Here is a 57,671-nt window from a genome sequence, read left to right on the forward strand (position 1 = left end):
TGCCGTAAGCAGTCCCTGCAGCATTAGTTGCATAAGCTCTGACATAATATTTTTTGGTAGCATCGAGTCCTGCCAATATGCTGCTAAATATGCCAGTACCAGCACCATCAGCGGTTTTCCCATCAGCCAGAGTCGGCGTTGCATTTGTCAGGCTCCAGCATACTCCACGAGAGATAATAGGGGCTCCTCCATCATCGGTAATATTTCCTCCGCTTTTCACAATACCTGGTTCATCTGTAGAAATCGTTGGGGTTACGGTGGACACAGTAGGAACTGTTTTGGTGTCAAGGATTGTATAGCTACCGTATGTAGTACCGATAGCATTAGTAGCATAAGCTCTTACATAATATCTTGTGCCGTTTGTCAGACCCGATATAATACTACTGAATAATCCGGATCCGGTTCCGTCAACAGTTTTTGAATTTGATATAGTAGGGGATGATGTTGAATTACTCCAGCATACTCCACGAGCGGTTACAGGAGCTCCTCCATCACTGGTGACAGTTCCGCCTCCTAAAGCCTTGCTGTTGTCGGTGGTAGAAGATACCGGCTGAGTGGTTATAACAACAGGTGCTGTAGGTGCTGTAATGGTTACGGATGATCCGAATCCGGTTCCGATTATATTTGTAGCATAGGCTCTGACGTAATAAGTTGTTCCGCTAACTAATCCGGTAATGGAACTCGAGAATGTCCCCATTCCGTTACCGTCGGAACTATGTGGTGCACTGAGTGCAGGAATGGCACTGGAGGTACTCCAATATACACCTCTTGCAGTTACAGGAACTCCTCCTGTTGCAGTAACCTCACCCCCACCAGTGGCCATACTGGGATCTAAATAGGAGATGCTTGCCGGATAGGTTGATACCGAAGGGACAGTGGGAGTACTGACAGTAACTTCATTGCCATATGCTGTTCCCACATTGTTTGTAGCATAGGCTCTTACAAAGTAGGTAGTACCCGATGTCAATCCGTTTATTACACTTGTAAAATCGCCAGTTCCGGTTCCATTGGAGGTATGCAACCCCGTGGCGACCGGACTTGAAGTGGTACTCCAGCACACTCCGCGGGCAGTAACGGAAGATCCTCCGTCGTTTGTAACCGTACCACCACCCGAGGCTTGCCCTGCCACATCTATTGAACTAATCATCGGGGAGGTTGTAAGCGTTGGTAATGAAGGTGTGTTGAAGGTAACTTCATTACCATACACAGTTCCTATTGCGTTGGTAGCATAGGCCCTCACATAATATGTGGAACTGGAGGCCAATCCTATTAAATTACTCGTAAAAGTGCCTATTCCGCTACCATCCGTAGAGTGTAATCCGGAAATAGAAGCTGTGCCCGATGCTGTACTCCAGCACACTCCGCGAGCAAGAACCGTGGTTCCCCCGTCACTAACTACTTCTCCGCCACCGGTTGCACTGCTTGCACTTGTTGAAGATATTGAAACCGCACTTGTTGTTACCACGGGAAGTTTGGGCGGAGTGTATACAATTTCATTTCCATATCCGGTTCCGGCACTGTTTGTCGCGTAGGCACGAATGTAATAAGTGGTTTCCATCGATAATCCATTCACGGCACTTGCAAAAGATCCTATACCGGAACCATTTGTTGTTTTGGTGGTGGTAAGTTCGGTTGGATGTGGTGACGTACTCCAGCACACACCTCTTGTGAGGACAGCAGCTCCTCCGTCACTGGTAATATTGCCTCCACTGGCGATATTCACGAAAATTGCACTTTCGGTACGTGTGACATTTAATCCCGAGATATCGAGCGTTGTCAACGTAGGGATTGTCAGCGTCGTGAAAATATATACAGGTCCGTAAGAGATTCCCGCATTATTTATTGCAAAAGCTCTTATGCGATAGGATGTTCCCTGAACGAGATTCTTTATGGTTGAAGCAAAACTACCAGTGCCGGTTCCTACATGAACCGTATCGTTTGCAATCGTTGGATTGCCGTCGGTACTCCAACAAAATCCGCGAACGGTAACCATTGCTCCACCATCGGTAATAACGGAAGCTGTGGCTACAGCGGTTGTCTTTGTCAAACCGGATACTACTACATTGCTTACTGTGGGTTTAATAGCCTGGGTTATCAGACTATCCTGGTTTCCATAACCGATCCCTTTGCTGTTTATTGCATATGCTCTTACATAGTATTTTGTACCGGGGATTAAGCCTGTAAATGAATCGGAAAAAGTTCCGGATCCTCCGTTAGCGTCACGAACCTTCGTTGAAAGCGTAGTAGTTGGGTTGGGGTATGTACTCCAGCAAATACCTCTTTCGGTTATGGGCATGCCGCCATCATTGCTTATATTACCGCCACTGGTTGCCTTCACACTATCTATGTTAAACGGATGTATGGTAGTCAGGACAGGAAGCAGGACTGCGCGTGTTCTGAATGAAATCTGTGTACCGTAACTGGTTCCCATCGCATTGGTTGCGTAGGCCCTTACGTAATAAGTCGTTTCCGGAGTCAATCCGCTCATGTTGGCAGTAAATACCCCTAATCCGGGAGTATTATCGACCGTTTTCGTGGCCAGAGCAATGGTCGGGTTCATACGAATATCCCAACAGATACCTCTGGCAATAATCGGAGTCCTTCCATCGTCTGTTATTTCTCCTCCGCTGGTAGCCGTTGTTGCAATGATATTTGTTGCCGGCGTAGTTGCAAGTAGAGTAGGCAAGGCATTTGTCAGGATTGTTTTTTCAACGCCATAAGCAACTCCGATTTTATTAATGGCATATGCTCTCACATAGTACAATGTGTTCGGTTGTAACCCTGTGAGCGAAGCGCTGAAATTGTCTGTCCCGGATCCGTTTGTGGTATATGTATCATCAATGGTTGGATTAGTGTGTGTGGCCCAGCAAATACCTTTCTGAGTAATTTCTGCACCTCCGTCACTGGTAATGATAGCCCCGCTGGTAGCTGCGCCTCCACCTACCTGAAGGACTTCAGTAGTGTTAAGTTGCGGTGCCGTAGGGAAGAGTGTGAATGTAACCTGATTACCATAGGAGGTTCCTGCAGAATTGGTTGCAAAAGCCCGGATATAGTAGGCTGTGCTGATTTTTAGTCCGATGACGGTACAGATAAAATTGCTACTGCTGCTACCGGCTATCACTTTGTTGACAGTTACGGTGTCTGGATTAAAATTCGGATTTTCACTCCAAATCACACCCCGGCTTGAAATGGCAGCTCCTCCGTCGGTAATAATTTTACCCCCGCTCATGATCGACGATTTGGATATCGGAGATACAATATTAGTTGTTAAGGTTGGGATGGCAGCTGGTGTTACAAATGATACTTCATTTCCATAGGCCACACCCTGATTATTAATGGCATAAGCTCTTGCGTAATATGTGGTAACAGGAGATAACCCGGACATATTACTGTAGAAATTAACGCCATCGCCTTTATCTCCCGAAGTTTTTGTAGATAACCCGGTAGTGGCTCCGGGTGAAGTGCTCCAGCAAATACCTTGATCGAGAATGGGAGTACCTCCATTATCTAAGATCGTACCCCCGCTACTGGCCGATTTGGCATCCGTAGATGGAGTTACATTCATTGTCTTGACCGTTGGTAATTGAAATGTAGTGAAGCTAACTTCTTTTCCATAGGCCACACCAACACTATTGATGGCATAAGCCCTCACGTAATATGTTGTCCCCTGCAAAAGACGGTTGATGGTAGAGTAGAAGGCTCCGATACCGTTTCCAACGATGGCGGTTTTGTTAACAACAACCGTATCGGGACGGAACCCTGAGACGGTAGACCAAAGAAGGCCTCTGGTTGTGACGGTTTCTCCTCCGTCTTCAGAAATAACGCCTCCCGCCGTAGCGCGTGTTCCATCAACGTCGGTTGCCTCCGTTGTTGCAACTGTTGGCAGTGTGGGTGGATCGGTAATAAAACTGACCAGATTACCATAACTTGTGCCTGCAATATTGGTGGCAAAAGATATTATATAGTAGGTGGTGTTCCCCTTTAATTGTTGTAGTTTCGTAATAAAACTTCCTCCGGCAGCACCGTCATGTGTCCTGTTTACGAGTACTGTGTCTGGTTTGAACGTTGCAACAGTGCTGTATACAACACCTCTATCAGATATATCGGTGTTCCCGGTATCGGTAATATCTCCTCCGGTCGTGGCTTTTGTTGGTCCGTTAGAGATTCCGGCCTTGGTAAATACTGTAGGAAGATTGGGGGTGATGAAACTCATCTCCTGTCCAAATGCGATGCCCGTGCTATTTATAGCATATGCTTTTACATAATAAACTGTGTTGGGGCGTAATCCGGTCATTTTTGCCGTAAAACTACCTTTGAAATATCCGGTGGTTGCAGTCTTATTGACGGTAATTGTGTCGGTATTGAAATTGGGTTGAGTACACCAGAAAATACCACGGGTCGTAACCAGAGCTCCTCCGTTATTGGTAATATTTCCTCCGGATGTCGCAGCGTTGGCAGATGTAAGAGACGGAGTTGTCGTTTCTACTGTTGGAAGAGTCGGTGGCTTGGTGACAAAATTCTCAATGGTTCCATAGGTAGTACCAACACTGTTTGTAGCATAGGCTCTTATGTAGTAAGAGGTACTGCCCAACAAATCGGTGACGGTGGACCGGAAAGAACCGTAACCAGTACTGTTTTCACTCTTGTTATCGGATAAAGATGGAGTATTACCGGTACTCCAGCAGAACCCGCTGACCGATACATCGGCACCCCCATTGTCTGTTATATTTCCTTCTGCATCAACCGTAGTCGTGGTGATGTTGGATACGGAGGTCGTAACCACTGTTGGGAAGTTATAGGTAGTGAAATTGACCTCATTCGACGCATAACCCGTTCCTGCACTATTCGATGCGAATGCTTTTGCATAGTAAGTTGTTCCGGGAACAAGATTGGGTATTGTAGCGGTGAAATTATCTGTGCCAGTGCGTGTAACTCTTTGAACTACCACCGTATCAGGTCTGAAGTCAGGAACATTGCACCATACAAGTCCGATAGTAATAATGTCGGCACCTCCATTGTTGGTTATGGTACCACCACATATTGCAGATTTCCCGTTTGCATTATTTGTAGCTGGAATGGTTGTCAGTTCGGGAGGTGTAGCTACCGAAGTGGTAAAAGATTGAATGTCACCGTAAGCAGTTCCTGCATTGTTGGTGGCATAGGCTCTGACATAATAGGCTGTACTGGCTTTCAGCTTATCGATGGTATGAATAAAATTACCGATTCCGATTCCGCAGGTGGTGTGCTGATCATTTATCGTTGGTGTTCCGGTCGTATTCCAGCAAATTCCACTTGAAGTGACTGACGTTCCTCCATCGCTGGTAATGGTTCCTCCTCCCACAGCCGAAACGTTAGTGACCGAACTAATGGACGATGTAACAATGGTGGCAACGGTGAAGGTTGAGAAAGAGACTTCATTCCCGTACGCAATGCCAATACTATTAACTGCATAGGCTCTGACATAATATTGGGTCATGGGAGTTAATCCGGTGATGCTGCCCGAGAAGGCTCCGTTACCACTCCCTGCTACCACATAATTATCAGAAATGGAGGGGTTTCCTGTTGTATTCCAACAGAATCCTCTTTCAGTCACAGGTGAACCTCCATCATTGGCAATGTTGGCTTTACCCAAAGCCGATGTTCCTCCGATGGTACCGGGTGTCAGAGTAGAAACGGATGCAATTGCCGGAGGCCCGGTTACTAAACTATCGAGATTTCCATAGACAGTTCCTACATCATTCGTTGCAAAAGCACGCACGTAATATTTTGTAGAAGCGGACAAACCAGTTAGATCACACACAAAGGTTCCGGTTCCGGATCCTCCTAAAGCAGTATTTGCATAAATGGTGGGATTGGGAGTAGTTGCCCAACAAACTCCACGAGCCACGATATTGCTTCGTCCGTCATTGCCAACAGAGCCGCCGCTCGTAGCCGAAGAACGTGTAATGCCCGACGGAGAGGTAGTTTTGATTTCAGACGGTAAAGTCGCAGTTATCAAACTGTCAAGATTCCCGTAAGATATTCCGAATTTATTTCGTGCGTATGCTTTGACGTAATATTTTGTGTTGGGTTGTAGCGAAGTAAGAACACTGGTGAAGGAACCGACTCCATCTCCTGATATAGTTTCCGACGTTGTGGTTGGCAGGCTGAGCGTAGGATTTGGCGAGGTGCTCCAGCAAATGCCATACGCACTTACGGATGATTCTCCGGCATAGGATACATTGCCGCCACTGTTGGCTGAACTTCCGGTGATGACCGATGGTTTGATTGTGGTCAAGAGAGGAGCCGCATGTGCTATTGTTACTAAACTATCGAGATTGCCGTATCCAACGCCAAAACTATTTACAGCATAGGCTCTTATGTAATATTTCTTTCCGGGTGTTAGTCCTGAAATGTTGCTACTGAAAGAACCCAGATCACTTCCGCTAAGTTGTTCTACTGTCTTGGTAGATAGGTTGTACGTAGGGTTTGGTTGGTCGCTCCAGCAAACTCCTTTTGCTTGTATGTTATCATTCCCGTTGAATGTAATATTACCACCTGAAACGGCAGATGTGATGGTAACGTTTTGTACCATAGCTGTCGTCAATTCAGGGATGGAATTGGTGCGGAACGAAACCACATCGCTGAAAGCAGTACCAACGCTATTGATTGCAAATGCTTTTGCATAGTAAACAGTTGCTTTGGTAAGTCCCGTTAACGTTGTAAGGAAATTTCCTATATCCGTCAGATTATCGTTTTTGGCATTGACATAGGTGTAGTTGGTATTATCGATGCTGTATGCAATTCCTCTTGCAGTGACAGGTGCTCCTCCATTATCCGTTATGTTGAATGAACCGATGGCGGTGTTGTTGGTGATACTCCCGGTATTAAAAACAGGATTCGAAATCTTCGCCAGAACGGGAATGGAAGTCGTAAACTGTTCTATATCACCGTACGATGTTCCCACGCTGTTTGTTGCATAGGCGCGGACATAATATGTTTTATGTCCGAGTAACGATTTAAGTGCAGATGAAAATATTCCGTTTCCGTTTCCGTCATCGGTGCTGCCGGCACTGTGATCGTCTTGAGGATCTCCAATGGCACTCCATATAATACCCCGTTTTGTGATTCCCATGCCACCATCGTCGGTAATGTTACCTCCGCCTTTTGCCGAATTGTATGTGATATCGGTGATGGCAGAAGTCATTACCTGAGGCATTCCGGGGATGATAATGCATGTTTTCTCTTCTCCGTAGGCAGTTCCTGTTTTGTTGATGGCGTACGCCCTTACATAATAAGTCGTATTAGCCGTCAAACCGGTTAAGGTAGCGCTAAAAAGGCCTAACCCGCCACCTCCGCCATCATGGGGAGAAGATGTTGTCGGCCCTGATGTTTGACTCCAGCAAATACCTCTGGAAGTGACGGTAGATCCTCCATCATCCGTTACATTACCGCCGCCTTGTGCTGTGTTGTTAACAATTGATGAAACATTGATCGTACTGACAGTAGGGATATTGAGTGTGACCAGACTATCAAGATTTCCGTATGAGATCCCCTTGGTATTTACCGCGTAAGCTCTTACATAGTATTTTTTTCCTAAGGTAAGTCCTGTAATATTACTGGAAAAATTATCAGTACCATCATTAACAATTGGTACCGAGGTCTTTGTCGGAAGATCGGCAGTCGGATTGGGAGAAGAGCTCCAGCAAACACCTTTTTCGGTTATGTTTGTACCTCCGGCGTCGATAATCACACCTCCACTCACGGCGCTACTTTCGGTAATATCGGAAGGTGGCACGGTGGTCAAATTTACATTCGAAGGGGTGGAAAAGCTGGTTTCGCTACTGTACCCAAACCCAATGGCATTTTTGGCATATGCCTTAGCGTAATAGACGGTTCCGGATAACAGGCCAGATAGATAATTGGTAAAATTCCCTATATCTGTGGGCGTAACCGTTGACGATGGAATGAATTGATAATTGATTCTGTCGGTACTAATGCATACTCCTCGTTCCAGAATGGGAGAACCCCCGTTTTCGATTATCATGGAAGCGGAAGAAGCACTGCTGCCTGTAATATTCGTAATTGAAATTACTGAACTCATCATCGGTACCACTGGAGGTTTTGTGGTGAACACAACTAAATTTCCATAGACTTTGCCGGCACTATTAACAGCATAAGCTCTGATATAATAAGTGGTGTTGCCCAATAAATTCATTAAGGTGCTCGGAAATTTACCCACACCCGATCCGTCGTCGGTAATATTATGGGACGGATCATCCAGCGGATCCCCCAGCTGGCTCCATATTGTTCCTCTGTGAGTTACAGGTGCACCTCCATCTGCAGAGATATCTCCTCCGCTTATGATGCGGGTGCTGCTTATACTATCGGCCGGAAGCGTAATTATTGACGGCAGTGCAATGGGTGTTGTGAAGTCAATACTTTGTCCGTAAACGATACCTTCGGCATTGACAGCATAGGCTCTGAGATAATACTTGGTTTTAGGTAGCAGATCGGTCATTGTGCTCACAAAAGTGCCTATGCCGTTTCCGGTAGGAATTTGTCTTGTTTTGGTTACAAGCAAGGTGTCCGGATCGGGGAATGGACTCCAACATATACCGGTGAGTGTCACATCGGATGCTCCGTTTGTTAAAACCTCGCCTCCGCTGGTGGCCTTATAGCCTGTTTGATTTGTCACTGGAGCTGTTGTAACAATAGCCTGGCAACTGATGTCTTTCCATTGGGAGCCATCAAAATACTTGATAGACCGGCTTAATGCATTGACATAGAAAGCCCCTTTTGATATTGAGAGAATATTGGGAGGCGCATTTGTTATGGGAAGCTTGTATGTGCGAATGTTTGCTCCCGAAGCAAATCCGTCATTAGAAGTAAAAACGCCGGATTTCATTTGAGGCATTTTAAACCACGCCGATCCATTGTAAATCATCATTGCTTTGTTTGCAACAGAATAGTAGATAGACCCGGGTTGGGGCTGCGAAGGTGCTGCTGTCAAAGAGGGGAGAAAGGGAATGCCGTTTTTGACGGCAAAGAATTCGTCGGGAGAGGCACTTGACAAATTTAAAGTGCATAAAGTCTCCCACCCATTTTCAGTATAAATCAGAGGTTTGTGTTCTGTGTCACTGAAAATTATCATCCCATGCTCAGGATTAGTAATAGAGCTTGGTTCAGTAACGGGAAAATGGGGAATTCCGTTTATGATTTTAAAATGATTTTGTCCATTTACCGAACAGATAAATAGAGCAAATAAAAGAGTAACAAATATCCGTTTCAATTGCACTGATTGTTTATTTGTCTAATTTCTTCAGAATAGTATTGATCTGTTCTTGTTGTCTGTCCAATCTATTCTTTAATGCCTCAATCTGGGTTTGTTGTTCTTTTACGGCTTGGATCAACACAGCCGTCAACTGCGTATAATCTACCTTGAGGTATCCATCGGTTCCTTTTGTTACCATTTCCGGGAATACCTTTTGTAGTTCTTGCGCAATGACCCCTATTTTGGCTCCCTTGGCATATTTTGTCTGATCTTTATATTCGAATCGAACGCCCCGCATCCGGTCAATAGATTGAAGAGCTTTCGTCAGCGTCTCGATTTTTGTTTTCAAACGCTCGTCAGAAGGTGTGTAGAAGTTTCCTTTTACGGTCACATCCTGTCCAAAAGTCGCATTACCACTTGTGTCGAAGCTCAGACCTTTATTGTTTTGGCCGTCGTTGCTGATGGCATAAGCGCCCAGTTGTATGTTTTGAGTAGCAGTATGGTTTCCAAGGTTATCGCCTGCCGGCACCCAATGTGATCCGTCATAGACGTACAGCGTTTTATCTATTGTATTGTAATAAGTGGCACCTGGAGTTGTTGTCGACGGAGGTGTGGTTCCAGTGGTGGTATTACCGGCCTTGTCGTCTACATATTTTTTATTGGCAGCCTCCAGATCTCCCGTCGGTGCTGCCAGATTGATAATTTTGTAGTTGTTTGAACCATCTCCCATTGATACATTGGCTTTTGCATCACCAAAACCGCTGAGGGTGATAGCGCTTTTAGGTGTGGGAACTGCCTTTCCATTCGCATCACCCACATAAAATTCATCCTGAGGCAGTGCATTGTCCACCGGCACCCATTTTGTTCCATCGTACACATAGAAGGTTTTCGCGGTGGTGTCGTAATAAGTATTTCCGGCTTGCGGCGTCGTCGGCTGGGTTGTTGTAATGGTACCGGCTTTATCGTCTACATATTTTTTGGTAGCAGCATCCTGAGCCGCTGCAGGCGTAGCCACGTTAGTCAGCTTTTGACTTCCCAGATCCACATCGGCAGTAGCAGGAGCAAATCCGCTTACCGGTATAGTGTTTTTGGCGGTAGCCACAGCCTTTCCGGAAGCATCTCCGACATACAACTGGCCTGTAGGTAACAGGTTATTTACCGGAATCCATTTGGTGCCGTCATAGACGTATAGTGTTTTGTCGGTTGTGTTGTAATAAGTAGCTCCGATAGTGGTAGTCGACGGTGGTGTTGTTCCTGTGGTAGTTGTCCCGGCTTTGTCGTCTACGTATTTTTTATTGGCGGCTTCCAGATCTCCGGTCGGCGCTGCTAAATTGATAATTTTGTAGTTATTTGAACCATCTCCCATTGACACATTGGCTTTTGCATCACCAAAACCGCTGAGGGTGATAGCGCTTTTAGGTGTGGGAACTGCCTTTCCATTTGCATCTCCCACATAGAGTTGATCCTGAGGCAGCGAATTATCTACCGGCACCCACTTTGTTCCATCGTACACATAGAAAGTTTTCGCGGTGGTGTCGTAATAAGTATTTCCGGCTTGAGGGGTAGTCGGCTGGGTTGTTGTAATGGTCCCGGCTTTGTCATCAACATATTTTTTGGTAGCAGCATCCTGAGCCGCCGCAGGAGCAGCCACGTTAGTAAGCTTTTGGCTTCCCAGATCCACATCGGCAGTAGCGGGAGCAAAACCGCTTACCGGAATTGTATTTTTGGCCGTAGCCACAGCCTTTCCGGAAGCATCTCCGACATACAACTGGCCTGTAGGTAACAGGTTATTTACCGGAATCCATTTGGTGCCGTCATAGACGTATAGTGTTTTGTCGGTTGTGTTGTAATAAGTAGCTCCGATAGTGGTAGTCGACGGTGGTGTGGTTCCTGTGGTTGTTGTACCCGCTTTGTCATCCACATATTTTTTTGTGGCAGCATCCTGATCGGCGGCAGGTGTTGCTACATTGATCAGCTTTTGACTTCCCATATCCACATTGGCAGTAGCGGGAGCAAACCCGCTTACCGGGATTGTGTTTTTAGCTGTAGCGACAGCCTTTCCTGAAGCATCCCCGACATACAATTGGCCTGTAGGTAACAGGTTATTTACCGGTACCCAAGTGGTTCCATCATAAACATAGAATGTTTTATCTGTTGTGTTATAGTATGTTGCTCCGGGTGTTGTTGTAGAAGGAGGTGTAGTTCCTGTGGTAGTACCGTTAGCTTTATCGTCTACATATTTTTTTGTAGCGGCATCGCGATCGCCGGTTGGCGTTGCCAGGTTGATTATTTTATAGTTGTTGGAGCCGTCACCCATCGATACATTGGCTTTTGCATCGCCAAACCCACTGATGGTGATTGTACTTTTGGGTGTAGCCACAGCTTTGTTTGATGCATCTCCAACATAAAACTGACCATTGGGCAGTATGTTATTTACAGGCACCCAACTGGTTCCGTCGTACACATAGAATGTTTTGTCTGTTGTGTTGTAGTAGGTAGTTCCGGGGGTAGGAGATGTTGGAGGCGTAGTCCCCGTAGTGATACTACCGGTTTTATCGTCTACGTATTTCTTGGTAGCGGCATCCTGATTGTTAACGGGCTGAGCCAGATTGGTCAGATTGGTTCCTCCCATCGAGATACTTGTCGTGGCTGCTCCCCAATCGCTTAAAGGAACAGCCGATTTTGGGGTACCAACGGGAACATTGGTAGCGTCTCCTACAAAGATGTAATTATTGGTTAGTGAAAGGCTCTTGGAATCCACATAATTTTTGGTCGCAGCATCTTGCGCATTTGTCGGGTCAAGCATGTTTTTAATGCTCTTGCCTCCCATTAGGATATCGGTGGTGGGAGCCCCCCAATCGCTAAGAGGGACGGCTGATTTAAGGACGGGAGAAGCGACTCCTACAGCTGTGCCTACTAATATTTGATTTGTGGCTAACGAAATATTAGCCGGGCTAAACATTTTAGTATCTACATAATTCTTGGTGGCGGCGTCTTGTGCTGCGGTCGGATTTGCCAAATTTGAAATGTTGTAATACGGACCTCCTGATGTACCCATGTTGAGAGCTGCCGTTGCCTTGCCGAAATCACTTATAGGGATAGCATTTTTTAACACCATGATCGCCCGGTTGGAAGAGTTTCCTACAAACATATTGTTGTTATTCAGTCCGAGGGTAGAAGGGGTCGTAAAAAGCATATCTACCCAACCTTTGGTCGCAGCATCATCTATAAGGGTAGGAATTGCAAGGTGTTTGATCTGGTAGTTGTTGGTTCCGTCTCCCATTTCAATATAGTTCTGAGCACGGCCAAAACCACTCAATGGAATATTTGCTTTGTCCAGTTTTGCATTTGAGATGGCTCCATTAGCCACCGTTAGTTGACCCAGGTCATTGATAGTGGCATCTCCCGACATGGAAACTGCAGCAGGGACATTGGATGCATTACCCACAAATATTTTCCCGTCGGGCAACGTGTTGGTAAGGCTCACCCAGACAGTTCCATTGTAATAATAAAATTTTTTGTCAGTAGTATTATAGAATACTTCTCCTTCCTTCACGGTTGTCGTCGATGGACTTGGATTTATTGTCCCGGTGGGAGTCGACCCGTTGATTGATACCATAACCCACCGGCTCAGAGCATCATAGACATAGAGAATATTGTTAACATTATCGAAAAAGAAATCACCGGGTTTGGGAGATGTTGGACGATCGGTAATTGATCCAGCAGGGATGGATGTACTACTGATGGACATCCAGGTTCCTGCCTGTCCCATCATATAAAGCTTATTATCACTTGTTGTATAATAAACATCTCCGTATTTGTACGTCGTTGGGAGAGATGTGATGCTTGGTACAAGATTCCAGGTGGTTCCGTCGCAGACATAATATTGATTATCGTTAAAATTCTGGACAACAGCTCCTTTTGTTGTAACAGGTTCATCAGTAGCCGGCCAGGCAAAAGACGGTTGAATTCCGGTTACTGTGATCCATCCGGAGCTTGAGAGTTTATATAGTGCAGCCGATGTTGAATTGTAGACAACGTCGTCTATTTTATAGGTAGAGGAAGCTGGTAATACTGCTCCTGAATAGTAGTTTGTTGTATTTGCATCAATGGTGAGTAAGGCCGCATTTATCGCAGTAGACAGAACGTTTGACGGAATTTCAGCTCCGGAAAGGTATAAACCTTTAGTAGTTGGGCGAAACAATACTCCAGTTCCCATACTGGCATCAATGCCATCAGTACATTTCACAGTACAGTAAATAGTTGAAGTTGGATTCGGGCTAATATAATCTATCTCATAAGAATGACCTGTAGCATCTATAACAATATCACCAACTAACACTCCTGATCCTTGGAAAAATTCATTTTCAACAGGGCAATATAATGTTAATGCATTTTCAACATTTGGATTTACTGGTGTAGCCTCCATAATTTGCACAGCCCCACTAAACTGTCTTTTGGTTTGAGCACAGAGATGAAGTGCAAAAAAAGAAACGACAATTAAAGAGATGATATTTTTGCTCAATATTGTTTTCATATTACTTTACTTGTGCTGGAAAAATGTCGTTAATGCAGTTATCATTTTGTAAATTCTATTCCTGCTAAAAATGGAGAATTAAACAGAAGCCATCTCCGGACGTGTTGGTGTGATTCCCCATACTTGTTGTGTGAAATGTTATCGAGCCATTTTGAGCTGCGGTTAGTAGCCAGATGCAGTTTGTGGTGTAAGGGCTGGATATGTTGTAATTGTGATTGGTCGTAAATGGGATGTCAAACAGGAAAATACTTGGCATCATAAGGTCAGACATATCAGCATTATTATTATATTCTTTCCCAATATAATTTATAACGATATCAAGATTGACCTGACTTCCAATATCGGTATAAGAAGATTTAATTTTAAGATAATCAAGCCAAACTCCAGCCGGAACGTTCACCGTATAGGTGTAGCCGGATAAAGTCACAGTAACCCCGGTTCCCGAGGCTCGACAATAAAATTTAGTATTCCCGGATGGGTTGTATGCTACCATTGATCCTCCTCCTGATGCCGGAGCTTTCCATGTAGGAGAGCCGGTTGTTGCATCTACAGTTAGCACTTTATTAGCATCGTCCGGAATAGTTGCTGTAGGAAGAGTTGAACCACTGCCTCCTGAAGGAGTTGCCCATACGCCGTCACCTCGTAAGAAGGTGGTTGAGCTTGCTGTCCCTGAAGTGGTGTTGATGGCGGCAACGGGTACTGTACTGTTCCCAAATCGTGCAGTAGGAATAGATCCTGTGGTCAGTTGCGTTGCATCCAAATTAGTGATGCTGCCTGACGCATCTCTTTTGACAAGCGCATTGGGCGTTGACAAAGTAGTTGCTCCATTTGCCAAATCAACTCCGGTGCGTACTGCGGCTGCCGTGGCTCCTCCCACATAGGCAACTGTTGGAGCCGATGCTGTTCCGCTCAAATCGTTTGCAAGCATTAAAACTCCCTTGGTCGTGTTTGTTGCATCGGCAGCAGTTGGTATTGCCCATGTTCCGTCTCCGCGTAGGAACGTGGTTCCATCAGCAGTTCCACTACCCAGTCGGGCTGTAGCAACAGTACCTGATACAAGGTTCGATGCGTTAAGATTTACGATATTACCCGTGGCATCTCTTTTGACAAGGGTATTTGCATTCGACGAAGTGGTTGCGTTATTTACCGCAATGGTTGCTGTATTAATAGCCGAAGCTGTAGAACCACCAACGCTGACTACAGACGGAGAAGCCGCAGTTCCTCCCAAGTCGCCGGCCAGCATCAGAATCCCTTTGGTACTGGTCGTTGCATCAGTACCACTGCCTGCGGATGCCCATGTTCCGTCTCCTCTTAAATAAGTGGAAGAGTTGGCTGTTCCAGTTCCCAAACGAGCTGTAGCTACGACACCTGAAGTGATATTGCTCGCATCGATATTACCACTAAAAGAGGATGCCGTTAATTGTCCGGTGGAAGGCACGAACTTTAGACGTGATGAGGTTACTTTTTGAGCTAAATTACCTGTATTGGATGTTACCCATACCGGATATACCGAGGTTGCTGTTGTTCCATCATCCGTAATAGCTGTTGTTGAGGCCGATCCTGCCGAACCTGTCACGCTGCCGTTTATTGGGGCAGTTACTGTCAGTCCGGTTAATGTGCCTACCGATGTAATCGCAGGTTGAGCACTCCCTGTCACAGTTACAGCTGTGGTAGCTGTTGCTGCATTTCCTGTTGTGTTTTGATTTAACGTAGGAACGTCGGAAGCTGCGATAGAACGGAATGTCGGGACTCCACTACTTCCTGTAGGTGCAGCAAGGAATGTTCCGGCAGACTGGCTGCTAAGTGTGCCTGTGAGGGTGCCGGAATTTGTAACCGGAGAATTTGTAACCGTAAATATGGACGGCAGGGATAATCCTACCGAAGTTACGGTTCCCGATCCTCCACTGGGAGTTACCCATGCAGGGTTCCCGGAAACAATGGTTAATACCTGTCCGTTCCCTCCCGAAGAAGGCACTTTTCCATCCACATACGTTTTTACTGCCTTCGCCGATGGATATTGCGTATCGGTAACCGAAGCAAGTGTTCCGTCTGTAGTTTTGTTCGATTTATCTTCTTTGCCTACAACGGTGGCATTGGCAGAAACCAAAGCATCGGAGTAGTATTTTTTTGTTCCTTCGGTTACCTGGTCGGTGGTATAGTCGCCGGTTGTTGCAACAACTGCGCCCGTTCGTCCGAATACGGAACTCACGGCTCCTCCGTTTGCAACCTTGTCCCACGAGGTACCGTTTGAAATCACCCAATCGCCCACATTTAATGCCATCGGAATAGATCCGGCTGTATTGACCACAAAATAATAGCCCTGACTGGCGCTGGCAAGGGGAAGGGACGGCGATCCTGACGAAGCATCGTAAGTCCCCTTGTATGTAACTGCACCTGTCACTGAATTCGGGAGGTAAGCCGGATCAATTTTTACGGATGCATTTAAAGGAACAACGCCATTAGCTTGTCCTTTGGTGCTTACGTCGATTTTTGATGCAAAATCGGAAATATCGGCTCCTGAAAGGGTGCGGAAAGTAGGTGCTCCATCACTACCGCTGGGAGCTGCTAAAACTGTATTGGCAGTTTGATTGTTCAGAGTTACGGTCAAATTACCCGAAGAGGTAACCGGAGAATTGGCAACGGCAAAGATGGAGGGCATGGCTAATCCTACGGAGGTTACAGTTCCCGGGTTGGTTGACGGGATAGCCCATGTTCCATCACCTCTCAGAAACCCTGAAGAATTTATTGTTCCGGCATTAAGCGCAGTCAACGGAATAGTATTTGTTCCGTAGTTAGCCGCCGGAATGGTACCGCTTAGGTTCGTAGCAGCTAATGAACCGCTGAAAGTTGTGGCTGTAAGCGTACCTGTAGAAGGAGCATACTTGAGTTTAGAGGTGCTGATGTTCAGTGGCACATTTCCAGCTCCTGTAACCCAGGTTGGATATACGGTGGCTCCTGCCGAAACATCTGTTACTGTTACTTTGGTGGATGTGGTCGCTGTAGTGGCTGTTGTTGCTGTGGCCGCATTTCCGGTGATGTCTCCCTGAATCGGATTTACTACCGAGAGACTTGTTAATGTTCCAACAGAGGTAATGTTGGGTTGCGAAGCTCCTGTGACTGTGACTGCGGTGGTGGCCGATGTTGCTGTGGCTGCGTTGCCGGTGATGTCGCCGGGGATTTTTCCGGAACTGTCTCTGATTACAAGTGTATTAGGGTCTGTTGATGTGCTGGGTAAGATACCTCCTATACTGGCGACGGATGGAGCATCGGCTGTTCCCGCTAAATCTCCGGCCAGTTTAATAATACCTTTACTGCTGGTGGTTGCGTCAGGGATGGTGGTCGTTCCCGGGGCTTGCCAGGTTGCAGCATTACCCAGTGAATTTATTGTTAGCACTTTGTTTGCATCACTTGCACTATAAGAAGGTAGACTGCTTGATCCTCCCGATGGCACAGACCAGTTGCCGGATCCGTCAAGATATGTGCCTGCGGCTCTTCCCGATGCCTGAATTGCCGAGACAGGAATGGTGCTGGCACCATAACGTGCTGTTGCAATTGTTCCCGTCAGGTTGGAGGCGTTCAGGCTCCCCGAAAGGGTTGACCCGGTAATGGCTCCCGTTGCTGTAACCGACGTCGGAGTGATGGCTCCAAGCGATAGAGAAATAGCCGGCGTACTTGTCGGGTTGGTTATCGAACTGATAATTCCGTTGCTGGAGCTGACAGAGACACTGGTTACTCCTGGAGCCGACCATGCGGGAGATCCGCTGACCATTGTAAGAACCTGTCCTGCTGTTCCTCCGGATGGCACTTTCCCATCAACATAATTCTTTACCGCATCAACGGTAGGATATTTTGTGTAGGTAGCGTCAGATATAATCGAATTTACTTTGTTAGCAACGTCTTCTTTTCCTATTAAAGTGGGATTGGCATTTGCTAAAGCATTCGTGTAATATTTATTGGTCGAACCTTCTGGGACCAGATCTGTATTGTAATCTCCTGCATTGGCGGTGATTGTTCCTGTTCTTCCGAATACGCTGGAGACAGCAGCACTATTATTCACTCTTTCCCAGCTGCTCCCATTGGAAATTATCCAGTCTCCTACATTCAGATTAATAGGGTTTGATCCTGCTGATGTTACAACATAATAGTATCCTTTATTGGTTGCAGATGCTGTGGCAAGAGATGGAGTTCCGGAGCTTGCATCGTATGTTCCTTTGTAGGTTACTGATCCAAGAATAGCGTCGGGCAGGTATGTCGACGGAATTTTCAGACTGGCATCCAAAGGTGCGACTCCCGATGCTGCTCCAATGGCACTCACGTTGACTTTGTTGGCAAGACCGGGAATATCAGAGTCCTGCAAGGAACGGAACGTGGGTGTGCCGGCAGCTCCGGAAGGTGCGGCAAAGACAGTTCCTGCCGGTTGACTGGCTAATCCGCCGGTCAGCGTGCCTGTGGTGGTGACGGGAGAGTTGGTTACCGTCATGAAGGATGGTAAAGTCAATCCTACCGACGTAACGGTACCTGTCTGTACCCAGTTTGTACCATCCGATACCCAGTAAGTATGTGTTTGTGAATTGTAAAAGGTAGTTCCGGCTGGTCCTACAGCGGGTAATACCGTGCCGCTTGGAGTTGATCCTGCCTCTGCCCATTTGAATTGATTATTACCGGCCGATACCAATACCTGACCTGCGGTTCCTGCTGTTAATGCACTGCCTGCGGTTCCCTGAAGTTTAACATCAGTGATACTTCCATTTAATACTCCTCCTACTGTAATCCAGTTTGTTCCATCGAATATTTTCAATACATTTTGTGCCGGATCTGCATTTGTGAGATAAAACACATCACCGGTTTTTGCACTTGAAGTAGCCGGGAGTATTGTCCCATTGGGTGTTGAGGATACGGGAACCCACTCTGTGTCCTTGTAATAATAAAAATTCTTGGTCGTTGTGTTATAAAAAACATCTCCGGGCGATGCTGTTGACGGGAAAGCGCTTCCGCTTGGAGTTGTTTTCATGTCATTCTGGTCTGCAATGCGTATCCATTGACCATTTGCAATGTCAGAGGTGGAAGATGTATTTGCCGCAGCATTAGGATTACTGAAATAATAATAGCCGGGAGTAACGCTTGTCGACTTAAGTCCCTGCCCCGAAGGAGTAGTCCCTGTGGCAACATTATAAACGATCATGCCATCATAGGCGGATGGAAATGTTGCACCATCAAGTATCCCTGTATTAAAATTAAAGGTAGTAAGATTTGTACGGGGAAATAATAATCCTTTCCCGGCATTGCTGGGATCTATGCTTAAATCGAAATTACTAGAAGCGTCGAAGAATGGATTCTCAGCAGTAATATTTGCAGTAACTGTCCCATTTGAGAATACCTGTGCATAGGTATGGCTGCAAAATGAGATTGTTATTAGAAGTGACAATCCTATTTTTGAAATATGTGATAACTTTATCATATTCTTCCTTTATATTATTGTTAAAAACCAGCGACTACATACCAGTTTGTGCCGTCAGATATCATCGTCTCTCCTCTGGATGCTGTTAGAGAGGTGTTATTGACCGGTACGTACGTAATGTATGTGTAAGTACCCGAAGTTCCTGCTTGTACACTATTGTTTCTTATCATTAAAACGCGACCGGGGCAGGTAGTAGGATTTGGCAATGTAATGTTTCCGGCTCCTGCAATCTGAATGTTAATTATGTAATCATCATCATTCACTGTAAAGCCGGCAAAGGTGCCTGTGTAGGTTCTTATCTTTGCATATACCGCACCATTCATTTGAACCGTTCCGTTAAAGATTGTCCTTCCGGCCGATCCTGTAAGTCCTGTATTAGAAAATGTCAGAGTGTTCGCTCCCTGATCTACAGTGGTGTTTTTTGTTAAAGTACCGCCTAACGCAACATCGCTACTGGTTACAGTCAAACCATTGCTGGCTGTCGATATACCTGAACCTCCTCCGCTTGGAGTTTGCCATGTGGCCGATCCCGATGCGTTTGCAGTAAGCACTTTACCTGCGTCTGCGGCGGCAGGAGTTGGCGCTACTGTATTCAGTGTCGATCCTGAATAACTTAACCCACTGCCGAGTGTGATTTCAGAAACTGCCGTTCCTGACTGTCCCGATCCTAAGAGTTTGTTTGCCGTCATGGTTTGCATCTTGGCGTAAGTAACTGCATTTGATGCTATTTTGGCAGTCGTAACAGCATTGTTGGAGATAGTACCTGCAGCAGTCACATTCGTGCTGCCATCAAAAGCCGGAGATGTGTATGTAAGGTCTCCGGAAATGGAGATTGTTTTTCCCGTTTGCAGTTTGGTTGCCGAAGCTGCATTATCAGTAGGTGTTAAATAATCGGTACCTGCAGTTGCTGCTGTAATGGCTCCTGACGTTGCATCACCTTTTAACAGGCCTGTAACTGTGGTTCCAAGAGAAATATCTGGTACAGCACCTGCTGTGGCAGTACCTTTAAATCCGTTTGTGGTCGCAACAGTCACTCCTGTTACGGTTCCACTACTTCCTCCGCTTGGAGCCAACCAAACCGGAGCACCGGAAGCATTTACGGTGAGCACTTTGTTGGCATCTGTTGTAGTTGAAGTCGGAATGCTTGTATTTAATGTGTTTCCTGTAAAACTCAATCCATTGCCTAAGCTGATTTCAGTAGCTGAGGTTCCGCTAAGACCTGATCCCAATAAGCGGTTAGCAGTCATGGTAGGAAGCAGATAATCGGTTCCGGGAACTGCCGCTGCGAGACCGGTCCCATCTCCTTTTACCAAACCTGTGACGGTTGTTCCTAATGTTATGGCAGGAACGGCTCCTGTGGTAGCTGAGCCTTTGAATCCATTTGCAGTATTTACAGAAACTCCTGTTACAGTTCCACTACCACCAGAAGACACTATAGTGGATATTTCTCCCTGTAAATTTTCTAATGCCGTTTGAACTGTGGTTGCCGTCGATGGTAATCCGTTTTGTACTACAACAGGCACGGTTGCCGCTGTGGCCGAAGTGGTTGGCGTAGCCCATGTTACTGCGGTTCCGGCTGCGTTAACAGAGAGCACCTTGTTTGCGTCAGTGGTTGCATAAGCCGGAACTTTGGCGTCCACATATGTTTTTACTGCTTTTTCAGAAGGATATTTTGTGTCCGAATTTGAAGACAGCGTTCCATCCGTGCTTTTGTTGGCTTTATCTTCCTTAAGGCTCAATGCAGTTTGTGTCGCAGTACTGATAGGCTTATTAGCATCACTTGTATTGTTAACGTTACCTAGTCCTAAATCGGTTGGAGTGATTGCAAGCATTGTCTTTAGCGAGGTGGCGGACAGTGCAGTTGGAGCAGAAGCGGAGCCTGAGTTATTTCCAAGAACAGTATTGTTTGCAATGCTGTTCAATCCAAGAGTTACAGATCCGGAAGTGCCTCCTCCGACTAACCCTGTTCCGGCTGTTACGCCAGTGATGCTACCAGTTCCGGATCCGGATCCACTTCCGGTAGCCGATAGAACACCTGCGACTAATGAAAGCCCTGATCCAATTGAGATAGATTCTGGGCTTCCGTTTCCGGTACTTGTGCGCCCAATAAGTGAACCCGATGCAATATCGGCCATTTTGGAATACGTAATGGCTTTATCAGCTACCGACAAAAGCGAACTGGAAGTTCCGCTTCCGGTTAAGGTTGCATCGTGCGATACTGTTGAAGAACCTCCTCCGCCTGCAGACACTTGTGCATCCACATAGGTCTTCACTGCTTTTTCCGATGGATATTTAGTATCTGAGTTTGAAGAGAGCGTTCCGTCCGTACTTTTATTTGCTTTGTCTTCTTTCAGGTCTAATGCGGTTTGAGTTGCCGTGCTGATCGGTTTGTTCAAATCGGATGTGTTATCAACATTGTTAAGTCCAACATCAGACTTTGAAAGCGAAAGCATTGTTTTTACCTGCGAGGCGGATAAAGCTGTAGGTGTTGATGAGGATGAAAAAGCATTTCCCAATATTGAGGTTCCTGCAATACTTCCTAAGCCGAGTGTTACGCTTCCTGATGTTCCCCCTCCGGTCAAGCCGTTTCCTGCATTGACCGCGGTAATAGTTCCCGATCCGCTTCCTCCTCCTGATGAGCCTGTTGCAGAGAGGACACCTCCGGCAAGCGACAAACCCGATCCTATTGTAATTGCTTCAGCAGCTCCTGTTCCGCTACTTGAGCGTCCAATTAAAGTATTGGAGGAAATATCGGCCAGTTTTGGTAGTGTTACCGCTTTATCAATCAATTTGGAAGAGGACACACTGTAATCAGCAAGGCTTAAAGGAGATGACGAAATTCCATTCCCGCTTAAACTCGAGTCATGATACACCGAAGTGAGTCCTCCTCCGGCTGCTGTTGATATTTGTTGATGAAGAATATTCAAGGCATCCTGAACATTAACGGCATAAAGACCCGGAATTTGAGGCGATATCTGAATATTTTCCGCATATGGAAATTCAGGAATCCATGCAACTCCGTTGAAACGTAACGATTGTCCGCTGGCAGGAGCTGTTGGCGCTATCGGAATGTTTTGAATTTGTGTTACTTTCGTTGATGTATATGCTCCATTCACATCTCCGGATAACGTTAAAGTTCTTGGAGCCCAGAAGATGCCATCATATAGTAAAGTTTGACCTACTAATGGAATATTTGCTACTACTGGATATCCCTGTAATTTTTCAATTTTTGTAACAGAGCCGGTAGAAGTTACGTCACCTGTAAGGTTTGTGGTGCCGGTGGTTGTCCCACCGGTAGTTCCGCCTGTGGTGCCACCTGTCGAAGTGTTGATGCCATCAATCATATCTTTCAGTAACTTACCCTGATATGCAGATAAGGCAGATGTGGACGAAGTCGAAGTAAGGTTGTCGATCACAGGAGTTGGTGAAGTAGAACTGCTGCTGCCTCCGCTACTACTGCTGCTGCCACTGTTTAATGCGTAAAGCGCATAAGGTACACTTAACAACTGGCTTACACCTGAAATTGTATAGTTGGTACCTCCGGTTGGATCGGTTTCGGTCTTAATATAATAAGGACCTTTAGACCAATCAATTGAATTGAAGAAGGATACCTGGGCAATCCCGCCTCCCACTTCAAGAGAAACCAACCCGTTGGCATTGGTCGGGACTATATGATTTTCAACATATACCGCAGGACCGGTTGACGTGCCCTGTAAAATACTGATTCGTATACCAACAGTTTTGTTTTGAATGAGATTCGAATTGGCATCTCGGATAATGGCCTGATAAGTCATCCTTTGTGGTGCCTGAGCATACAAAATTGTTGTAATGAACAGTGCAGTTAGTAAATGTAGCAGATGTTTCATTGTTGAATATAATCCTTTATAATTTTGAAAATTCGCAGAATATTTTTCTTAGGATTCATGACGGTCAGCAGGTAAGTTCCTGTTGGTAAGTCTACCATTGAAACAACAGTGCTGGCGGTTTGTATATCTTCTTGTTTGATTAAATTTTTGCCGGTGTCATACAACAGATACTTCAGATCTTTGAAATTGGCATTTTTGACGGTAAGCGTTACATAGTTCGTCGTAGGATTTGGAAACACAATGCAATCGATGGTTAAATCGCTTGACGGTGCGTCGCTTGGAATGATGCCGGATATTTTATCAAAAGCTTGTTGTACTCCCTCTCCAAATGTTATATTAGATACAGAAATACTTGTATATGATACCTGTCCTAATGTATAGCTTACAGATCCCCCTTTGCCTGAAATGTTTCCACCGGCGCTTGATGTTGCCTCCTGAGCACAGAGCACAAGAGGGAACAATAGAGAAAGAAATATAAATACAAAAAATCTCATATATAAGCAAATAAAAATTAAAATATGATTTTTAAGATAACATTCAGTTTGGGTCTTGCGTTTATTGAATAATCAGCGTTTTACTAATCTTTGCTTTTGTTTGTTTTCTCGAAATAAAAGCCAATACTGGATAGTTAGTTCATAATATATTGTATTACAATATGAAATGACCAACATAAACCTCTCTGCACACTGTAACATATCGGCTGCCGATTTATTATCAGTAGAGGTTGTTTTTGACATGAAAACAAAAATTGTGTATGCTCCGAAATGGACATACCATGTCAAATGAATTAATAAAATAATGGATTTTTCTCTTTTAATTATTTAATAAAACTGCTTCGGACGCGCTTAGCGATGAAGCAAGATCGGAAATGAAAGGATTGTTTCATTTCCTTGGATGATTTTGTCAACCAAAAATTGTCAGAATGATTAAATAGACTTGTTGTAAAATTACAGCCATTCAACTCAAGCGGTATCTCTCTCTTCGATTATAAATGCCTGATTACGATTTGTATTCGGCATAAAATAAGGCTGGTTCTCTTTAGATAGGACAAATATATTTGTGGTTTTTTGAATGTTGCGTTTAACAATTGCATATAAAGCAACACTTCAATTCAAAAATAATTAAATTTGATGAATATCCCAACGGTATCGCATATTTTTTGCGTTAAAATACATTTTTGTTTCAGATTGTTTTTAGGTTAACCTATCAAGGTGCGTTATCTCGGAGTTTTGTTCGTTAAATTTTTGGTTTCTGACATGTAATTTTTTGTTTTTATTTTCATAAAGCAAAGATTAATAATGTGATGATGATTAAAGCAGGTGTTATTTTTTTGGATGAAAAATTGGAAGGAGAATTCGATTTGTAGTCAATCTACGACTAATAAATACGTTACAAGCAAACCAATAAAGTAGCCGGCGTATTCATTTTTGTCTTTGTTTAAGCGTAATATACCGAAGAATAAAAAAGATATAAATTATAAAAAATTAAAAAATAACAAATGCCTTGTAGAGCTGAATATTCCATTGAAGGATGGAATGAAAATCTACTGTCATTATAGTATGCGAAAGCATATTTTGAAGAAGGGCTGGTTTTGTGGATACCTTCTCAAAGGGTTCTTATGGTGATTATTGATAGGGGTGTTGTAAAAATAGAAGATAATTCTTTTTATTTATTGCCGATAATTATGTATTTTTGCGCACCAAATAGAATTTTCATCTTATAAACATTCCATTTTTATGGCAACAAAAAAAGAAGCGCAAGAACCTGATAATCTGAAAACCGTTGAAAACGTGTTAAGTAAGTCAGAAGCTTTCATTGAAAAATACCAAAAACAAATTTTATACGGTGTCGGCGTAGTAGTGCTGGTTGTACTGGCCATCCTTGCTTTCCGAAACTGGTATCTTGTTCCAAGAGAAAATAATGCCGAAACCAAATTGGCGGCATGTCAAAATTATTTTGCTGTTGATTCGTTTAGAGTTGCTCTTAATGGCGATGGTACAGAAAACTGTATTGGTTTCAAAGGTGTGATTGACGAATATGGCATGACAAAATCGGCCAATCTTGCAAATGCATACGCTGGCGTTTGTAGCTATAAGCTGAAAGATTACAATAACGCTATCAAATATCTGGAAAAGTTCAGCGGGAAAGATGTTAATATTGCTCCTTCTATTACAGGTCTTATTGGTGACTGTTATGTTGAATTGGGTAAAGTTGATGACGGTATTAAGTACTTCATGAAGGCTGCCGATTCAGAAAATGAAATGATCAGTCCTATTTATCTTAAAAAAGCAGCCATTGCATATGAAAGCAAAGGCGATTATAAAAAAGCGATTGAGATTTACACAAAGATTAAAGATGAATATATAAGAAGTCAGGAAGCTTCGGATATCGATCGTTATATCGCCCGTGCTCAAACTTTTGTGAAATAAAACATTCTCTCGTTAATTTACGGGGAATAAAATATAACTGCTTCAAAATAGTTGGAGCAGTTTTTTTATAACAATTTCAAAACAATCTTATGTCAACTGCAAATCATAATCTGTCTGACTACGAAAGTGATAAACTCCCATCAGCCAGCGATATGCGTTTTGGTGTTGTAGTGTCGGAGTGGAATCCGAATGTTACGGAGAGTTTATTGGAAGGTGTGCTGCAAACATTGCAGAACCAGGGTGCTGCACCTGATCAAATTGTTGTTCAGTATGTGCCCGGAAGTTTTGAACTGGTTTACGGAGCTAAATTTTTAGCCGAAAATGCAAAAGTGGATGCTGTAATTGCTCTTGGGTCTGTGGTTCGCGGTGATACTCCTCACTTCGACTACGTTTGTCAGGGCGTAACACACGGCATTTCTTATCTTAACGCGACGCAAACAGTGCCCATTATCTTTGGTGTTCTTACCACAGATAATATGGAGCAGGCAACCGATCGTGCAGGTGGCAGATATGGAAACAAAGGCGATGAAGCTGCTGTTACTGCCATTAAAATGGTTGCTTTGAAGCGTGGTTTATAAACAGACATTTGGAGAGGAGCCTGCGCAGACGTGTGCCGGTTTCTCTTTTTTTTGTGGCTCACAGCGTAAAAAGCAATCCCAAAATAGCTCCGTAGATCGTTGAGATGTATTTGTTTGACGTGATGGGGCAGCTTCCTGAGGCGCATCCGATAAAGCGGTAGTATAAATATCCGATAACAGCTCCGGATATCGTTCCCAAAATGACTTTGAGAAAATGATGGGAAAGAATATTTTCCATGTTTTAATGTATTGTTTTTGCCGTTTTTCCTTGTTTCAGACAACAAAAATAGCCAAGAAAGATGAATTATAATAATATCACCCGATAAATTATAATCATATCACTTTTTTATTGCTATTTTTGCATACTGAATAAGAATCATTTTTTATGTTGTTCAAAAAATCAATAACCCCGGAACTGGCTCAGGAATTGTTTGATGATAGCGAAAAGACACTGCGTTTTATCGCTGATATTAAATGGGAAGAGGGATTCGTGTGCCGTAAATGCGGAAACACCAACTATTGCGATGGTAAGTCTCCATCATCGCGTCGTTGCACAAGGTGTAAAACAGAAGAATCTGCCACTGCGCATACTCTTTTTCATAATTGTAAATTTCCAATTAACAAGGCGTTCTATATCGCATATACGGTGTGTGTCGAAGGCAAGCCGCTTTCTTCCTACTGTTATGCCGATCAGCTGAGTTTGAATCAAATGACGTGCTGGAAGTTTCGTAAGCGGATTGAGAACTGCCTCAGCAAGCACAAAGAGAAGGCAGAAGAATCATCGCTGCAATCAATTTTAATGACGCAAGATTAGAACAGCCTTTGTTTTATTGCAAATTATTCTTATCTTTGCACCCGCTTTAAGGAAGGGCAGTTACCAGAGTGGCCAAATGGGGCAGACTGTAAATCTGCTAGCTTACGCTTACGGTGGTTCGAATCCATCACTGCCCACCTTCTTTTACTTAATGTTGCTCAATACAATTACGGGCACGTGTTCTTGGTAACCACGTAAAAAACAAGATTATGAAACAGAATATTTCTCCCCTTTACCTCCTTTTGACGGTGGTTTTCACCACCTGTTTGTTGATTTCCAATTTAGTTGCATCAAAAATTGTGGTTATTGCATCTGTTGCACTACCTGTCGGTATTTTTTTATTCCCGATAACGTATATTATCAATGATGTCATTGCCGAAGTTTGGGGGTTTCGTAAAGCCAGACTGATGATTTGGCTGGCGTTTGCAATGAACTTCTTTGCGGTGCTGTTTTATCAGTTTGCCGTAGCATTGCCACCGGCTCCTTTCTGGTCCGGGCAGGATGCATTCAGTACCATATTGTCTCAAACTCCACGTATTGCTGTTGCAAGCCTGTTGGCCTTCTTAGCCGGATCGTTTCTGAATGCTTACGTGATGAGCAAGATGAAAGTGGCTATGAATGGGAATAAATTTTCCGTACGTGCAATCGCGTCTACGATGGTTGGCGAATCTGCCGACTCTGCCATTTTCATTTTCATTGCTTTTTGTGGCATTCTTACAACCTACCAGCTGGTGATGATGATGATTACTCAGGCGTTACTCAAGACGTTGTATGAAATTATTATATTGCCAATAACACAGCGGGTGGTGGTGTATATAAAGAAAAAAGAACAAACGGATGTTTTCGATACTGACGTCTCGTACAGTATCTGGAAAGTCAAAGAAGTTTAGATTTATGTCATTGCATCATTTAGGAAATAAAACCAATTATCCAACCGACTACGCTCCCGAACTGTTGGAAACATTTGATAATAAACACCCCGGAAATGATTACTGGGTGCGTTTCAACTGTCCGGAGTTCACTTCATTGTGCCCGATAACAGGGCAACCGGATTTCGCTACGATAGTTATCGATTATATTCCGGCTCAAAAAATGGTGGAGAGTAAAAGTCTGAAACTTTATTTGTTCAGCTTCCGCAATCGTGGTGATTTTCATGAAGATTGCGTGAATATTATTATGAAGGATCTGATTCGGTTAATGCAACCGAAATATATTGAAGTGACCGGTCTGTTTACTCCGCGTGGAGGCATAAGCATTTATCCTTATGCTAACTACGGAATACCGGGGACTGAGTTCGAAGAGATGGCAAAATACAGGTTGAAAAACAAAAACCTGTAAGGGCTTCCATCACTAACCAAAATCTAAAGGTATCCGGGTGTTTGAGAAAAATATTCGGATACAAATTGGTTTATCCAACGGTATAGTTCGTCCATTTCCTGATAGTTTATTCCACGGCTTCTCCAGCCATTCAGGTTTGTCTCCGACCGAGAAATGATTTCTTTTTCCACTGCAGCATTCTTTTGCAGTATCCCCTTATTTTCTTTGTTGATTAAAGCTGAAAGGTTCAGGTAATCATTGCCTTCCCCTTTTGCAATAGGGAAGAGTTGCGTTTTGAGCTGTAATGACCATTCGCAAAGCGGGGCATTCCCGGTTTCGTTCTGGAGTAGTATTGGAGGGAAATAGCCTTTCGGATTCATCCATACGGGTATTGCAACCGAAGTAAGAGGCGAGCCCAGGATCGTCCACATGGTTGTAAGGGAAGAGGATTCCTGTTCTTTCGTTCCCTGAATAAGCACAGTTGCAGATGTTATATAGCGGGGAATAAAGTCTCTGAAGGGGACAAAAACAGGAGTTTCTCCATTTGATGGAATTGCATCGTACAGGTTGGTTTTCGTGAGGCCGTGCGTGAGGCAGCGGGCAACCGTGTGCAGAAAAAAGTCGCACGAAAGCGACTGTGTTGCTGAAGCCTTGGTGAAAAGTTGTTCAGCTTCCAAATAGCGACTGACTCCTTTATCCTGACTGCGGTCGCCGGAAAAAGAAAAATTAGTGCGGATAATATATCCTTTGGGCGCAATTGCCGGATCGTTCACATCATACTTTACATAACGGGAATTCCCGGTTTCAAAATAGGCGCCACCGCCTTTGGCGTCGATTACACCAAAGTTAGCTTCAACGCCCAACGGCTTGGGCAATGAGTCGAGCAAATGCTCAAAATCACTGACTGTAGCGCATCGTTGCAGCGCCATTCTCATGATGTTGCCTTCGCTGTCTTTTACAGATGCGGGATCTTTGCCGTTAAGATTGTAGGATGCAGAGTTAATTATGGCAAATCCGGCACTGTTATATCCTCCCCAAACGGCTTGTGACGGATCGTTGCTGTTGACCAGCCCTACATAGTCGAATTTTCCGTCTTTGAAGAATTCAATTTTGTTGTGCAGTTCATCAGTGTCGCGTTGTTTGAATAGCAGCGGACGACCATCGGGAGTGGCTTTCCCTGATACAATTGCGGTGGTGCAGGCTATACCTTCGGTTACCCCGACTACAAAAAGGAGAGCTATAAGAGATATGATGATTTTGTTCATTGTTCTATAATTCAGTTGATGACTCGTTTAGCAAGGCTAAAACCTTATTTTTGATTGCCTGTTGTTCCGGGTCAAAGGTTTTGGTTTTGTGTTCCCACATATTCCATACAAATATCGCTTTTTTTAGCGATAAGCGATCCATGTCGGATAACGGGGCTTCGGGCAATGTAGATGCGTAAAGCAGGTTGCCGAGATATTCGAGCAAAGAGGTGTTTTTCCCCTGGATAAAGCACTCGAAATCGTTTTCAGACATTTGTTGCAGTTGGGGCAGGGTAATGTTAAAATAGTGCAATAGCTCGGTTGAAATGATTTCCCGGACTTCCTCTTCTTTGTCAACGCGCAGCCGCAGAATCTTCTGGAGCACGGCACGCATTTTCTCAATTTCCTTCTCCAAGTAATCGCGACGCTCCATGGCAGGTTTCTTTAATTTTTTTGTATGAGGCAACAAAGTTATCTCCTTTGTTCAGATTCTCAATAATTTGCTTTATTCCTTCGATGCCGCAAGAGTTTAGGAATTGCTTAATCTCAATCCGAGCAATGATATAGTTTTTCTTCATCAGCGGCCAGCCACCTTTGTAGAACTGTTCCGGAGTTTCAATGTTTCGAAGAATATCGTAGTTTGTTACATAGTTTCTTTCAAACACCGAATCGTTGAGAAATGAGCGATAATCGAGCTGGGAGGCAAGCCCTTCGTCAAACCATGTCGGGATTTTCCGTTTGTCGAAATAGCTTAATTGCGACCAAAAATAAGAATGACAGAGTTCGTGGCTGATAACATCGACGTTGAACCCTTCTCTCCCTATTACAGTGAATGTTCCCAGTAACAACGTACGGCGGCTCACCGTGTGAAACTGGTCATTTCCCGAATACTTGCCGACTTCATTGTTGTTGGCGCAAAAGATTATTTTGTATTTGTGGTCATTAATTCCCCAGAATGCAATATTCCGCTGCTCGGCTTTTTGCACGAGGCTGTTTAAGCTATCTTGTAATGATGGTGACAATAAAGGACTGAAATATGCTTTATTGTCTTTTGAAACGAAACCTGATTGATTGATAAAAACGTTGCGCAAGACAAACGAGAATTGCCAGGTCACAATGACTATAATCAAAATGCAAAACGTGGCAACAAACAACATAAGTTTCTTTCGACTCATAATTATCTGTTTTTATAGGTTTTTCGTCTAATAAGTAACGTAAAGATAATTACCTGACGGGTAGATGTGGTATTGCTTCAGCTTTTCTTTTGAAGGTCCCGAAATGACCCATCCCGAACCGTCGGTTATGCGGTATCTCGATCCACATTCCGGACACTTTGCCGACAAATCCGGCTGAACTTCCACACGTACGGTATTTTTCACCTCATATGGGCATGCAAGATCAAATGCGCAGTAGCTGTCATCAAAAGTATGCACCAACAGAATGCCGCCGAACCCCAATGATTCGAGTCCCGTGGATACTTTCGTGTATGATTTTGTGGCTCCCAATGAAAGGAGTGTCGGTTCCTGTAACAGGTTAATCTGCATGCTCACCGGCATGGGGGGGATGGAAGTCTTGTTATCGCCGCAAGAGGCCAATATAAGGGCAAAAACGATAACGCTAGCCCTGAGAATTGATATAGAAAGTTTGAAGCGCATACGAAATAGGTTGAACCGTCAGGTAGATAACGTTGCGAAGGTAAAGATTATTTTCTCTTTTCCGATAGATAGACGTACTAAAATGCGACGTAGAATAGCACCCGCATTCCCCAGTTGTTTGCGTTCGGGTCGTTTCTGTGTGTTAATCTCCAGACCGATTGGATTCCAAGGCAGCTCAATATGTTATAGACACCGGCAGCGGCTTCTACATAAGGAGTGTTGAGCGTTTGGGAGCCGGAAGGAAGAGCCATTACCTCAAGGTGTTTTTTGCTAAGTCCGTTTTCTGCCACTCTGAGCGAAAACATTTCTTTGAAGTTCAGTGACCGTATCAGCGGAATCTTTTTCAGCAGCAAGCCGCAAGAGTAGTAGTCCACATACAGGTTGGCATATTTATCTCCAACATATTCCAGATTGTTCATCAGGTTGAAATTACAATCGGAAAAGAACAATGTTTCGTTTCCACGAGAAAAAGAGAGCAACGGAAACGGGACTTTGCCCAGTATGCAACCGGTCTCTCCGGTATAGTAAATCATTCCTCCGATAAAATCTACCGATTGCTTCACCGTCGCCTGAATTTTACCATAGTTTCGGGCTACCTTATTCATAGAGTATTTGCCTCCTTCAACCTGAAAATGAAAAACCGGAAAGTGGTTTGAAAGAAACCGTCTTCCGAAAAATTCGTCCCAGATCAATTGGTCGTTGGAAAGCCTGAAATCAAGTTTGCCCCCGTAATGCAAAATCCTGTAGACGGGCTCCCCCTGACTTACAAAGCTGACATACGGGTTTGAAAAATAACGGTTGTCGAAGAGTGTAAGTGTCGTTTTAAATTCTCGTCTCCATTCTTTTTCGTATTGAAATTTCCATGTACTTACTTCGTTTACTGCATAGTTGGGTTTGATCCGCAAAAGGGTAGAGAAGAGGTTGTCGTCACTCAGGAACACTTTGTTTTCGTTCACCAGCATGATGTCTTCGCTAAAGCCTGTCCTGTAGGCATTTTTGCTATACGAAAACTGCATTTGCTGGAAATTTTTCGAGGGAAATCTGTATAAAACCTGTCCTCCGAGTTTCCACGTGTGATTATCGAATGCGTAACCAAGAGTAGCTCCCACACTGAAATTTTTCCACAAGCTCTCTCCTGTTCTGAAACTGAAAGCTCCGGTAGAGCCGTCCAGTACATTTTTATGATACAGCGAGTTAATCGGTCCAACGTCAATCTTACCGACATGAGCATACTGATACATCAAAAGATCCGTTACCCATTTCACTTCATGCATAAATCGTGTTTTGTTGAGTTGTATCACCCCCGAGTAGATAGAATCACTGGCAGGTTTACTCTCTTTCTGGCGCATAAGTGCAATTTGTTGCAAATCCCCGTCGTTGTGTTTGGGCGGAGAAAACAGCAACTCTTTATCAATAACCCCAAGTACAGGTTTCTGATGGGGACCGACGGGTAGTGGCAGGTTCAACACCAAAAGGGTATTTATGCTGCTGTAATCCCATTTATCTTTATTTAGTGCGAACTGTTGTTTGATGTTGAAGGAGTGCGCAAAATTGATGGGAAGCGTTTTGGGAATGCTTGCATCGATATTGATTAACCCGTATGTCAATGAATCTATTGTCATACTACCGGTCAGAAGCAGCGCATCTCGTTGTTTCGGGCGGAAACCTATTGAGTAACATTTGCGTTTGTTGACAATGCTGCTGTCTTGCAGGAAAAATGCGTAATGCTTGAAAGCCTTCTTTGCAAGAGGACTCAAGAAATATTTGCCCAGTATCTCAACATGCTCTTTGTAGAAATTTTGTTGTAAGGTTAACAACAAAAGCATTTTTTCCACATATTCTTTATCAAGCGGCAAAATAGTGATCTGGTTGTTCCTGATGATGTCTTTGTCGAGCCTTACCGAAGGAAAGTTGGGTTGGCGGTAAATCTTGTCAGAGATGAATAGCGGAACGGTAAACAGGGAATCGGGAGACCACACGGAGGCTTTTCGTGCATTGATGTCATTCATCCAGTTTGGAGGCACATTATACGCGTAGGCTTTCAATCTGTCGGATACGGTAGATGGGTTACGTCCTGAAGGTGGACTGTTGAATGTGCGTCGCAGGATTGAATTTTGAACAATTCTGCGGGAAACAGAATCTTCATTTACTTTTTCTAAAGGGATTGCGGCAGGGCCTATCGGTGATAGCCAGACTTCGATGCCGAGAGTGGAGTTCCGCTTTATGCGAATTTGGAAAGGTTTGTATCCGTTTGCAAACACCATTATTTTTGCAGCGGGACTGTTGGTTTTAATTAAAAAATACCCCTCATTTCCGGTAATGGTGGAAATGGAGGTATTTTTAAATTGTACGGTAGCACCGGCAACCGGTTTTTGTGAGAATCGGTCAAATACCTGCCCAATCACCAGTGTCTCCTTTTGCGCGGAAACCACAAACGACAACATAGTCAGTAGTGAAGAAAGAATGAGTCGTCTTGCAAAAGAGGTTTCCATTTTTATGATACAATTCTATTGGGTAGAGTTGTTATCCTATCAGCGCCTGATATTTTTCTGCTGTCAGCAATTGAGCAGTTTGTGACGGATCTGTTACGGTAACTTTAATAATCCAGCCTTGTCCGTACGGATCATCATTTACCCATTCCGGATGGTCGTTCAATTCTTCGTTGAAAGCTTCTATTTTGGCATCAACGGGCAAAAAGAGGTCGGAAACCGTTTTTACGGCTTCGATAGATCCGAATGTTTCACCTGCGTTGAGAGTTTCACCTGCTGTTGCTACATCTACAAAAACGATTTCTCCCAGTTCACTTTGTGCATAGTCGGTAATTCCTACGTACGCAGTTTCACCTTCGAGGCGAATCCATTCGTGTTCAGCGGTGTAAAAAAGATTTTCAGGAACGTTCATAATAATTTGTGATTAAGAGTGATAAGTGTTTGTTGGAATTTGAATTATTTTCAAATTGTATAATTTTATACATTTCTCAGAACGAACCACAAAAGTAATATAAAAAACGTGTATCGTATATATATTCTAAACACGAATCAGGATATTTCGACTGCATATAATAATTTTTTCTGATTATATCAATGGATTTTCTTAGGGTGTAACGATCATCTTGTATACATTTGATTTGATAGATTGACGAATATTTTTTATGTTTTCGTTCTTATTTCGAAATATTTCTATGAGCTTTCGATACGCTTCGTTTTTACAATTATGGGCTATTTATTTGAAATAAAACAATTGTTCGTAACAACAACCTAAAGATTTAACATTAAGTAAATATCAGAAACACAGATATATAAAAAATATTTCCTGATTTTAGCGAGCAAAATGCCAAAAACATGCTGTAAAACATGTTTTTTTAAGATAGAAAGCAAATAAAAGCCTCTATTTTTGTCAGCACAGTACAGTACAGCACAACATTTTTTAATGTGCTGTAAATTAGATATGTAATATAACGCGTCCTAATTTTATTCGAATGTTTGAAATAGAATTCTCACAACAGACTACTAAGGTAAAGCAGTTGGCGAATGCAATTCAGGATGCAATTACAATCGGCGAATACCCCGAAGGCAGCTCACTACCTTCGATAAACGACCTCAGCAAGAAATGCCGGGTGGCGCGTGATACTGTTTTCAAGGCATTTCAGATGTTAAAAGAATCCGGGGTTATTGAATCGACTCCTACCAAAGGATACTATGTTGCAACAGCGACTACCCAGATATTAGTTATGCTTGATATTTTCAGTCCTTATAAAAATGACATGTATCATGCGTTGACTAATAATTTGCCGGCCAACTACAAAGTGGATCTTTACTTTCACCACTATAATAAAAAGTTTTTTGAATCCATCATAAAGGAAAGTGTTGGTAAATACAACTTATACGTTATCATGAATATTTCAAACGATGTTTATTCGGAAGTATTGGATGAGTTGGATAGTAACCGTGTTTTATTACTGGACTTCGGCAAGTTTCAAAAAGATAAGTACGCTTATGTTTGTCAGGGCTTTGATAAAACATTGTATGATTGCCTGATGTCAGGAGCCGATTTGTTCAGGAAATATAAGAAGGTCACGATGGTTTTTCCTGAGAATTCCGAACACCCCAGAAGTTGCATCCCATATTTTGAAAAATTCTGTGATGACAACGGTTTGGAACACGCTTTGATAACGCGCGAAAATATTTTGGAATCGGACGTGAACGTACACGAAGCTTATCTTATTGTCAAACATTCTGATTTGATTGAGTTCACAAAGATTTGCCGGAGCAAAGGAATGAGGATGGGGACGGATATTGGCGTGGTAACCTTTAATGATGCTCCAATGCTGGAGGTTATTGAGGATGGAATTACTTCTATATCAGCAGATTTTAAGAAAATGGGGAGCCTTGCTTCAGAATTTATTCAGACCAAACAAAAAATACAAACATATATTCCAACAAAGTTGATCGTTAGAGGATCCCTCTAATTTTTTTTGCAAAGCAGGTGTTTACGTACACGGTAAAAAAGATTGTAGTAGTTTTTAGAAATTAATAAAATAGAAATGGAGTCACAAACAAAGACTTATAGCAAGTTGAACGGAATAATCCCCCCGATGATTACGCCGTTGCTAGGATCGGACAAACTGGATACAGTTGGAGTCCGGAATCTTGTGGAACACCTTATAAAAGGAGGTGTGAGCGGCATATTCATTCTGGGAACCACCGGTGAAACGCAACACCTGAGTATTAAACTGAGAGAAGAGCTTATCAGAGAAACATGTCAGGCTGTGGATGGTCGTTTACCGGTATTGGTAGGTATCACAGACACTTCGATGAGCGAAAGCCTTTATTTGGCAAATGTTGCGGCAGAATGCAAGGCCAATGCCCTGGTTGCAGCTCCTCCTTACTATTTTGCTTTGGGGCAACCCGAATTGTATGAATACTATCAGGCATTGAGCGAAAAGTGTCCGTTGCCATTGTATTTGTATAACATGCCATCTCATACAAAAGTGATGATTGAGCCGGACACTGTGAAGCGTCTTTCGGAACTTCCTAATATTGTCGGACTGAAAGACAGTTCTGCAAACGGGGTTTACTTTCATAAATTATTGCATATTATGAAAGATGATCCTGATTTTGCTTTGTTTGTAGGACCGGAAGAAATGATGGCGTCTGTAGTATTGATGGGAGCTGATGGCGGTGTAACCGGAGGCGCAAATCTTTATCCCGAATTGTTTGTTGACTTGTACAAAGCTGCGGCAGCAAAAGACCTGAGCAAAGTTGCCGAACTGCAGGAAAAAGTAATGTTGGTAGGTGAGGCTCTTTATGGCATAGGCCGTTTCGGCTCAAGCTATATTAAAGGACTCAAGACAGCCCTCGCACTGAAAGGTATCTGTTGCGACAGCCTTGCACAACCTTTCAATACATTCCAGATGCCTGAAAAACAAAAAGTTCAGGTGGCTTTAATGCAACTGGAGGCCTTGTTAAAGAATAAGAATCAGTGATAACAATAAAGTAAGTTTTAATTTTAATTTCTATTCCCTATGGAAAAGCTTCACAAAATGTTTTTTGGGCATAAGGTTTTGCAAAGCAGCCTTATGTCGTGTGCCAAATGGGTATGTTGCTTTCTGTTGGTTTTCGGAGGATCTATTCAGGTTCTTTCTGCCGCAACATCAACGGAGGCATCTGTCCAGCAACAAAATAAAAAAGTAATAGGTACTGTTACCGATGAAAATGGAGAACCCTTAATTGGTGTTACCATTACCCTAAAAGGGCAAGCTAAGGGTACAGTGACCGATGTAAATGGAAAATATAGCTTGGAGGTTCCCAATTCAGCGGTCTTAGTTGTTTCTTACGTTGGATACAAGAGACAGTTCGTTGAGTATAAAGGTCAGTCAGTTCTGTCAATCAAAATGGAAGCTGATGTATCAAAACTTGACGAGGTAGTTGTAATTGGTTACGGTAGTCAAAAGGTTAAAAATGTGACCGGATCATTATCTTCAGTTGATACAAAGCAGCTGGAAAATATTCCTACAACGAATATTGCTGATGCTCTTGCAGGTCAGGTTGCCGGTTTGTCCATTACATCGGCCAATAGCCGTCCGGGATCTAATGACGCTAAATTACAGGTTCGTCAGGTATTTGATTTCAATGGAGGACAAACCAATCCGATTATTATTATTGATGACGTTATGCAGTTGGATCCTAAAGATGGTACTCCTTCTATGGATAGATTCAACCGCTTGGATCCTTCGGAAATCGAATCAATGACTGTCCTTCGTGATGCAAGTGCAGCTATCTACGGGTCTAGAGCTTCTCAGGGAGCTATTGTGATTAAAACGAAGAGAGGTAAAGAAGGGCCGATCAAAGTGGGTTATTCCGGTAAATTTGAATGGAATGACGCCGTAAGTCATGAAAAAGTAACGAATGCTTACGAGACTGCTCAAATAGCAAACAGCTATTTAAGATTGAATAATGCGACGGCAGATCAGATGTATTCTGATACCGAACTGGAACAGATGAAATCATTGAACTATAACTGGTTGGATAAAGCCTGGTCGGGTGCCGGCGCTATGCAGCATTCTGTAAATGTAACTGGAGGAACCAACAAAGCAACATTCTTTGCGACCGGATCTTATTTCACACAAGGTGCGAACATTGGATTCAATAACTACAAACGATATAATTTCAGAGCTGGGAGCGACATTAATTTGACGAAGAATTTGAAAATTAATGCTTCTCTTAACGTGAATAACACCAAACAAGAAAAATCATACAACAAAGTAGCCAGCATTAGCGATAGCAGCTATGGTTCGGCATTGGCTTCGGGTAATTCGAATGCTGATTATGGATTATTGTTACACATGCCTCAAAATGTTCCATGGAGTTGGAATGTGAACGGGAACGATTACTGGGTATCTCCTGCTTTAGGTCCTCATGCAGTTACCAGTTCATTAAGCAATGTGAATATTATCGGAACCTGGAACTATTTTGCTTTGCAACAAAACGGTTCACAAGCTTCAAATGATAATTTCGACTATACAGCTAATTTCGGATTCCAATATGATGTACCTTTTGTGCAAGGGCTGTCATTCAAAGGAACTTATTCATTAAGCCGTAACTCTGCCAATGCAGAACAGGTTTCTCTGCCTTTTCAGTTAGTTTTGGCAACTAATACGGCTACTGCCGGAAATCACTTATATGGAGATGCGACGACCTGGAGTGGTCCACTCACTGTTACTAAAGGTCAGGTGTTGTACGACAAGACTGTAGGACGTTCGGAACAGATGAACTTCTATATAAACTATGATCGCAAATTTGGACAGCATACAGTATCGGCAATGGCTTCTGTAGAACGTGCCGAAGGGTTTTATACATTTGAAAGAGAGGCTTTTGATAATCCTGTTTATGGAGTATATAACGGGTCGAGTGCAACAGCTGGAACATGGAATACAAGTAATTCGATTTATAACAAATCGGAACATGGGAAAATGTCGTATCTTGGACGTGTAAGCTATGACTATGCAGGTAAATATTTGGCACAGTTGATTCTTCGTTCCGATGCTTCTACCAACTTTGCTCCGGAAAACTATTGGGGATTCTTCCCTTCTATTTCTCTTGGTTGGGTAATGTCTGAAGAACCTTGGTTCAAAAAACATGTAAAATGGGTAGATTACCTGAAAGTTCGTGGTTCGGTTGGTCAAACCGGGCGCGATAATATCCCGGCATTCAACTGGATTCAAAAGTACTATTATGCTTCCGACAAAGGTTTAGGGTTCGGTTCGAACGGAGGAATGTATGTAGCTGGTATTGTTCCAAATGCAAGTCCCAACAGAGATGCTACATGGGACAAAGCTACAAAATATAATCTTGGAGTTGATGTTAATGTATTAAATAACAGATTGTCAACGAATCTGGATGGATACTATGATAAGAGCACTGACATTTTTACAGCAATGGCAGGAGCCGCGAATGTTCCTATCTCTGTAGGTGGCGCTTTTGCAGCTCAAAATTATTCGGCAGTTGATGCCTGGGGTTTTGACCTGTCAATCAACTGGAGAGACAAAATCGATCAGGTAAAATACTCTATCGGAGTAACAACCGGGTTGTCATGGAATAAGATCAAAAAATACCCGACTCTGGCAGTTGATTTCCCATCTTCAAACAAGTACTATGTAGGTAATTCGACCATCATGCCAGCATGGGGATTCAAAACATGGAAAGGAAATGCAGGCGGAGACGGAGTATTGCGTACTCAATCGGATATAGATGCTTACTGGCAATATTTGACAAACTTAGCTACTGCTGCAGGAACTACACCAAGCTACTTGAACATTACAGATAAAACTAAAATTTATCCGGGTATGTTGGCATATCAAGATTTGGGAGGTAGCCTGAATGCCGATGGTACAGTGTCTGGCCCCGACGGACAGGTGAAAAGCGATGGTTCCGATTATGCAAAACTGGTTAAAAGAAATACAAACTATGGATTTTCAACCAATCTTGGTTTGTCGTGGAAAGATTTTAGCTGGAACGCGATGATTTCTACTTCTTGGGGATCTTATGCTGCAATCGATTATATTGGACAGTCAACCGGATCCAACCGTATGTTCTGGGCTCGTGAATCTTTCTGGAAAGATATGTTTGACCCCACTACAAACGTAAATGGCAAATATCCTAACATATACTATTCTTCACAGAACAATTATGCTTCGGATTTCTGGCAGGTTTCTTCTTTCAGATGTTATGTTCGTAGTATGAATGTGGCCTATACAGTGCCACGTAAATTGATTGCCAAATTAGGTATTGAAAGTGCCAAAGTGAGCCTGAGCGGAAACAACCTGTGGGACTTCTTCAACCCATATCCCAACCATTACAGGAATATGTATGATAATGCAAAAACAAGCTATCCTACTTTGAGAACATGGGCGTTGGGTGTTAATCTAACCTTCTGATGAAGGGTCGTTTAGAAACTAATAAAAATGAAAATTATGAACAAAAAAATATTTTTAGGGATACTTTCATTTGCGACCTTATTGTTGGTTGGTTGCAGTGATAAGTTTTTGGAAGAGAAAAAGAACTACGATCTCTTCGATGAAAGCATTTTTGAAAATCAATTACAGGCAGGTTGGTTTGTCGATAGAATGTATTACGATGCTTATTCCGGATTTAAGAGCCCAGGATTGACAGTTTTCGGACTATATACTGAAGATCGTTCCCGTTTGACCGAAGAATTTGGAGGGTATCCTGCATCTGCAAATTTGATAAACTCTACACTGACTTACATTAATGCATCCGATTGTCCAACTTATTTCGGTTCAACACTTGGATCATCGGCTAAGAATGAGCCTTATACCCGTATTCGTTATTACAATCTGTATATTCAGAAAATTGACGAAAAGGGCAAGAATCTTTCGGAAGACTTTAAGAATAAGACTAAAGGCCAGATGTATTTCTTGCGTGCCTTGCAATATTATGATCTGTTGAGAGTATATGGTGGCGTTCCTATTGTTACGTCTGTTCAGGATGCATCGTCTACGAATCCAGCCACACAACTACCACGCGCAACCACCTCAGAAGTTGTCACACAAATTCTGAGCGATTTAGACAAGGCTGCCTCTATGTTGCCTGCGACAGCAGATCCAACTAGTAAATCATCAACATCTTGGGGTGTTTCTGATTATGGGCGTTTGACAGGTGATGCTGCTATTGCAATGAAAAGCCGCGTATTGTTGACTTATGCAAGTCCTCTTTATAATAAAGACTGGGATAACTCGGGCAACCAACGTTGGAAAGATGCTTTGGCCGCAGGTTTGGCCGCAGAAACAAAATTGTCTGCTGATGGCTATGGCCTTTATAACCCAAATCCCAATACAGGATCTACTACCAATTTTGCGACGGCAAAAGACTGGGCAAACATGTTTGTAGGATTTGATAACACCTTCTGTAAAGAGGCAATCATGGTACAGCTGCTGTCTAATACAACCAGTCCCAGTGCAGGATTCAACAACGGTTGGGAAAACTCTATCCGTTTGAAAAGCCAGGGTGGTACAGGTGGCGTAGCAGCTCCTAAAGAAATGCTCGACTTGTTCCCAATGGCTGACGGTTCGCGTCCGACAGTTGCGAATGGCTATGATGATACAAAGTTCTTTATGAACCGGGATCCTCGTTTCTACAGAACGTTTGCGTTCTCAGGGTGTAAATGGGGTTATAAAGCAAATACCAGCGCTTCAGTTTGGTTGTATCGTTATCTGAAAGCTGATGGCAAAACGAAAGTATACGCCAATTCACTTGATAATACAATCCAGAGTCCTGCATATGTATCTAAAATGACAAATCAGAGTGCAGATAATACAGGGTTTACATATTCAGGAACAGATATATATGAATATCGCTATGCAGAGTTGCTGCTAAATATTGCAGAGTGTTATGCTGCTACCGGAGATTTGACTAATTGCCGTACCTATCTTGGTAAAATTCGTGCCCGTGTTGGTATTCCTCAGGGAACTAACTACTGGGGCTTGGGTACTTTTGCCAATAAGTATCAGGCAATCGAAGCTTGTTTGTACGAACGTCGTATAGAGTTGGCTTACGAAGGAAAACGTTTCTGGGATGCTCAACGCTGGATGCTGTATGCCGGATCGAGCGCTGTATCTTCAAGCGAAAATACATGTGCAAAATTAGGCATCACTCCTATCAATGGCACTTGTCGTACTGGTAACCTGTGGCAGGCAAAAACCAATACTGATACAGATCCGGTACCAGCTGCAACCAAGACATCTCTTGTCATCGATCCGGATGCTGCAAACTTCCAGACACAGTTGTCGACTTTGTCAACCGTATTCGATACATACTTCAAAAGAGTTGCTACTGATACACCGATGGATACCTACAATGGATCGGCTATGAATATCTTGTTCAAACCGAACTACTATGTATTTGGATTGCCCAATGCAGTTTTAACTAATAATGGTTGGCTGTTGCAAACCAAAGGCTGGAAAGATGCATACGGTGCTGACGGTACTTATGACTATCAGCCCTGATAAGAGCAAATATGAATTTTTACAATCGGGTAGAGTGATCTATCCGATTGTATAAGTATAATATCGGTTATCCAAGGCAGAAGGTTGCCGGTATTAGGTATTAGATTTAACAAAGCAAAGAAGATTTCTATCATCGTGGATTATTACCAGCTTGCGTGAGGCTCTGAGATAACAAGCGCAAGATGTAATACTAACTAAAAATTTATTCGTGTGAAAAAGTTTGTTTTAACTGCGTCTGTCCTGCTTACTGTGGGAATGATGCAAACCGTAAAGGCACAATATCCAAAAGTGTCTGACGTAGACAAAGCAAAATCGGAGGCTTTGCTTAAGGCAGCAGAGCATCGTTCGGACAGCATCTGGAAACTGGTGTTGCCTATTGTTCAGGATCAGGCAAAACATGGCAGACCTTACATTCCATGGGCAGCCCGTCCTACCGACCTGCCTCAGGCCGAAATTCCTGCTTTCCCGGGTGCAATGGGTGGTGGTGAATATGCTATCGGCGGACGTGGTGGTAAAGTGATTACCGTTACTAATCTGAATGATGACGGTCCCGGTAGCTTCCGTGCAGCATGTGAAGCTGGTGGTGCTCGTATCGTCGTATTCAACGTAGCCGGGATTATTCACCTGAAATCACCGGTAATCATCCGTGCTCCTTACATCACTATTGCAGGTCAAACAGCTCCCGGCGACGGGGTTTGTATTGCAGGCGAATCGGTTTGGGCCAACACACACGATGTGGTTGTTCGTTTCATGCGTTTCCGCAGAGGAGAAACCTGGGTAGGTCGTCGCGACGACAGCTTCGGTGGTAACCCCGTTGGTAACATTATGATCGACCACTGCTCTTGTTCATGGGGTTTGGACGAAAACATTTCGTTCTACCGTCACATGTTTGATCCGGGTGCAGGTATCAAAGAAGAAAAACTTCCTACCGTAAACGTAACTATCCAGAACACTATTTCAGCTCAATCGCTGGATACTTACAACCATGCTTTCGGTAGTACACTGGGTGGCGAAAACTGCTCATTTGTACGCAACCTTTGGGCCGACAATGCAGGTCGTAACCCGTCAATCGGATGGAACGGCGTGTTCAACTTCGTGAATAACGTTATCTACAACTGGAATCACCGCTCGGTAGACGGCGGCGATTATACTGCGTTGTACAACATTATCAACAACTACTACAAACCAGGTCCTGTTACCTCGAAAGGAAATGTGGGGCACCGTATTCTGAAACCGGAATCGGGTCGTGCAAAACTGGGTTATCTGGTATTCGGTCGTGTATATGCTAACGGCAATATCATGGAAGGTTATCCTGAAATTACAAAGGATAACTGGGCCGGTGGTATTCAGGTGGAAGAACAGCCTGACACAAAAGGTTATACCGAAACCATGAAATGGGACAAACCTTTCCCTATGCCTCAGTTCCCTATTATGTCGGCACAGGAAGCCTACGACTTTGTTTTGGAAAATGTGGGAGCTTACCTGCCTAAACGTGACATCGTTGACCAACGTGTGTTGAAACAGGTAAAAACCGGCGAGGTTTACTACGACAAAGAGGCTGATAAACGTGATTACTATCAGTTTGAACACCGCAAATTGCCGAAAGATTCCTACAAAATGGGTATCATTACCGACATCAGTCAGGTGGGCGGTTATCCTGAATACAAAGGTGAATCCTACAAGGACACAGACGGCGACGGAATGCCCGATGCATGGGAAATCAAATATGGTTTGAATCCTAATGATCCTTCTGATGCTAACGGCGACATCAACGGTGACGGCTATACCAACATCGAAAAATACATCAACGGAATAAATCCGAAGAAAAAGGTGGATTGGAAAAATCCGAAGAATAACAAAGATACACTGAAAGGTAAAACAAGCCTGATGTAAGTACAATTAGTCGGTAGCCGGTGGTCACAATGTCATCAACTTATGCCCACCGGCTGCTAAACGACTATCATATTATTGTTTATTGTGGTTTATTTGTTGATTATTTGTCGCTTGTAAACTGGATTACAGGACTATTACCGGTCCTGTAATTTGTTTGTGGCAGATATGAACCGCGACCACTAATTGAAAAAACTATGAAGAAAAATCTAATGTCTTTATTTTTGTTGCTGATTGTGGTTGCAATCGCATCGGCTCAAAACAACGAAGACAAATACAATAAGACACTTACGGATCGTGCCGAGAAAATTGTGAAAACTTTATCGATTTCCGACTCAACAGTCTTTAAACGTTTGACCGGGATCTTAGTCTATCAATACAAGAGCCTCGGTAAAATCCACGATGGTCGTGATGCGGCCATTAAATCTGCCAAAGAAAAAGCCGGGAATGATAAAGCCACTTTTCAATCTGCCGAAAAAGCTTTACAAGACGAAGCAAACTCTCAATTGTACAACCTGCATTGCGAATTTATAGGGAAACTTGCGGGAGACCTTAATGCCGAACAGATCGACAAGGTGAAGGACGGAATGGTCTTTAACCTGATTAAGGTGACTTACAGCGCGTATCTCGATATGATTCCTACGCTCAAGCCTGAGGAAAAACAACAAATCTACTGCTGGCTGGTAGAAGCCCGCGAACGTGCCATGGATGCACAGTCGTCCAACAAAAAGCATGAGATTTTCGGAAAGTACAAAGGCCGTATCAACAACTATCTCTCGAAACAGGGATACAACCTTGACAAAGAGCGTCAGGCGTGGGGCGAACGATTGAAAGCTGCTAAAAAGTAAGAATATTTCATCCGGTGAACCAAACGTTTGCCGGATGAATATCTTTGCCAACGACAGGCTTCGTCTACGATTTCCGCAACAATAGCAATCTAAATTCAACAGATGTAAATCTTGTTTCTGATAGTCATCCCAAATGATGCTTGCAGAACAATAAATAGCAATCAATGTATAACAAAGTAAAATATTCCGTTGCTGCACTTATATTGTTGCCGGTAATGCTTTTTGCCGGAAGCGCACCGAAGAAAACGACGAAGCCTCAGTTGCCTCTTGAAAATACCAAAGAAGGATTGGTTTATGGTGCCGACAGTCTGGGTAACCGTATTCCTGATTTTTCGTACAGTGGATATATGGCAGGCGAGCAGGCAATCCCTAACGTATTTGCCAAAGTAGTTGTGCCGGCTAAAACGGGTGATGCGACAGCCCGCATTCAGGCCGCAATCGATTACGTATCTTCACTCAAACCGGATAAATCGGGCTTTAGAGGAGCTATCCTTTTACAACCCGGAGTTTTTGAAATTGACGGTCAGCTAATTATCCGTACTTCAGGAGTTGTGCTGAGAGGTAGCGGTATCGGCGAAAACGGAACGAAGCTGGTTGCAACCGGCAAAGACCGTCGCACCCTCATTCGCGTGGTGGGTAAAGATGACCGTACGAAAGCAGAAGCGCTGAAAGTGGCCGACGCATATGTTCCGGTCAATGCAATGAAGCTGACGCTGAAAAATGGCGGCTCGTTGAAAGCCGGAGATAAAATAATGGTTCGCCGCCCCAGCACACAAAACTGGATAGAAGCCCTCGGCACCGTAACTTTTGGTGGCGGAGTTTCCGCTCTCGGCTGGAAACCCGGCGACCGCGACATTTATTGGGACAGAACCGTTGTTGCCATAAATGGAAATGAAATTACACTGGATGCACCTATCACTACCGCTCTCGATGCCAATTACGGCGGAGGTGAAGTAATTCCTTACACGTGGAATGGCAGAATCAGTCAGGTGGGTGTTGAAAATATGCAATGCACATCCACTGTTGACGCAGCCAATCCCAAAGACGAAGCTCATGCCTGGATGGCAATTACTCTCGAAAATGTAATCGATGGTTGGGTACGTCAAATTACCTTCTCACATTTTGCCGGTTCGGCAGTGATGGCACTCGAAACTTCACGTCGCCTCACGGTGGAAGATTGTATCTCTACCGATCCTGTTTCCGAACTGGGCGGTCAACGTCGTTACACCTTTTTCAATGCCGGGCAGCAATCGTTGTTTCAACGCTTGTATGCCGAAGGCGGCAATCACGATTTCGGAATCGGCTTTTGTGCTGCCGGTCCCAATGCGTTTGTGCAATGCCAGTCGGTTTTGCCTTACAGTTTCAGCGGTGCGATCGACAGCTGGGCTTCCGGCGTGTTGTTCGACATCGTCAATGTAGATGGCAATAATCTTCGCTTTTCGAATCGTCAACAAGATAATCGCGGAACCGGATGGAGCGCAGCCAACAGTGTTTTCTACCAATGTTCGGCATCGCTGATTGATTGTCCGAAACCGCCGACAGCGCAAAACTGGGCGTTCGGATGCTGGTCGCAATTTGGTGGCGATGGCGGTTGGTACGACTCCAACAACCAGATAAATCCCCGCAGTTTGTACTATGCACAACTGGCTCAACGTCTCGGAAAAGAAACTGGTGAACGTTCTTTCCTTATGCTCAATCCTACAGAGGCATCCAGTAGCCCGTCAGTAAAGGTTGCACAGCAACTTACACAGGAAGCTCAGAAACCGGCTCCATTATTGCAGGAATGGATTAAAAATGCTTCTTCCCGTACACCCATCATTACCGAAGGGAAAGGATTGAAAAGCATTGACGAAATTGGAGTGCCTGCTCCTAAAAAAACAATAACACAGTCTACAGCCGTCATCAATGGGAAATTGGTTCATGGCGATCAGTTGCTGGCCGGTATGCAGCACAACACACCGTGGTGGAACGGTAGTTTATTACCGACATTCCTTGACGAAGCCAAACCTGCGCTTACCCGCTTTGTGCCGGGTCGTACAGGTACCGGATTGACCGATGATGTCAACGAAGTGGCCGAATGGATGAAGAAGAGCAATATTGTTTCTTTCGAGCAACATTATGGCTTGTGGACCGACCGCCGTCGTGATGACCATGAACGCATTCGCCGCATTGACGGTGACGTATGGGCTCCGTTTTACGAACAACCTTTTGCCCGTTCGGGTCAGGGCACCGCATGGGATGGTCTGAGTAAATATGATTTGACGAAATATAACACCTGGTATTGGTTACGTTTGAAACAGTTTGCCGATTTTGCCGATCAAAACGGATTGGTGCTGCTCAACAATAACTTCTTTCAACACAACATTATTGAGGCTGGAGCTCACTGGGTGGATTGCCCCTGGCGTACCGCTAACAACATCAATAGTACAGGTTTCCCCGAACCCGTGAATTTTGCAGGGGATAAACGTCTGTTCTTTGCCGAAATGTTTTATGACACCACCAATGTGGTTCGCAAAGAGTTGTACAAAAAATATATCCGTCAGTGTTTGAATAACTTTACCGAAAACAGTTCGGTCATTCAACTGACGAGCGATGAATATACCGGTCCGCTTCACTTCATGCAGTTCTGGCTCGACGTGATTGCCGCCTGGGAAAAAGAGACGGGAAAACATCCGTTGATCGGATTGAGTGCCACCAAGGATGTGCAGGATGCTATTCTGAAAGATCCGAAACGGGCGGCAGTGGTCGATGTGATCGATATACGCTACTGGCACTATCGCGACAATGGTACTGTGTATGCACCGCAGGGTGGTCTTAATTTGGCACCTCGCCAACATGCCCGTCTGGTGAAACCCGGTAAATCCTCTTTTGAACAGGTATATCGTGCGGTAAACGAATACCGCACGCAGTGTCCAGACAAAGCGGTGATGTATTATGGAGACAGTTATCCGGCATACGGCTGGGCTGTTTTGATGGCTGGTGGTTCGTTGCCCAATCTGCCTGCCGGACTTGAGAAAGACTTCTTGAAAGAGGCTGCTCAGATGAGCGTTCTGAAATCTCAAAGTGAGACTCAATATATTCTAGGGAATCCGGGTAAAGGATATATTGTCTATTCCAAAAACGGAGAAGCTACGCTCGATTTGTCAGCTAATACTAAAACATACGTTGCTAAATGGATCAATCCGGCAACTGGAGTGAGCACGCCTGCCGGAAAGGTAAAAGGAGGCAAAACCATGACGTTGAAAGCTCCGAAATCAGGAACAACAGTACTTTGGTTATCGGCAAAATAGTTTTTTGAGAGTTAATTGCTGATAACGAAACAACCGACAGGTGGCCATTTGGTTTGCCTGTCGGTTTTCAAAGTGAATAAATAGTTGTGGTTTTACATACATAGTATTTAGCATGAAGAGATTATTTTTTTTATCCCTGCTCGTTTTTAATTTTTTCTCATTGATCAATGCGCAGGATGCAAAATTGAAGGAAGGTTTTAATTTTACGGCCGATATTGTTAGTTCATACATTTGGAGAGGCTTGGATCAGGAGGCATCGAAAGGAGGTTCTCCGAACATTCAACCGACAATTGCTTATGTCACCGGTCGTTCGACGACCAGTGTTTGGGGATCTACCTCTTTTGCCGGAGGATTGAAAGAGATTGATTTTTCTGAAACTATAGAATTATCAAAGGCTTTCTCGATAACGCTAACAGATGATAACTGGTTTTTTGACAAGAATTATTTTAATTATAGCAATTCACAAACTGATCATATTCTTGAAGGTACAGTTGCTTACACGGGTCAGAAGCCGTTCCCTTTAGCCGTTTCAATAAACACCATGTTTTATGGGAATGATAAAGACAAAAACGGAAACAATGCTTATTCGACTTATGTTGAACTGGGTTATCCGATTTGTTCGAATGCCAATGTATTTTGTGGTATGTCGTTATTCGATAGTCCGCATGTTTATGGAAATAAAGGTTTTTCTGTCATTAATCTGGGATTGAAAGTTTCGAAAGATGTAAAGGTAAACGATGACATTACGATTCCTTTTTACGGAGTTATAGGTTGTAATCCGCAAGCAGGAAAAGCCTTTTTTGTTGCAGGGGTTACTTTATAGAAAACGTCGAAATCAAATTACAATATAAGAGAGTAACACAATGAAGAAAATTTATTTGTTGTTGGTTATCAATTTTTTAGTTTTGCTGCCTTGTAACGCACAGGAGGCCTATCTCTTTGCCACATTTCGCGAACCGCAACAAGACGGCCTGTTGTTGGCCGGTAGTACCGATGGCTACCACTGGCAATCGCTGGGTGGACCGTTCAATACGCCGGGCGTTGGTACCGACAAAATCATGCGCGATCCTTCTGTTTGTCAGGGACCTGACGGTACGTTCTATATGGTCTGGACCAGCAGCTGGACGAAAGATAAGGGCTTCGGTTATGCCAGTTCCAAAGATTTGATTCACTGGACACCATCGAAATACATTGAAGTGATGAAGTACGAACCGACTACGGTAAATACCTGGGCTCCGGAGGTTTTCTACGATGATGTACACAAGCAGTTTATCATTATGTGGGCATCCACTATTCCTTACCGCTTTGAGAAAGGGCAGGAAGCCGAGGACAACAACCACCGGATGTATTACTGCACCACTAAGGATTTCAAGACTTTCTCCAAAACAAAACTGTTTCTCGATCCGAAATTCAGTGTAATCGACTGTGTGTTACTGAAACGGGCTCCGAAAGATTATGTGTTGATTCTCAAGGATAACACCCGTCCGGAACGCGATGTAAAAGTAGCGTTTGCCAAGTCGCCTTTGGGTCCGTTTACAACACCGTCGGCTGCCATTACGCCTCATTTCACCGAAGGACCGACTGTAACAAAAGTAGGCGACGATTACCTGATCTATTTCGAGTTTTACAAGGACAAAAGGTACGGTGCAGTAAAAACCCGCGACTTCAAATCGTTCACTGATGCCACAAATGAAGTATCTTTGCCACAGGGACATAAGCATGGGACGATCTTCAAAGTGTCCGCGAAGTTTTACGATCAATTGCTTAAGAATCTGAATAAATAAATTTGACTAAGATATCATACGATACGAACCATGATGAAAAATTTTATATCCGTTATAGCGGTTTTAGTGGCTTTGACGGCATCTGCACAAGAAGGTGTTTATTACACCGGCAAAACCTTGTCGAATTCCGACTACCACCACGGACAACTGGCTCCGGCTATAGGGGTGCACAATATCCAGGTGTTGCGGGTAAACCGCGAACATCCGGGCAACAATGAAGCCCTGGGCTGGACATACAATCACCAACCGATGCTTTGCTACTGGAATAACCGGTTTTACATGGAATATTTGTCCAATCCCGTGGGCGAACACGTAGCTCCGGGGCGTACCTTGCTGATGACTTCGCAGGATGGCTACAACTGGTCATCGCCTATAGTTGTGTTTCCCGAATACAAAGTGCCTGACGGTACAACCAAACCTAATTTTCCGGGCGTGGCCAAAGATTTGATGGCCGTGATGCACCAACGCATGGGCTTTTATGTATCGACGAAAAATCGTCTGCTTGTTCTTGGTTTCTACGGCATTGCGTTTGATGCCAAAGACGATCCTAACGATGGTAACGGCATCGGTCGGGTGGTGCGGGAAGTATTGCCTAACGGCAAATTCGGCCCCATCTACTTTATCCGTTACAACCATGCTTTCAACGAGAGCAACACCTCGTATCCGTTTTATACCAAAAGCAAAGATAAAGGCTTTGTGGCTGCTTGTAACGAGTTGCTGGCCAATCCGCTGATGATGCAGCAGTGGAACGAGGAGGCTGACCGCAACGATCCGTTGATTCCGATTAAAAAAGATTATAAGGCATTTAATTTCTATCATTTGCCTGATGGACGTGTGGTTGGCTTGTGGAAATTCGCGTTGACAACCATCAGTCCCGACGGTGGAAAAACCTGGCCGGTAATGCCGCAGCGTGGCAAGGGCTTTGTGAACAGCAATGCTAAAATTTGGGGACAACGTACCTCCGACGGCCGTTATGCTACGGTTTACAATCCCTCGGAATACCGCTGGCCACTAGCCATTTCCACCAGTGATGATGGCTTGGAATACAAAGACTTGCTTCTTGTGCATGGCGATATTACCCCGATGCGTTACGGTGGAGCCTACAAAAATCTGGGACCGCAGTATGTGCGCGGCATCCTCGAAGGCAATGGTACGCCGCCCGACAAGAATCTGTGGGTGACCTACAGTATGAACAAGGAAGATCTGTGGATTTCGCACATACCTGTTCCCGTAACGGGCAAGGCAACTGCACAGGCCGACGACGTTTTCGATCGTTTTAACTCCATTCAGGAGATGACGAAATGGAATATATACAGTCCGTTGCAAGCTCCGGTAAGTCTCGAAAAACGTGCAGACGGCAAACGCTGGCTGACGCTGAAAGATAGCGATCCGTTTGATTATGCAAAAGTGGAACGGGTCGTTCCCGAATCAAAGAAACTGACGGCCGAATTTACAGTGGTTCCCGGTCAGAACGGAAACGGCCAGCTCGATATCGAATTTCAAAATCCGAAAGGGGAGGCTTGCATTCGTTTGACGTTCGACAAAGACAGCGTCTTCAAGTCGAAGAGTGGAGCACGTTATTCCGGTATTTTGAAATATAAAGCCGGCGAAACCTATCATGTCAAAGTGATGCTGGATGTAACCACTCGTAGCTATAAAATGGTGGTAAACGGCAAAGAGATTGCTACCCGCATCTTCTTCAATCCGGTTGAGGCTGTTTCGCGCATCGTGTTCCGCACCGGCGAATTGCCCATTGAGCCAACGCCCAATACTCCTGCCGATCGCTTTACCGATCTTGCTAATCCCGGCGCTTCCGACAAAGAAGCGGTTTATTATTTGGAAAACTTCAAAACCTCCGGTCAGGATGACGATAGCTCGGCTGCCGTGTTGAAAGCCGATGATTTTAAACACTACGTGGATAATTTCAACACGATGGAGGATGAGAACATTGCGCAGGCAATTCCAAATTCCGAGTCATGGAGCTGGATGAAGAAGAATGTTCCCTTGTTTCAATGTCCGCAACAAAACATCGAAGAGATGTTCTACTACCGTTGGTGGACATTGCGCAAGCATATCGAGAAAACGCCTGTTGGTTACGCTTTTACCGAATTTTTGGTACCAAGAACGTATGCCGACAAATACAATTTGATTAGCAGTGCACTGGGGCATCACATCTACGAAGCCCGCTGGTTGCGCGACAGCAAATACCTGGATGACGACATTCATGTATGGTATCGAGGTAACGAAGGCAAGCCGATGCGTAAATTGCGTAGTTTCAGCAGTTGGACTGGGAATGCGTTGTACAATAAATATTTGGTGGATGGAGACAAAAACTTTTTGCTGGATATGTATCCCGACTTGCAGGCCGATTATGCCGCATGGGAAGGCGATCATCGCTTGCCAAGCGGATTGTACTGGCAGGGCGATGTGCAGGACGGCATGGAAGAAACCATCAGTGGTGGCCGTAAAAAGAAGTATGCCCGTCCTACCATCAACAGTTATATGTTCGGCAACGCTCAGGCACTGGCGGCTATTGCCGATTTGAAAGGCGATAAAGCGACAGAAAAGAGCTACCTTCTGAAAGCCGATACGTTGAAACAGTTGGTTCAAACACAGCTTTGGAACAAAGATTCGCTCTTCTTCGAAACACTGCGCGAACCGGGCAAACTGGCTCAGGCTCGTGAAGCGGTCGGATTCCTTCCCTGGTATTTCAATTTGCCCGATAAAGGTAAAGGCTTTGAAGTTGTCTGGAAACAGTTGACCGATGCGAAGGGCTTTTCTGCTCCTTTCGGTTTGACTACCGCCGAGCGCCGTCATCCGCAGTTCCGTACGCACGGTGTGGGCAAATGCGAGTGGGATGGTGCCGTATGGCCTTTCGCTACTTCGCAAACGTTGACAGCACTTGCCAACGCAAAAAACAATTACGATGCCAATGTGGTGAGCGACAGCGTTTACTTTGCTCTGATCAATCAATATGTGGAGAGCATGCACTACCGTGGTCGTCCTTATGTGGGCGAATACCTTGACGAAGTGACCGGTTACTGGTTGAAAGGCGATCAGGAACGAAGCCGTTATTACAACCACTCTACATTCAACGATTTGATTATTACCGGACTGGTAGGTCTCCGTCCCCGTGCCGACGAAACGATTGAGATCAATCCGCTGGTTCCGGCAAAACAGTGGGACTGGTTCTGTCTCGACAACGTGCCATATCATGGTAAAACGCTCACTATTGTTTGGGACAAAACAGGGGGCAAATACAATCTTGGTAAAGGATTGATGTTATTTGTCAATGGCGAAAAAGTGGCATCAAGACCGACTTTAGAAAAACTTATTTACAAACAATAGACATAAGCAAATGCGTTGCAATTTTAACTTCAGACCTCTCCTCTCACGACGACTTCGTGTCGGAGTCAGATATTTATCGTCTGACCTAACCTCCTCTCCCGGAGGAGAGGAGGAACGCTTTTGCAAAAACAGGATAAGTCTTTTGTTAAGCAGATTTTTTACCCCTCTCCTTGGGAGAGGGGCAGGGGAGAGGTCGGAACATGGCAAGCGATTTTTATTGTTCATGTTTTTGCTGACGTTCGGTTTGTTGGTCCCGGGAACAGTTTCCGCTATTACCATCTCCAACACGACTTGTGAGATGGCAGTCAATCCGCTTGCAGTTACCACCACGACCCCTCGTTTCGGATGGCAGTTGCAGTCGGTTGTCAATGGCGATCGGCAGAAGGCCTATGAATTGGTTGTTACCGCCGAATCGAATAAAACCGTTGTTTGGCAAAGCGGTAAAGTGAAATCGGATGTCAGTCAATTGATCGGTTATGCCGGTAAATCTTTGCTTGAGAAAGGAAAAACATACAGTTGGAAAGTTCGTGTGTGGGATGCCAAGGGCAAAGCCTCTGCATGGAGCTTTCCTGCACATTTTTCGATAGCTCCTGCAGATGATTTTCTCGATGCGCAATGGATCGGTGCAGTGACCAAAGCCGACTCCCATTTGCCGATCGGCAAGAGTTATCACGTTCCATCTTTCAAATCGCAGGCCAATGTGGCTATGCTGAAAAATATCGACAGCATGGCATTGCGCAGCATTCTGCTCCGGAAAGATTTTAAAGCAAAAACTACTGTAAAAAAGGTAACGGTTTATGTTTGCGGATTGGGTCATTATCAGCTTTCTATCAATGGAAAAAAAGTAGGGGACAGTGAGTTTGCACCGCTTTGGAGCGACTATTCCAAAACGGTCTATTACAATACCTATGATGTTTCCGATCGAATTGAAAAAGGAAAAAACGCGATTGGAGTAGTTCTTGGCAATGGTTTTTACAATGCCATTAGCACCCGTTACAGCAAGTTATGGCGCACTTACGGACCTCCGACCTTGTTTTTTAAGATGGTGGTGGAATATGCCGATGGCAAAAAAGAGATAATTCGTTCCGACAAAAGCTGGAAATATACTCCGGGTCCCATCACGTTCAACAGTATTTATGGCGGCGAGGATTATGATGCCAATCTGGAACAACCAGGCTGGAATGCTGCCGGTTTCAATGATTCTCAATGGCGCAGTGTTGTGTTACAGGAGGCTTCGGAAGGTAAGCTTACGGCTCAGACAGCACCTCCTGTTCAGGTCAACAAGCAATACGGAATCAAGGAGTTGAAGCATCTATCCGATTCGGTCTATGTGCTCGATATGGGACAAAATCTGTCGGGTTTTCCGTCAATAAAAATACGTGGAAAAAAAGGACAAACCGTTCGCCTGTGGGTGGGCGAATCGCTCGAAAAGGATGGAAAGGTGAGCCAGAAACGTACCGGAGCACCGTACTATTTTCAGTACACGCTCAAAGGCGACGGAGAGGAAGAATGGCAACCGATGTTCAGCTATTATGGTTACCAATACATTCAGGTGGAAGGTGCTGATGTGCTGACCTCTCCGGCAAGGAGCACGATGCCGTTGATTACAGACATCCAATCGAATTTTGTCTACTCTTCGGCAGCCGAAGTGGGCACTTTCGATTGCTCGAACGATATTTTCAATAAGACACACTGGCTGATTAACAATGCCATCAAGAGCAATTTTCAGGGCGTGATGACCGATTGTCCGCAGCGCGAAAAGCTGGGATGGATAGAAGAGTTACATCTCAACGGTCCCGGTTTGTTGATGAACTACGACATGTCGACCATGTTTCCCAAAATTTTGCGGGATATGAGCGATGCGCAGCATGCCGACGGGTTGGTACCAAGCATTTGTCCCGAATATGTCTTTTTCGGCGGTGATTTTACCGATTCGCCCGAGTGGGGCTGTGCCTCCATCGTGGTGCCGTGGATGTATTACCAGCATTATGGCGACAATTCGTTGATTCGGAAATATTACTCCGTGATGACGCGCTACGTCGACTATCTCGGCACAAAAGCTAACGGGCATATTCTGTCGCATGGCTTGGGCGACTGGTACGATTACGGGGTGAAACCGGCAGGATATTCTCAGAACAGTTCTATTGCCATCTCTGCCACATCGCATTATTATCTCTCGGCAATGTTGGTGGCTAAAGCTGCCGCAATGTTGGGAATTGCTCAGGATACGTTGAAATACGGACAGTTAATGCGCGACATCAAGAAAGCTTATAATGACCGTTTTTTCAACAAGGCAACTAAGCAATATGATATCGGTAGTCAGTTTGCCAATTCTGTCTCTTTATATCTCGATTTGGTGGAACCGCAATACCGTCAGGCTGTTTTGAAAAACCTTACCGACGACATTGCCTGGCATGGCGATCGCCTGACAACCGGTGATGTGGGCAACCGTTACCTTTTCCAAACATTGGCCGATAATGGACAGAACGAACTGATGTACAAAATGGTCAATCACTATGATGCTCCGGGTTACGGTTTTCAGTTGAAATATGGACTAACCACGCTGACTGAACAGTGGGATCCGCGCAAAGGCAATTCGTGGAACCATTTTATGATGGGACAGATCGAAGAGTGGTTCTTCAAAACACTGGTCGGTATCCGCTACGACGAAAAGCAACCCGGTTTCAAGCATATTCTGTTGCAACCGACACCGGTTGGCGATTTGAAAAACGTTTCGGCTTCTACAGAAACATTGTACGGAAAGGTGGCCGTTGTCTGGACAAAGACTGAAAAACAATTCAATCTGAAAGTGACGATTCCGGTCAACACAACTTCGACGGTGACGTTGCCTTTTGCGGCGACTTCAGTACGTGTCAACGGCAAGGCTGTGGTTGTAAAAGACAATTCGGTGGAACTGGGTTCGGGAAAATGGCAGATTGAGGCTACGTTGTAAGGGTGAAGCGACTTCCAAGTCGCTTAAAATTGGAGCTCGCTCGACCCAGATAAAGTTGAAGAATAAAAGACTGTTTATTAGCTCATCATAGAGATAAAATTATATAGCAATGCAAAAAAGATTTTCAGGTGTAGTGGTGCCGATGATTACACCGCTCAAAAAAGACTTTACGGTAGATGTGGAAGCTGTTGCCGTTATTATGAAACGTTTTGCCCAATATGGCATTCATCCGTTGGTATTAGGTACAACCGGAGAATCAAGTTCGGTGGATGAGAAGGAAAGCCTTCGTTTTGTGGAGGCTGCTGTCAAGGCAAAAAGTCCTGGCCAGTGCGTTTATGCCGGCTTGGTAGGCAATCAGGTAGCCGAACTGATCAAACGGGGTAATCAGTTTATTGAACTGGGCGCCGATGTGGTAGTTGCTACATTGCCGTCGTATTACATCCTTACGCCGGATCAGATGGTGACTTTCTACACTCAGTTGGCCGACAATGTGAAAGGACCGGTGATGATGTACAACATCAAAGCAACCACGCAGATGTCTATTTCGTTGGACGTGGTTTCCAAACTGAGCAATCACCCGAATATCTGGGGTTTGAAGGATTCGGAACGTGATGCCGACCGTATGAAAGAATGCATTGTAACATATAAGGATAGAGCCGATTTTGCCTATTTCTGCGGCTGGGGAGCACAAAGCTTCGGTAGTTTGCAGTTAGGCGCCGACGGTGTGGTGCCGAGTACCGGAAACATCGTGCCTGAACTGTATGGTAAACTGATGGAAGCAGCAAAAGCGGGTGACTGGAAAACAACACAACATTATCAGGAACTGACCGATAAAGTGGGAACAGTTTACCAAAAAGATCGTACGTTGGGCGAATCGCTGGCTTCGTTGAAGGTGTTGATGAGCCATGAGGGCATTTGCGGTGCTACGATGATGCCTCCGTTGACAGAACTTTCTGCCGAACGTAATCAGCAGATTATCGACAGTTTCGAAGCATTAAAAAAAGAATTGAAATAACATTATCAAATCAAGACCTCTTCCGCCCTTCGGGCACCTTCTCCCAAGGAGAAGGAATCAAAGAGCCGCGTATGCTAAAATTGCTAATTGCACAGTCCGGCTCCCTCTCCTTGGGAGAGGGTCGGGGAGAGGTCAGAATTAAACTTAAATGAACCAGGAACCTATTCATTGGATTGATGGACTGATTGTTGCTGCCTCGGTGGTATTTACAATTGGCACCGGATTTTATTTTGCACGACGTCAGAAGAGTTCGGATCGTTATTTTTCAGGAAGCAAAAACATTCCTTCCTGGGCGATCGGTATCTCTATCTTTGCCACGCTCTTGAGCAGTGTTACATTTCTGGCTTATCCGGCAGCGGCTTATAAGTC

At 44.2% G+C, this 57,671-nt stretch carries 30 protein-coding genes and 1 tRNA gene (1 of these 31 cut by a window edge); 19 read left to right on the top strand and 12 right to left on the bottom strand.

Translation table 11 applies throughout. From position 1 onward, the window contains the following. The 5 genes from F8N35_RS04360 to F8N35_RS04380 form a co-directional block, all read right to left on the bottom strand. Positions 1–9,133 (bottom strand): fibronectin type III domain-containing protein (locus tag F8N35_RS04360; protein WP_293050137.1); only part of this gene is annotated, 9,133 nt, incomplete at its 3' end. 151 nt (positions 9,134–9,284) lie between these two features. Then, positions 9,285–13,790, bottom strand: coding sequence for a tail fiber domain-containing protein (locus F8N35_RS04365; RefSeq protein WP_293050138.1), 4,506 nt, complete (start codon positions 13,788–13,790; stop codon positions 9,285–9,287). Positions 13,791–13,854: 64 nt separating this feature from the next. Then, entirely contained in the window at positions 13,855–19,248 is a 5,394-nt protein-coding gene (locus F8N35_RS04370) for a hypothetical protein (protein WP_293050139.1), read from the bottom strand. Positions 19,249–19,268: 20 nt separating this feature from the next. Next, a complete protein-coding gene (locus F8N35_RS04375) occupies positions 19,269–23,114 on the bottom strand; it encodes a hypothetical protein (RefSeq protein ID WP_293050140.1) in 3,846 nt (1,281 codons plus the stop codon). Next, the gene (locus F8N35_RS04380; protein ID WP_293050141.1) at positions 23,111–23,608 is read right to left on the bottom strand and encodes a T9SS type A sorting domain-containing protein; all 498 of its coding nucleotides are present in this window, start codon (positions 23,606–23,608) and stop codon (positions 23,111–23,113) included. Before F8N35_RS04380 ends, F8N35_RS04375 begins: the two co-directional genes overlap by 4 nt. A 1,242-nt stretch (positions 23,609–24,850) precedes the next feature. Here F8N35_RS04380 and F8N35_RS04385 point away from each other — a divergent pair. Continuing rightward, positions 24,851–25,543, top strand: a complete 693-nt coding sequence (locus tag F8N35_RS04385) for a tetratricopeptide repeat protein (RefSeq protein WP_293050142.1) — start codon at positions 24,851–24,853, stop codon at positions 25,541–25,543. Between the two features lie 89 nt (positions 25,544–25,632). Then, a complete protein-coding gene (gene ribH / locus F8N35_RS04390; protein WP_293050143.1) occupies positions 25,633–26,121 on the top strand; it encodes a 6,7-dimethyl-8-ribityllumazine synthase in 489 nt (162 codons plus the stop codon). A gap of 58 nt (positions 26,122–26,179) precedes the next feature. Here ribH and F8N35_RS04395 read toward each other — a convergent pair whose 3' ends face one another. Further along, positions 26,180–26,359: a DUF6132 family protein gene (locus F8N35_RS04395; RefSeq protein ID WP_293050144.1), complete on the bottom strand. Its 180-nt coding sequence runs from the start codon at positions 26,357–26,359 to the stop codon at positions 26,180–26,182. A gap of 147 nt (positions 26,360–26,506) precedes the next feature. On the opposite strand from F8N35_RS04395, the gene F8N35_RS04400 reads away from it, so the two are divergent. From F8N35_RS04400 to queF, 4 genes are all read left to right on the top strand, one after another. Continuing rightward, entirely contained in the window at positions 26,507–26,935 is a 429-nt protein-coding gene (locus F8N35_RS04400; protein WP_068702185.1) for a transposase, read from the top strand. A 54-nt stretch (positions 26,936–26,989) separates the two neighbouring features. Then, a tRNA-Tyr gene (locus F8N35_RS04405) sits at positions 26,990–27,072 on the top strand. 72 nt (positions 27,073–27,144) lie between these two features. Next, positions 27,145–27,825 (top strand): queuosine precursor transporter, encoded by a 681-nt coding sequence (locus F8N35_RS04410; RefSeq protein ID WP_293050145.1) that lies wholly within the window; start codon positions 27,145–27,147, stop codon positions 27,823–27,825. A 4-nt stretch (positions 27,826–27,829) separates the two neighbouring features. Beyond that, positions 27,830–28,273: a preQ(1) synthase gene (gene queF / locus F8N35_RS04415; RefSeq protein WP_293050146.1), complete on the top strand. Its 444-nt coding sequence runs from the start codon at positions 27,830–27,832 to the stop codon at positions 28,271–28,273. A 23-nt stretch (positions 28,274–28,296) separates the two neighbouring features. Here queF and F8N35_RS04420 read toward each other — a convergent pair whose 3' ends face one another. The 6 genes from F8N35_RS04420 to gcvH all read right to left on the bottom strand — a co-directional run bounded on the left by F8N35_RS04420 (position 28,297) and on the right by gcvH (position 34,052). Continuing rightward, positions 28,297–29,517, bottom strand: coding sequence for a hypothetical protein (locus F8N35_RS04420; protein WP_293050147.1), 1,221 nt, complete (start codon positions 29,515–29,517; stop codon positions 28,297–28,299). Positions 29,518–29,521: 4 nt separating this feature from the next. Beyond that, complete coding sequence (locus F8N35_RS04425; protein ID WP_293050148.1) at positions 29,522–29,929, bottom strand: hypothetical protein; 408 nt, start codon at positions 29,927–29,929, stop codon at positions 29,522–29,524. Continuing rightward, a complete protein-coding gene (locus F8N35_RS04430) occupies positions 29,895–30,671 on the bottom strand; it encodes a hypothetical protein (RefSeq protein WP_293050149.1) in 777 nt (258 codons plus the stop codon). Before F8N35_RS04430 ends, F8N35_RS04425 begins: the two co-directional genes overlap by 35 nt. Positions 30,672–30,698: 27 nt before the next feature. Then, entirely contained in the window at positions 30,699–31,151 is a 453-nt protein-coding gene (locus F8N35_RS04435; protein WP_293050150.1) for a hypothetical protein, read from the bottom strand. A gap of 77 nt (positions 31,152–31,228) precedes the next feature. Continuing rightward, positions 31,229–33,643, bottom strand: coding sequence for a DUF5686 family protein (locus F8N35_RS04440; RefSeq protein WP_293050151.1), 2,415 nt, complete (start codon positions 33,641–33,643; stop codon positions 31,229–31,231). Between the two features lie 31 nt (positions 33,644–33,674). Further along, positions 33,675–34,052 (bottom strand): glycine cleavage system protein GcvH, encoded by a 378-nt coding sequence (gcvH, locus tag F8N35_RS04445; RefSeq protein WP_293050152.1) that lies wholly within the window; start codon positions 34,050–34,052, stop codon positions 33,675–33,677. Between the two features lie 577 nt (positions 34,053–34,629). Between gcvH and F8N35_RS04450 the strand changes: the two genes are divergently transcribed. The 13 genes from F8N35_RS04450 to F8N35_RS04510 all read left to right on the top strand — a co-directional run. Then, the gene (locus F8N35_RS04450) at positions 34,630–35,619 is read left to right on the top strand and encodes a GntR family transcriptional regulator (protein WP_293050153.1); all 990 of its coding nucleotides are present in this window, start codon (positions 34,630–34,632) and stop codon (positions 35,617–35,619) included. A gap of 75 nt (positions 35,620–35,694) precedes the next feature. After that, entirely contained in the window at positions 35,695–36,636 is a 942-nt protein-coding gene (locus tag F8N35_RS04455; RefSeq protein WP_293050154.1) for a dihydrodipicolinate synthase family protein, read from the top strand. A gap of 39 nt (positions 36,637–36,675) precedes the next feature. Beyond that, entirely contained in the window at positions 36,676–40,086 is a 3,411-nt protein-coding gene (locus F8N35_RS04460; protein ID WP_293050155.1) for a TonB-dependent receptor, read from the top strand. Between the two features lie 36 nt (positions 40,087–40,122). Continuing rightward, positions 40,123–42,174 carry a RagB/SusD family nutrient uptake outer membrane protein gene (locus F8N35_RS04465; protein ID WP_293050156.1) on the top strand — a complete coding sequence of 684 codons (2,052 nt, stop codon included), beginning with the start codon at positions 40,123–40,125 and terminating at the stop codon, positions 42,172–42,174. 255 nt (positions 42,175–42,429) lie between these two features. After that, complete coding sequence (locus F8N35_RS04470; protein WP_293050361.1) at positions 42,430–44,067, top strand: thrombospondin type 3 repeat-containing protein; 1,638 nt, start codon at positions 42,430–42,432, stop codon at positions 44,065–44,067. Positions 44,068–44,261: 194 nt separating this feature from the next. Beyond that, positions 44,262–44,912 carry a DUF3826 domain-containing protein gene (locus F8N35_RS04475; protein ID WP_293050157.1) on the top strand — a complete coding sequence of 217 codons (651 nt, stop codon included), beginning with the start codon at positions 44,262–44,264 and terminating at the stop codon, positions 44,910–44,912. A 164-nt stretch (positions 44,913–45,076) separates the two neighbouring features. Next, positions 45,077–48,202, top strand: a complete 3,126-nt coding sequence (locus F8N35_RS04480) for a DUF6298 domain-containing protein (protein ID WP_293050158.1) — start codon at positions 45,077–45,079, stop codon at positions 48,200–48,202. 112 nt (positions 48,203–48,314) lie between these two features. Next, the gene (locus F8N35_RS04485) at positions 48,315–49,025 is read left to right on the top strand and encodes a hypothetical protein (protein ID WP_293050159.1); all 711 of its coding nucleotides are present in this window, start codon (positions 48,315–48,317) and stop codon (positions 49,023–49,025) included. 40 nt (positions 49,026–49,065) lie between these two features. Beyond that, positions 49,066–49,986: a glycoside hydrolase family 43 protein gene (locus F8N35_RS04490; protein ID WP_293050160.1), complete on the top strand. Its 921-nt coding sequence runs from the start codon at positions 49,066–49,068 to the stop codon at positions 49,984–49,986. 30 nt (positions 49,987–50,016) lie between these two features. Beyond that, positions 50,017–53,334 (top strand): glycosyl hydrolase family 65 protein, encoded by a 3,318-nt coding sequence (locus F8N35_RS04495; protein ID WP_293050161.1) that lies wholly within the window; start codon positions 50,017–50,019, stop codon positions 53,332–53,334. Between the two features lie 223 nt (positions 53,335–53,557). Continuing rightward, positions 53,558–56,287, top strand: coding sequence for a glycoside hydrolase family 78 protein (locus F8N35_RS04500; RefSeq protein WP_293050162.1), 2,730 nt, complete (start codon positions 53,558–53,560; stop codon positions 56,285–56,287). 109 nt (positions 56,288–56,396) lie between these two features. Next, positions 56,397–57,302: a dihydrodipicolinate synthase family protein gene (locus F8N35_RS04505; RefSeq protein ID WP_293050163.1), complete on the top strand. Its 906-nt coding sequence runs from the start codon at positions 56,397–56,399 to the stop codon at positions 57,300–57,302. 148 nt (positions 57,303–57,450) lie between these two features. After that, a protein-coding gene (locus F8N35_RS04510) for a sodium:solute symporter (protein WP_293050164.1) crosses the window boundary here: on the top strand, positions 57,451–57,671 show its 5' portion. 1,321 nt of this gene lie beyond the right edge of the window; the window shows 221 of its 1,542 coding nt (coding positions 1–221); its start codon is at positions 57,451–57,453; the stop codon falls past the right edge of the window.

Origin of the sequence: Paludibacter sp. (assembly GCF_009712605.1) — a bacterium.
In the GTDB taxonomy this organism is placed as follows: Bacteria; Bacteroidota; Bacteroidia; order Bacteroidales; family Paludibacteraceae; genus Microbacter.

Coding starts and splice junctions, on each gene's coding strand:
- F8N35_RS04420 (WP_293050147.1), bottom strand. CDS start 29,517: ATGAACAAAATCATCATATCTCTTATAGCTCTCCTTTTTGTAGTCGGG.
- F8N35_RS04450 (WP_293050153.1), top strand. CDS start 34,630: ATGTTTGAAATAGAATTCTCACAACAGACTACTAAGGTAAAGCAGTTG.
- F8N35_RS04430 (WP_293050149.1), bottom strand. CDS start 30,671: ATGAGTCGAAAGAAACTTATGTTGTTTGTTGCCACGTTTTGCATTTTG.
- F8N35_RS04505 (WP_293050163.1), top strand. CDS start 56,397: ATGCAAAAAAGATTTTCAGGTGTAGTGGTGCCGATGATTACACCGCTC.
- gcvH (WP_293050152.1), bottom strand. CDS start 34,052: ATGAACGTTCCTGAAAATCTTTTTTACACCGCTGAACACGAATGGATT.
- F8N35_RS04465 (WP_293050156.1), top strand. CDS start 40,123: ATGAACAAAAAAATATTTTTAGGGATACTTTCATTTGCGACCTTATTG.
- F8N35_RS04475 (WP_293050157.1), top strand. CDS start 44,262: ATGAAGAAAAATCTAATGTCTTTATTTTTGTTGCTGATTGTGGTTGCA.
- F8N35_RS04380 (WP_293050141.1), bottom strand. CDS start 23,608: ATGAGATTTTTTGTATTTATATTTCTTTCTCTATTGTTCCCTCTTGTG.
- F8N35_RS04410 (WP_293050145.1), top strand. CDS start 27,145: ATGAAACAGAATATTTCTCCCCTTTACCTCCTTTTGACGGTGGTTTTC.
- F8N35_RS04485 (WP_293050159.1), top strand. CDS start 48,315: ATGAAGAGATTATTTTTTTTATCCCTGCTCGTTTTTAATTTTTTCTCA.
- F8N35_RS04495 (WP_293050161.1), top strand. CDS start 50,017: ATGATGAAAAATTTTATATCCGTTATAGCGGTTTTAGTGGCTTTGACG.
- F8N35_RS04480 (WP_293050158.1), top strand. CDS start 45,077: ATGTATAACAAAGTAAAATATTCCGTTGCTGCACTTATATTGTTGCCG.
- queF (WP_293050146.1), top strand. CDS start 27,830: ATGTCATTGCATCATTTAGGAAATAAAACCAATTATCCAACCGACTAC.
- F8N35_RS04500 (WP_293050162.1), top strand. CDS start 53,558: ATGTTTTTGCTGACGTTCGGTTTGTTGGTCCCGGGAACAGTTTCCGCT.
- F8N35_RS04395 (WP_293050144.1), bottom strand. CDS start 26,359: ATGGAAAATATTCTTTCCCATCATTTTCTCAAAGTCATTTTGGGAACG.
- F8N35_RS04375 (WP_293050140.1), bottom strand. CDS start 23,114: ATGAAACATCTGCTACATTTACTAACTGCACTGTTCATTACAACAATT.
- F8N35_RS04490 (WP_293050160.1), top strand. CDS start 49,066: ATGAAGAAAATTTATTTGTTGTTGGTTATCAATTTTTTAGTTTTGCTG.
- F8N35_RS04470 (WP_293050361.1), top strand. CDS start 42,430: ATGATGCAAACCGTAAAGGCACAATATCCAAAAGTGTCTGACGTAGAC.
- F8N35_RS04455 (WP_293050154.1), top strand. CDS start 35,695: ATGGAGTCACAAACAAAGACTTATAGCAAGTTGAACGGAATAATCCCC.
- F8N35_RS04400 (WP_068702185.1), top strand. CDS start 26,507: ATGTTGTTCAAAAAATCAATAACCCCGGAACTGGCTCAGGAATTGTTT.
- F8N35_RS04365 (WP_293050138.1), bottom strand. CDS start 13,790: ATGAAAACAATATTGAGCAAAAATATCATCTCTTTAATTGTCGTTTCT.
- F8N35_RS04385 (WP_293050142.1), top strand. CDS start 24,851: ATGGCAACAAAAAAAGAAGCGCAAGAACCTGATAATCTGAAAACCGTT.
- F8N35_RS04425 (WP_293050148.1), bottom strand. CDS start 29,929: ATGGAGCGTCGCGATTACTTGGAGAAGGAAATTGAGAAAATGCGTGCC.
- F8N35_RS04440 (WP_293050151.1), bottom strand. CDS start 33,643: ATGGAAACCTCTTTTGCAAGACGACTCATTCTTTCTTCACTACTGACT.
- F8N35_RS04435 (WP_293050150.1), bottom strand. CDS start 31,151: ATGCGCTTCAAACTTTCTATATCAATTCTCAGGGCTAGCGTTATCGTT.
- F8N35_RS04460 (WP_293050155.1), top strand. CDS start 36,676: ATGGAAAAGCTTCACAAAATGTTTTTTGGGCATAAGGTTTTGCAAAGC.
- ribH (WP_293050143.1), top strand. CDS start 25,633: ATGTCAACTGCAAATCATAATCTGTCTGACTACGAAAGTGATAAACTC.
- F8N35_RS04370 (WP_293050139.1), bottom strand. CDS start 19,248: ATGATAAAGTTATCACATATTTCAAAAATAGGATTGTCACTTCTAATA.